Origin of the sequence: Pseudomonas sp. B15(2017), assembly GCF_002113215.1 — a bacterium.
GTDB lineage: Bacteria > Pseudomonadota > Gammaproteobacteria > Pseudomonadales > Pseudomonadaceae > Aquipseudomonas.
The window spans coordinates 1-46501 of the sequence record NZ_NEJZ01000029.1; the positions used below are offsets into that span (position 1 = coordinate 1).

47 protein-coding genes, 1 tRNA gene and 1 pseudogene are annotated in these 46501 nt (G+C 59.0%); 16 read left to right on the forward strand and 33 right to left on the reverse strand.

What is annotated here, in order from left to right:
* Positions 1–158 precede the first annotated feature (158 nt).
* Positions 159–1082 (reverse strand): LysR family transcriptional regulator, encoded by a 924-nt coding sequence (locus CAF73_RS28995; RefSeq protein WP_085701205.1) that lies wholly within the window; start codon positions 1080–1082, stop codon positions 159–161.
* Positions 1083–1127: 45 nt separating this feature from the next.
* Positions 1128–2111: an MBL fold metallo-hydrolase gene (locus CAF73_RS29000; RefSeq protein WP_085701206.1), complete on the reverse strand. Its 984-nt coding sequence runs from the start codon at positions 2109–2111 to the stop codon at positions 1128–1130.
* A 244-nt stretch (positions 2112–2355) separates the two neighbouring features.
* On the opposite strand from CAF73_RS29000, the gene CAF73_RS29005 reads away from it, so the two are divergent.
* Complete coding sequence (locus CAF73_RS29005; protein WP_085701207.1) at positions 2356–2757, forward strand: helix-turn-helix domain-containing protein; 402 nt, start codon at positions 2356–2358, stop codon at positions 2755–2757.
* A 7-nt stretch (positions 2758–2764) separates the two neighbouring features.
* Here the strand turns inward: CAF73_RS29005 and CAF73_RS29010 are convergent, their stop codons facing one another.
* On the reverse strand, positions 2765–3334 hold the full coding sequence (locus tag CAF73_RS29010; protein WP_085701208.1) for a flavodoxin family protein: 570 nt from the start codon (positions 3332–3334) through the stop codon (positions 2765–2767).
* A 333-nt stretch (positions 3335–3667) separates the two neighbouring features.
* Between CAF73_RS29010 and CAF73_RS29015 the strand changes: the two genes are divergently transcribed.
* The gene (locus CAF73_RS29015) at positions 3668–6454 is read left to right on the forward strand and encodes a winged helix-turn-helix domain-containing protein (RefSeq protein WP_085705351.1); all 2787 of its coding nucleotides are present in this window, start codon (positions 3668–3670) and stop codon (positions 6452–6454) included.
* Here CAF73_RS29015 and CAF73_RS29020 read toward each other — a convergent pair.
* Both CAF73_RS29020 and CAF73_RS29025 read right to left on the reverse strand, forming a co-directional pair.
* On the reverse strand, positions 6416–7888 hold the full coding sequence (locus CAF73_RS29020) for a winged helix-turn-helix domain-containing protein (RefSeq protein ID WP_085705353.1): 1473 nt from the start codon (positions 7886–7888) through the stop codon (positions 6416–6418). The two genes, CAF73_RS29015 and CAF73_RS29020, sit on opposite strands and share 39 nt — an antisense overlap.
* 90 nt (positions 7889–7978) lie before the next feature.
* Positions 7979–8929: a GlxA family transcriptional regulator gene (locus CAF73_RS29025; protein ID WP_085701211.1), complete on the reverse strand. Its 951-nt coding sequence runs from the start codon at positions 8927–8929 to the stop codon at positions 7979–7981.
* 210 nt (positions 8930–9139) lie between these two features.
* Between CAF73_RS29025 and CAF73_RS29030 the strand changes: the two genes are divergently transcribed.
* Positions 9140–9862 (forward strand): pirin family protein, encoded by a 723-nt coding sequence (locus tag CAF73_RS29030; RefSeq protein ID WP_085701212.1) that lies wholly within the window; start codon positions 9140–9142, stop codon positions 9860–9862.
* A gap of 106 nt (positions 9863–9968) precedes the next feature.
* Here CAF73_RS29030 and CAF73_RS29035 read toward each other — a convergent pair whose 3' ends face one another.
* Positions 9969–10844, reverse strand: a complete 876-nt coding sequence (locus CAF73_RS29035) for a LysR family transcriptional regulator (RefSeq protein WP_085701213.1) — start codon at positions 10842–10844, stop codon at positions 9969–9971.
* A gap of 112 nt (positions 10845–10956) precedes the next feature.
* Between CAF73_RS29035 and CAF73_RS29040 the strand changes: the two genes are divergently transcribed.
* The 4 genes from CAF73_RS29040 to CAF73_RS29055 all read left to right on the forward strand — a co-directional run bounded on the left by CAF73_RS29040 (position 10957) and on the right by CAF73_RS29055 (position 14869).
* Entirely contained in the window at positions 10957–12177 is a 1221-nt protein-coding gene (locus CAF73_RS29040) for a YbfB/YjiJ family MFS transporter (RefSeq protein ID WP_085705355.1), read from the forward strand.
* A gap of 64 nt (positions 12178–12241) precedes the next feature.
* Positions 12242–13240, forward strand: a complete 999-nt coding sequence (locus tag CAF73_RS29045; protein ID WP_085705357.1) for an NAD(P)H-quinone oxidoreductase — start codon at positions 12242–12244, stop codon at positions 13238–13240.
* 112 nt (positions 13241–13352) lie between these two features.
* Positions 13353–14297, forward strand: coding sequence for an alpha/beta hydrolase (locus CAF73_RS29050; RefSeq protein ID WP_085701216.1), 945 nt, complete (start codon positions 13353–13355; stop codon positions 14295–14297).
* Between the two features lie 158 nt (positions 14298–14455).
* Positions 14456–14869: a VOC family protein gene (locus CAF73_RS29055; RefSeq protein WP_085701217.1), complete on the forward strand. Its 414-nt coding sequence runs from the start codon at positions 14456–14458 to the stop codon at positions 14867–14869.
* Between the two features lie 57 nt (positions 14870–14926).
* Here the strand turns inward: CAF73_RS29055 and CAF73_RS29060 are convergent, their stop codons facing one another.
* The 5 genes and pseudogenes from CAF73_RS29060 to CAF73_RS29080 all read right to left on the reverse strand — a co-directional run bounded on the left by CAF73_RS29060 (position 14927) and on the right by CAF73_RS29080 (position 20210).
* Positions 14927–15256, reverse strand: a complete 330-nt coding sequence (locus tag CAF73_RS29060; protein WP_064378879.1) for a hypothetical protein — start codon at positions 15254–15256, stop codon at positions 14927–14929.
* Between the two features lie 74 nt (positions 15257–15330).
* Positions 15331–16362, reverse strand: a complete 1032-nt coding sequence (gene rtcA, locus CAF73_RS29065) for an RNA 3'-terminal phosphate cyclase (RefSeq protein ID WP_085705359.1) — start codon at positions 16360–16362, stop codon at positions 15331–15333.
* Between the two features lie 8 nt (positions 16363–16370).
* Positions 16371–17159 carry a nucleotidyltransferase domain-containing protein gene (locus CAF73_RS29070; RefSeq protein ID WP_085705361.1) on the reverse strand — a complete coding sequence of 263 codons (789 nt, stop codon included), beginning with the start codon at positions 17157–17159 and terminating at the stop codon, positions 16371–16373.
* A 39-nt stretch (positions 17160–17198) separates the two neighbouring features.
* Positions 17199–18425, reverse strand: a complete 1227-nt coding sequence (locus tag CAF73_RS29075) for an RtcB family protein (protein ID WP_085705385.1) — start codon at positions 18423–18425, stop codon at positions 17199–17201.
* 238 nt (positions 18426–18663) lie between these two features.
* Positions 18664–20210 (reverse strand): annotated as a pseudogene (locus CAF73_RS29080) (RNA-binding protein).
* Positions 20211–20416: 206 nt separating this feature from the next.
* Between CAF73_RS29080 and rtcR the strand changes: the two are divergent.
* Both rtcR and CAF73_RS29090 read left to right on the forward strand, forming a co-directional pair.
* Positions 20417–22018, forward strand: coding sequence for an RNA repair transcriptional activator RtcR (gene rtcR / locus CAF73_RS29085; RefSeq protein ID WP_085705362.1), 1602 nt, complete (start codon positions 20417–20419; stop codon positions 22016–22018).
* Between the two features lie 341 nt (positions 22019–22359).
* On the forward strand, positions 22360–22617 hold the full coding sequence (locus tag CAF73_RS29090) for a hypothetical protein (protein WP_085705364.1): 258 nt from the start codon (positions 22360–22362) through the stop codon (positions 22615–22617).
* 347 nt (positions 22618–22964) lie between these two features.
* On the opposite strand, the gene CAF73_RS29100 is transcribed toward CAF73_RS29090, so the two are convergent.
* From CAF73_RS29100 to thrS, 9 genes are all read right to left on the reverse strand, one after another.
* Positions 22965–23041: transfer RNA gene (locus CAF73_RS29100), tRNA-Pro, on the reverse strand.
* An 89-nt stretch (positions 23042–23130) separates the two neighbouring features.
* On the reverse strand, positions 23131–23487 hold the full coding sequence (locus CAF73_RS29105) for a MerR family transcriptional regulator (protein WP_003179985.1): 357 nt from the start codon (positions 23485–23487) through the stop codon (positions 23131–23133).
* Positions 23468–23770, reverse strand: a complete 303-nt coding sequence (ihfA, locus tag CAF73_RS29110; protein WP_002553164.1) for an integration host factor subunit alpha — start codon at positions 23768–23770, stop codon at positions 23468–23470. Before ihfA ends, CAF73_RS29105 begins: the two co-directional genes overlap by 20 nt.
* A 3-nt stretch (positions 23771–23773) precedes the next feature.
* A complete protein-coding gene (gene pheT, locus CAF73_RS29115) occupies positions 23774–26152 on the reverse strand; it encodes a phenylalanine--tRNA ligase subunit beta (protein WP_085705366.1) in 2379 nt (792 codons plus the stop codon).
* Positions 26153–26178: 26 nt separating this feature from the next.
* The gene (gene pheS / locus CAF73_RS29120; RefSeq protein WP_011333387.1) at positions 26179–27195 is read right to left on the reverse strand and encodes a phenylalanine--tRNA ligase subunit alpha; all 1017 of its coding nucleotides are present in this window, start codon (positions 27193–27195) and stop codon (positions 26179–26181) included.
* Between the two features lie 109 nt (positions 27196–27304).
* Positions 27305–27661, reverse strand: coding sequence for a 50S ribosomal protein L20 (gene rplT, locus CAF73_RS29125; protein WP_002553161.1), 357 nt, complete (start codon positions 27659–27661; stop codon positions 27305–27307).
* A 30-nt stretch (positions 27662–27691) separates the two neighbouring features.
* Positions 27692–27886, reverse strand: coding sequence for a 50S ribosomal protein L35 (gene rpmI / locus CAF73_RS29130; RefSeq protein ID WP_002553160.1), 195 nt, complete (start codon positions 27884–27886; stop codon positions 27692–27694).
* Positions 27887–27946: 60 nt separating this feature from the next.
* Positions 27947–28498 carry a translation initiation factor IF-3 gene (gene infC, locus CAF73_RS29135; protein ID WP_170929631.1) on the reverse strand — a complete coding sequence of 184 codons (552 nt, stop codon included), beginning with the start codon at positions 28496–28498 and terminating at the stop codon, positions 27947–27949.
* Positions 28498–30420: a threonine--tRNA ligase gene (gene thrS, locus CAF73_RS29140; protein WP_007956031.1), complete on the reverse strand. Its 1923-nt coding sequence runs from the start codon at positions 30418–30420 to the stop codon at positions 28498–28500. The genes infC and thrS overlap by 1 nt, the downstream gene beginning before the upstream one ends.
* 371 nt (positions 30421–30791) lie before the next feature.
* Here thrS and CAF73_RS29145 point away from each other — a divergent pair, with 371 nt between their 5' ends.
* Together CAF73_RS29145 and CAF73_RS29150 are read left to right on the forward strand one after the other, a co-directional pair.
* Positions 30792–31094, forward strand: coding sequence for a hypothetical protein (locus CAF73_RS29145; RefSeq protein ID WP_085701224.1), 303 nt, complete (start codon positions 30792–30794; stop codon positions 31092–31094).
* 290 nt (positions 31095–31384) lie between these two features.
* The gene (locus CAF73_RS29150) at positions 31385–31597 is read left to right on the forward strand and encodes a cold-shock protein (RefSeq protein ID WP_017904083.1); all 213 of its coding nucleotides are present in this window, start codon (positions 31385–31387) and stop codon (positions 31595–31597) included.
* A gap of 72 nt (positions 31598–31669) precedes the next feature.
* Here CAF73_RS29150 and CAF73_RS29155 read toward each other — a convergent pair whose 3' ends face one another.
* Positions 31670–31987, reverse strand: coding sequence for an I78 family peptidase inhibitor (locus CAF73_RS29155; protein WP_085701225.1), 318 nt, complete (start codon positions 31985–31987; stop codon positions 31670–31672).
* A 167-nt stretch (positions 31988–32154) separates the two neighbouring features.
* Positions 32155–32460 carry a hypothetical protein gene (locus CAF73_RS29160; RefSeq protein WP_085705387.1) on the reverse strand — a complete coding sequence of 102 codons (306 nt, stop codon included), beginning with the start codon at positions 32458–32460 and terminating at the stop codon, positions 32155–32157.
* 128 nt (positions 32461–32588) lie between these two features.
* Between CAF73_RS29160 and CAF73_RS29165 the strand changes: the two genes are divergently transcribed.
* Positions 32589–32801, forward strand: a complete 213-nt coding sequence (locus tag CAF73_RS29165) for a hypothetical protein (RefSeq protein ID WP_085701226.1) — start codon at positions 32589–32591, stop codon at positions 32799–32801.
* A 33-nt stretch (positions 32802–32834) separates the two neighbouring features.
* On the opposite strand, the gene CAF73_RS29170 is transcribed toward CAF73_RS29165, so the two are convergent.
* From CAF73_RS29170 to CAF73_RS29205, 8 genes are all read right to left on the reverse strand, one after another.
* A complete protein-coding gene (locus CAF73_RS29170) occupies positions 32835–33863 on the reverse strand; it encodes a nucleoside hydrolase (protein WP_085705368.1) in 1029 nt (342 codons plus the stop codon).
* A 43-nt stretch (positions 33864–33906) separates the two neighbouring features.
* On the reverse strand, positions 33907–34311 hold the full coding sequence (rbsD, locus tag CAF73_RS29175) for a D-ribose pyranase (protein ID WP_085705370.1): 405 nt from the start codon (positions 34309–34311) through the stop codon (positions 33907–33909).
* Positions 34308–35225, reverse strand: coding sequence for a ribokinase (gene rbsK, locus CAF73_RS29180; RefSeq protein ID WP_085705371.1), 918 nt, complete (start codon positions 35223–35225; stop codon positions 34308–34310). The genes rbsD and rbsK overlap by 4 nt, the downstream gene beginning before the upstream one ends.
* A gap of 23 nt (positions 35226–35248) precedes the next feature.
* Positions 35249–36268, reverse strand: a complete 1020-nt coding sequence (locus CAF73_RS29185) for a LacI family DNA-binding transcriptional regulator (protein WP_085705373.1) — start codon at positions 36266–36268, stop codon at positions 35249–35251.
* A 3-nt stretch (positions 36269–36271) separates the two neighbouring features.
* Complete coding sequence (locus CAF73_RS29190; protein WP_007956013.1) at positions 36272–37249, reverse strand: ABC transporter permease; 978 nt, start codon at positions 37247–37249, stop codon at positions 36272–36274.
* A complete protein-coding gene (locus CAF73_RS29195; protein WP_085701232.1) occupies positions 37246–38799 on the reverse strand; it encodes a sugar ABC transporter ATP-binding protein in 1554 nt (517 codons plus the stop codon). Before CAF73_RS29195 ends, CAF73_RS29190 begins: the two co-directional genes overlap by 4 nt.
* 55 nt (positions 38800–38854) lie before the next feature.
* The gene (locus CAF73_RS29200) at positions 38855–39811 is read right to left on the reverse strand and encodes a sugar ABC transporter substrate-binding protein (protein WP_007956008.1); all 957 of its coding nucleotides are present in this window, start codon (positions 39809–39811) and stop codon (positions 38855–38857) included.
* A 199-nt stretch (positions 39812–40010) separates the two neighbouring features.
* A complete protein-coding gene (locus CAF73_RS29205; RefSeq protein WP_085705375.1) occupies positions 40011–40463 on the reverse strand; it encodes a hypothetical protein in 453 nt (150 codons plus the stop codon).
* A 349-nt stretch (positions 40464–40812) separates the two neighbouring features.
* On the opposite strand from CAF73_RS29205, the gene CAF73_RS29210 reads away from it, so the two are divergent.
* The 3 genes from CAF73_RS29210 to CAF73_RS29220 all read left to right on the forward strand — a co-directional run bounded on the left by CAF73_RS29210 (position 40813) and on the right by CAF73_RS29220 (position 43051).
* On the forward strand, positions 40813–41901 hold the full coding sequence (locus CAF73_RS29210) for an asparaginase (protein WP_007956004.1): 1089 nt from the start codon (positions 40813–40815) through the stop codon (positions 41899–41901).
* Between the two features lie 186 nt (positions 41902–42087).
* Positions 42088–42357: a DUF1654 domain-containing protein gene (locus CAF73_RS29215; protein ID WP_371917949.1), complete on the forward strand. Its 270-nt coding sequence runs from the start codon at positions 42088–42090 to the stop codon at positions 42355–42357.
* 4 nt (positions 42358–42361) lie between these two features.
* On the forward strand, positions 42362–43051 hold the full coding sequence (locus CAF73_RS29220) for an endonuclease (RefSeq protein WP_085701235.1): 690 nt from the start codon (positions 42362–42364) through the stop codon (positions 43049–43051).
* Positions 43052–43104: 53 nt separating this feature from the next.
* Here CAF73_RS29220 and CAF73_RS29225 read toward each other — a convergent pair whose 3' ends face one another.
* A complete protein-coding gene (locus tag CAF73_RS29225; RefSeq protein WP_085705377.1) occupies positions 43105–44007 on the reverse strand; it encodes a siderophore-interacting protein in 903 nt (300 codons plus the stop codon).
* Positions 44008–44094: 87 nt separating this feature from the next.
* Entirely contained in the window at positions 44095–44460 is a 366-nt protein-coding gene (locus CAF73_RS29230) for a penicillin-binding protein activator LpoB (RefSeq protein WP_085705379.1), read from the reverse strand.
* A gap of 250 nt (positions 44461–44710) precedes the next feature.
* On the opposite strand from CAF73_RS29230, the gene csrA reads away from it, so the two are divergent.
* Positions 44711–44905, forward strand: a complete 195-nt coding sequence (gene csrA, locus CAF73_RS29235; protein ID WP_003179932.1) for a carbon storage regulator CsrA — start codon at positions 44711–44713, stop codon at positions 44903–44905.
* A gap of 204 nt (positions 44906–45109) precedes the next feature.
* On the opposite strand, the gene CAF73_RS29240 is transcribed toward csrA, so the two are convergent.
* Positions 45110–45565, reverse strand: a complete 456-nt coding sequence (locus CAF73_RS29240; protein WP_085705381.1) for a DUF2214 family protein — start codon at positions 45563–45565, stop codon at positions 45110–45112.
* Between the last annotated feature and the right edge of the window lie 936 nt (positions 45566–46501).

The following is a 46501-nucleotide window of genomic DNA, read 5'->3' on the forward strand; positions in this document are numbered from 1 at the left end:
TCCGATCGAATGGCGGGGCGATGGAGGTATTGAATGGCGCTGAACCGAGGCTGGCTACTGTCAGAAATTACAGGTGCGGGCGGGTTTAAGACGAACGGTCCCCCTATTTGCCACCGATAAAAAAACGGCCCACTGGCCGTTTTCCTGTATCCGAGTAACTAAACCGCCGGAATATCCAGCGACACCGACATGAACTGACTGATCCGCGAACGCAGCCATTTCTCCGCCGGATCGTTGTCATGCACCCCGCTCCACGCCATCGACAGTTGCGCCGCATCAATCGGAAACGGTGGATCTTCAGCCCGCAACGCACACCCCTCAACCAACGCACACGCCGCGTAATCCGGCACGGTCGCGATCATCTCGGTGCCGGCCAGCAGCGCGCGCAAACCGCTGAATTGCGGCACGCCGAGCACCACACGACGGCTGCGACCGACCTTGGCCAGGTCCACGTCGATGTTGCCGCTCAGGTCGCCGGAGAAAGACACCATCGCATGAGGCCGCTCGCAGTATTCATCCAGAGTCAGCGGGCCCGGGCGGTTGTCGCCGCGCAGCACCTTGCACGGAATGTCACGCAGTTTCTTGCGCTTGGCGTTGGCCGGCAGATCGGTGGTGTAACTCACGCCGACGGAGATTTCCCCGGAGGCCAGCAACGTCGGCATCAGCAGGTAGTTGGCACGGCGCACCACGACCACGATCCCCGGCGCCTCTTCCTGCAACTGGCGCAGCAATGGCGGGAACAGACCGAATTCGGCGTCATCCGACAGGCCGATGCGGAACACGTCGCAGCTGGTGGCCGGATCGAACTCCTTGGCCCGACTGACCGCGCCGGAAATCACGTCCATCGCCGGTTGGAGCTCCCGAAGAATCGCCAGCGCCCGCGCCGTCGGCTCCATGCCGCGACCGTTGCGCAGCAACAGTGGATCGTCGAACAGATCGCGCAAACGGCCCAGCGCCGCGCTTACCGCCGGCTGGCCCATGAACAGTTTTTCAGCAACGCGGGTCAGGTTTTTTTCGAACATCAGTGCTTCGAAAATCACCAGCAGGTTCATGTCGACGCGGCGCAGATCATTACGGTTCATAGGGCACGTTTTCCTTGTTTGAGCCTGACGTGAAAGGTGGGCACTTTACTCGATCAGCGGTACTTTGGCCGCGCGTTTGTAGGGGCCGTATTCAACCGGTACCCATTGGAAGTGCTTGTCGACCGCCGTGATGTGGCCGATACCCGGAAACGGCAAATGCGCGGCCGTCACCCAGGTTTTGCTGGCGGCCGCTGCGCTGAACACTGCATGACGGCTTTTGATCGCTTGCTGATTGTTGACGTCAAAACTGATCGACACTTCGGGATGATCGAACTGCACCGCGAGGTTGTGCACCAGGTCGCCCATGAACACGATGCTCTGGTTCTGCGAAGTGAAGCGGTAGGTGGTGCTGCCTGGCGTGTGCCCGGCTTCCAGTGTAGCTTCGACCACACCCGGCAAAGGCGACTGGCCCTCTGCGAACGTCTTGAAGCGCCCGGCCGCCACGTAAGGCGCAGTGGAGTCCTGGGCGATCTTGAAAAACTCCCGGGCACCGGCCGGCGCCTTGGCCATTGCCTGCGGATCAAGCCAGTAATCGGCTTCAGCCTTGGCGGCGTAGACCGTAGCGTTGGCGAAGATCGGCTGTTGCTGGCCGTCGACCAATCCACAAACGTGATCCAGGTGCAGATGGGTCAGCAGAATCGCATCGACCTGTTCAGGCCTGTATCCGGCGGCCTGCATGTTTGCCGAGAGCTGGCCGGCGGTGGCGCCGATGCACTGGCCCGCGCCGGTATCGACCAGAATCAGTTGCTTGCCGGTATTGACCAGAAACGCATTGAACGCGGTCTGCACACCCGGCGTTTCAATCGAGCGACGGGCCAGCAATGCACGGATCTGACTCTGGCTCAGGCCCTGCAACAGTTTCGGCGACAGATCGTTGTAGCCGTCGAATAACGCGGTGACTTCGTAATCGCCCAGTGCCAGACGGAAATAACCAGGTGCCTGAGTACCGATCTGTGGCGCTTGCGCCATGGCACTGCTCATCACACCGGCAAGCGCCAGGCCAGTCACGGCGCTGAACAATCCTTTCATGCGTATCCCCTTGGTCGAGCCCGAAACTGCGGCCCCCAATGGTCCGCCTGTCCTTGCCATCCTGCCCGGCCTGCGCCGCGAGGACTTGCAGCGGTGTGCTGAGTTCAGGTTCAGCCAGCGTAATTAACAACGTTTAACTCGTCAGCCCTCGCCCCTCGCCGAACAATGAAACCCTCTGCGCAACGTTGTTTTTTGAACCAAGGGAAAGCCTGACAGTGCATTCCCCCCGACACGGACCCTGGCCATGGCTCATTCACAACAAACCGTCGCCCTCGCTCCTGCCATCGAACCACGCAGAACCGGTACGGGCGGCCTCAGCCCGCAGCGGGAGCGGCTGGTGAAACAACTGATACTCGAACGCCTGGGCGACAGCCTCGAAGTCACCGAACTGGCCAGCGCCTGCTCACTCTCTCGCAGCCATTTTTCCCGGGCGTTCAAGTGCAGCACCGGGTACTCGCCGCAAGACTGGATCCGTACCCAGCGCATTGCCAGGGCCAAGTTGTTGATCCAGCACACCAACCACAGCCTTACACAGATCAGCCTGGAATGCGGATTCTGCGATCAGGCGCACTTCTGCCACATCTTCACCCGCAGCGAAGGGATCAATCCGTTTGCGTGGCGGTGTCAGGTCATGAAAAACCGCTGAGGCGGTTTCAGTCCCGAGCCATGCGCTGAGCCAGGCGTGCCACCCGCTCGCCCAAGTGTGCGGCGGTCAACTGGTCTTCCGGCGGAGGGGCTTGTTCAGGCGGTTGCTCGACCGAGGATTGGGACATCGCCCCGAGGGAGCTGCCGAGGCGATTCAACTGGCCGTCGAACACCCCTTCGCACGCACGCGCGGGCAGCAGATCGAGCCCGACCCAGATCATTGAATGCTGGGCGGCGAACACCGCCATTTGCAGCAGGGTATTGAGTTTGTCGCCGCACAGGCTGCCGGAATTGGTGAAGCCTGCCGCGAGTTTGTCGCGCCATGGCCGGGCGAGATAGAACGAGGCCGTGGCCTCCATGAATTGCTTGAACGCGGCCGAGGCGCTGCCCATGTAAGTCGGCGCGCCGAAGATGATGGCGTCGGCGCGGTGCAGGTCATCCCAGCGGGTTTCGACGTCTTCCACCGCCAGCAACAGGCAGGTGCTGCCCACGTGGCGCTCCACCCCCTGGGCCACTGCCTGCGCAATGACGCGGGTGTGCCCGTAGCCACTGTGATAGACCACCACTACTTTGCTCATCGCAGCGCCCTCCGGACGTATGCATTCCATTGCCCCGGAGTTTTGGCTCTGACGCGGGCGCGGACGAGTTAATCGTTGTTAATTTTTCCCGGCTGTCGGGTGAGCAGGCACAGGTTCTGCCCTTTAAATACAGTGGTGAAGGCGCTGGATGCCGAGCGGTGCCCGAACGCCTGCCTCTCGCGCAAGTTGCACTGGCGGCAAATCCTGAGGAATATGCCCGGATACTGCGGATCAGACGGCTTGCGTGACCTTCGAGTCGCTCTGCGCCCTGCCCGTCACGGATTCTTCACCCCGACGGATCAGGATCAAAAAAAACGTCGAAGGAGTGAGCGGTTGAGTCTTTCCCCGAATCAGGCCATCGGTTTCGGCCCCTATCGGATCCACCCCGGCCAGCGGCTGGTGCTTGAAGGCGACCAGCCTTTGCGCCTGGGCCGGCGTGCCATGGATATTCTGCTGATCCTGCTGGCCAACGCCGGCGAGGTGGTGAGCAAGCAGCAACTGATCGCCGGGGTATGGCCGGACAGTGTGGTGGAAGACATCAATCTGCGAGTGCACATGGCCGCGCTGCGCAAGGCCCTCGGCGACGGTCAGAACGGCCAGCGCTATATCATCACCGTTGCGCAACGCGGTTACAGTTTCGTCGCGCCGGTCGTGCTGCAATCGATTGAACAACGCCCCGCCGCCACCCACCTCGGCCAGCATAACCTGCCACTGCGTCGCACGCGGATGATCGGTCGCCAGTCGGTGGTCGACAGCCTGATCACCCAACTGCCGCGCCAGCGCTGCATCACCCTGGTCGGCCCCGGTGGCATCGGCAAAACTACCGTGGCCCTGCGCGTCGCCGAGCAACTGATCGGCCGTTATCGCAACGGTATTCGTCTGCTGGATCTGGCACCGCTCGATGACCCTGCTTCGATCTGCTCGCACCTCGCCGCCCTGTTGGATCTTTCGCTGCACGACAGTGAACCGATGGCGTGCCTGATCAACAGTCTGCGGGAGCGGCAGATGCTGCTGGTGATCGACAACTGCGAGCATTTGATCGATGCCGTGGCGTTGCTCAGTGAAAGTATTCTGCGCGGCGCGCCGCAGGTGCATATTCTGGCCACCAGCCGCGAAAGCCTGCGAGCCGAGGGCGAGTATGTGCAGCGCCTGGAGTCTCTTGATTGTCCACCGCCGATTGCGGTGCTCGAACGTGATCAGGCGATGGGGTTTTCTGCGCTGCAACTGTTCGTCGAACGGGCGATGGCGGCCCACGAACACTTTGAGCCGGGCAACGCTGATCTGCCCTCGATCATCGAAATCTGCCGCCGACTGGATGGCATCCCGCTGGCACTGGAACTGGCCGCCGCGCAGGTGGCGGGCCTTGGGCTGGACGGTTTGCTGAGTCAACTTCAGGGGCGGTTGCCGGCAGGCAATCAGACGCGTCTCGGCAGGCACGAAACGCTGCGCGCTACGCTGGACTGGAGCTTCAATCTGCTCAACGCCTGCGAACAGACCGGCCTGCGCCGATTGAGTGTGTTCCGTGGCGCGTTCACGCTGGAATCTGCGGCGGCGGTCATCGTCGGTCAGCACATCGAGCCGAACGAAGTGTTCGCCTCGATCACGCAACTGGTGGCCAAGTCGCTGCTCACCGTAGAGGTCGGTGATGAAGAGGTGTTCTATCGCCTGCTCGACACCACCCGCCGCTATGCACTGGAAAAACTCGATCAGGCTGCCGAACTCGGCGAAACCCGCGAACGCCATGCCGAACGCAGCCTGGCGCTGATGCACCAGGCCCAGGCCGACTGGGAGAACACCGCGACTGAAGTCTGGATCGAGCGCTACGCCCGTAGCCTCGAAGACCTGCGCGCGGCGCTGGACTGGACGCTGAATGACGAAGGCTCGCGCCCTCTCGGCGTTCGACTGACGGCGACCTCGGCGCCGTTGTGGCAAGAGTTGTCTCTGCTAAAGGAGTATGGCGTTCACGTGCGGCGGGCACTCGCATTGCTGGCGTCATCCGACGAGCCCTGCCCGCGACTGGAAATCGCCTTGAAACTGGCCCTCGGCAGCGCCTGCTATCACACCTGGGGCGGCACACCGGAAACCATCGAAGCCTTCGTCAGCGCCCGTCTGCTGGCGCAACGGCACGACGACATGGCCGGGCAATTGCGCGCCATATCGGGGCACATGGCGGTCAATCTCAGTTGCGGGCATTACCAGATGGCGCTGGAGCAGAGCGAGCAATTCGAAAGCCTCGGCGTGCACGGCGATGCGCAGTTGTCCTTGAGTACCCACCGCTTGCGGGTGCTCGCGCTGCATTACGCCGGCGATCAGCATCAGGCGCGGATCCACGCCGAACAGGTGATCCAGCGCATGGCCCACAGCGGCCACCTCAACCGCTTCACGCACGGTTTCGGCGTGCAATACGATCAGAGCGTTGCCTCGCTGACCGTCCTCGCCCGGGTGCTGTGGCTGCAAGGTTTTCCCGAGCAGGCCTGGCGCACGGCGCGGCAGGCGCTGGACATCGCGGTGCAGATCAACCACGGCACCTCGATCTGCTACACCCTGGCACTCGCCTCGTGCCTGATCGCCCATTACAACGGCGATGTGCAGAACGCTCGCGCGCTGCTGCAACTGCTGCTCGAACAGGCGCAGAAGCATTCGGTGCTGCTGTTCTACACCTGGGCGCGGCACTACGCGCAGGTGATCGACGCCGACAAGGCCCCCGCCACCCCGCCCGCCGATAGCGGTCTGGTCAGGGAGATCATGGTCACGCTGGATCCGGTTTTCGTTGATGATGCCTTGCTCGAACGAGCACAAAGCGGAGCGGCCGGCTGGAGCACTGCGGAGATTTTGCGGGCCCGCGCCGAGCGATTGCTGGCGGCTGAATCGCCCTGCCATCACACGGTCGAAAGCGCCTTGCAGCAATCCCTTGAAATTGCCCGGGCACAAGGCGCACTGGCCTGGGAACTGCGCAGTGCAACGTCGCTGGCTCGGTTGTGGCAGCGCCAGTCGCGTTTGCGTGAAGCACTCCAATTGCTGACACCGATCTACCAGCGCTTCACCGAAGGCTATGCCACCCCCGATTTGCGCAAAGTGCGCTTACTGCTCGACGAATTGGGCGGTCAGCCGGCCGCGTGAAGCTGGCCGTGTGCGGCCAAGGTAACGCGCGTGCCGACGCTCGACATCGTTCAGTTCGCCGCTCTGCTCGAGTTGCTCGCGGGCGTATCGGCGCGTGGTGTTGAGCATTCGATAGCGCAGTGTTCCGCTGGATCGATCCATTGTCAGCAGCGACTTGGATGCCAACTGTTCAACCACAGCCACCAGCGTCGAGGGTGGTAATTGGGCACAACTGATCACGCCGATGGCGGCGTCCAGGGTGAATGCCATCTTGAACACCGATAACCTTTGCAGCACACGTTTTTCCTGCTCGCTCAAGCGCTGATAGCTCCAGTCCAGCGCAGCCTTCATCGACTGATGGCGTGGCACGGCGGTGCGGCGACCGTGACTCAGGACTTGCAGACCTTGATCCAGTTGCGTCTGAAGGCCGACCAGCGCCAGCGCATCGATCTGCGCCGCTGCCAGTTCGATCGCCAGCGGCAGGCCGTCGAGTCGTCGACAGATATCGCGCACCGTTTCCAGATCCTGCTCACGCAGACCGAACCCGTGTTGACGCGCACGGGCACGACTGACAAACAACTGCACCGCCGAATAGCCCATGACCTCATCGACGCTGTTAAGCGCCGTGGCTTTGGGAAGGGTCAGGGACGGCAGTGGTTGCAATACTTCCAGACCGAGACGCAACGGTTCGCGGCTGGTGGCAAGAATCGACAGACGGGGGGCAACGTCGAGCAACGTTTCCAGCAGGCTCCGGCAGGCTTCGTGCAGGTGCTCGCAGTTGTCCAGCACCAGCAAGGCGTGGCGCGCGGCCAGTGTGGGGAAGTCGATGTCGAGGGTTTTCAGCAGGTGATCGAGGAGCGGAGTATCTTCGTCGACCAGCGACAGATCCACCTGCCAAACGCCGTCACGAAAATGTTGCAGCAGCAATTCCGCTGCGCGCAGCGCCACGGTGCTTTTGCCGACGCCGGCAGGTCCCGTCACCGTCAGGAGCCGGGACAACGGCAGTTGCCGGACCAGACCGCCGACCAGTGAGTCGCGCCCGGTGACCGGCGTCAGCCGTGCGGGCAAGTTGTGCTGGGGCGCTTGCAGGCTTTCGAAAACCACCTGAGCAACGCTGTCGCCCTGCACCGGTGCCACGAAGCTGTACCCGCATTGCGGCACATTGACGATGTAGCGTTGACCGTTCTCGCCGTCGCCGAGGGCCCGGCGCAACGCGGCAATGTGCACCCGCAGGTTGATCTCCTCGACCACCGAGGTCGGCCACACCAGAGCAATCAACTGCTCTTTGCTGACCACCCGCCCGGCGCGCTCGACCAGCACCTGCAGAATGTCCAGCGCACGACCGCCCATGCGCAATTGCCGATCCCCTTCGAGGATCAGCCGTTGACGCAAATGGAACGCGTACGGCCCGAAACGCAGGACCGACGCCGAGTTCAATTCGTTGAGGCTGTTCATGTCCGTTATCTTCGCAGGCCTCGATGACGGAACAACCACCATGCGGGGTCCAACACGGACATCCGGATGCCCGTAACGGACAGAACCGCTCTAGCTGAACTGTTCGCGATATTGCGTGGGGGTCAGCCCGAGCTTTTCGCCGAACAGGAAACGCATGTGCCGCACGCTGCCGAAACCGCTTTTATAGGCAACGGTCTTCAACGGAAGATCACTGGTTTCCAGCAGGTTGCGCGCGCAATCGATGCGCGCACTTTGCAGGAATTCCATGGGTGTCATGTTGACCTCGCGGGCAAACACCCGAGCGAAGTGTCGTGCACTCATGTTCGCAAGACTTGCCATGCGCTCGACAGTGAAAGCTTCCTCCAGATGCTCCAGCACATGGTTCTGCACCCGGGTAATCGGTGTTTGCTGGGGCGCCACTGCTGCCATCAACGGGCTGAACTGCGCTTGTCCGCCCTGACGTTTCATCACCACCAGCAACACCTTGGCCACGTCCTGGGCAATCTTTTTGCCATGATCGCGAGCGACCACCGCCAACGCCATATCGATGCCGGCCGTGACGCCCCCGGACGTGATCAGATTGCGATCCTCGACAAAAATCTGGTCAGTTGCGACGTTTGCCATTGGAAAGCCCTTGATCAGGCGTTCGGTGTAATTCCAGTGGGTGGTTACACGGTAGCCGTCGAGCAAACCGGCGTGTCCAAGCACGAAGGCACCGGTACAGATCGAGCCATATTGCCCGGCACGCGTGACCGCACCCTGCAGCCAGGCGAGCAACGGCGGGTGTTTTTCGTTGTAGGCGCCGGGGCCGCCCGGCACCAGCAACAAGTCATAACGCTCATCGGCTTCGTCGATGTGCCGATCGGCGTGCACGAGGACGCCATTGGACGCACGCAACGGCCCGTGCTCGGTGCCCAGGGTCGTCAGGTGATAGTGGGCTTGCGGTTTCAGGTAACGGTTGGCAACTGAAAAGACCTCCAGCGGCCCGGCCATGTCGAGCAGCAGAAACTCCGGGAACAGCACCATTGCCACGGTCTTCATGGGGGTATCACCAAAATCCATGCAAAATCATAAGTCTGCGCATTATGGCCGGATACGCTGGAGCCGTCGGAAAGAATACGTGATCCAGTGCACACAACTGTCAACTCAAAAGGGACAGTATTTCAATTTTCATCTACTTATTGCATCCCAGGGTTACCAGTAACCTTCTCCTCACTCGGACGAATCAACGTCCTGAAAGGAGATTTCATCATGCTGACCCTTCGTAAAGCTTCCGACCGCGGTCTGGCCAATCATGGCTGGTTGAAGTCGTTCCACACCTTTTCCTTCGCCAGCTACCGTGACCCGCGTGAACAGGGTTTCTCCGACCTGCTGGTGATCAACGATGACCGCGTCGCCGCCGGCAAGGGCTTCGGCCAACACCCCCACCGGGACATGGAGATTTTCTCCTATGTGCTCGAAGGCGCCCTGGAACACAAGGACACCCTCGGCACCGGCTCGGTGATTCGCCCCGGCGATGTGCAACTGATGAGCGCCGGCAGCGGCGTGGCCCACAGCGAGTTCAACCATTCGGCGACCAAACCTGTGCACTTCCTGCAGATCTGGATCGTACCGGACGTCAGCGGCGCGAAACCGCGTTACCAGCAAGAGCACTTCAGCGAGCAGAAAAAACGCGGTCGTCTGCAACTGATCATCTCGCCCGAAGGCAACCACGGCTCGCTGAAAGTGCGCCAGGATGCACGGGTGTATGCCGGGCTGTTCGATGGCGAGGAAAGTGCCACCCTCAAGCTGCCTGCCAACCGCTTCGCCTATGTTCACGTCGCTCGCGGCAGCGTTGAACTCAACGGCCTGCAGTTGAAGGAAGGCGACGGCGTACGGGTTCGTGAAGAGCAGGCACTGACCCTGAGCAATGGCCAGGACGCCGAAGTCCTGGTGTTTGATCTGCGCCCGCAGGAACTGCCGGAAATGCCATGATTCGATGGTTTCATCGCTCGAAAAAAACGGCCTTCATTGAAGGCCGTTTTTCATTCTGCAGGCAAGATCGCCAACTGATGTAGCCGTCTTGCACCGCCTCAATGAACTACTCATTCTCCAGTACGAACGCTTCGACAATGTGTTCGATCACCGCCCTGACCCGCGCGGTATGGCGCAAATCCGCATGGGTCACCAGCCACACCTCATAAGGCAGCGGCCGCGTGCGCTCCGGCCACAGTCTGACCAGACCATCGCGCTCGCCCATGTAAACCGGTATTTCTCCTACACCCAGACCAGCGGCAATCGAGCGTCGTACCAGCAAGCTGGAACTCAGACCGGCGACGATCCGCCCGCGAGTCACGGGCTCGTTCACCAAAGTCAGGTCCTTGTTGCCTTGCAGATACGGCTGGTACACCACCAGATCATGGCCCTCGAATGCACTGCCCGGCGCCGGCACGCCATGGTGGTCGACATAGGCCTGCGAAGCGAACAACCCCACCGGCCAACGCGCGATGCGCCGGGCGATCAGGTCCGGGTTGTCCGGGCGGGTGTTGCGCACGGCGATGTCCGCTTCTCGTTTGGCCAGGCTGAGGATCTGCGTGGAAGCGTCCAGCTGCACGCGCACGTCCGGATGCTGGTCGTGCAACTGCGCAATGGCCGGGATCAGGAAATCGATGGCCAGTGAATCGGTGGTGCTGACCCGAACGCTGCCGGTCAGGCGATCGTCCAGGCCCTGGATACGCCGCTCCAGCTCGAGCGCCGAATGCTCCATTTTTTCCACTGACTTGAGCGCGGCTTCACCGACTGCCGTCAACGCATAGCCCTCGGAGGTGCGCAGAAACAAAGTCGCGCCCAGCGACTTTTCCAGCGCCGTGATGCGTCGCCCGACCGTCGCCTGATCCACGCCCAGCACGCGCGCAGCGCCGCGTAATGTCGACTCGCGGCAGACCGCAAGAAAGACCCTTGCATCATCCCAGTTCATAACATTCCCCATTGATGCATAAACGCATCATAACTACGCAAACTCGCTGCATTAACGCAGCAACGATAGCCGATATGCTGGGCGCCATAAACCTTTCCGCAGGACCGCCATCATGCGCACTTCAACTGCTTCGCCCGAACGCCCGGACACGAGTGTCTGGCTGGCGATCTTCGCCGGACTCTGCGCCAGCCTGGTCAGCATCGGACTGGCGCGTTTCGCCTACACACCGCTGATCCCTTCGCTGATTCAGGCGCAATGGTTTTCCGCCCATGATGTGGTTTACCTCGGCGCGGCCAACCTGGTCGGTTACCTGATCGGCGCCCTCCTCGGTCGCCCGCTGGCACGCCGGGTCACCCAGAGAACAGCTCTGCGCCTGATGATGCTGGCGGTGACCGTGGCGTTTTTTGCCTGTGCATACCCCGTATCGGTGAGCTGGTATTTCGGCTGGCGCCTGCTGTCCGGCATCGCGGGCGGCGCGATCATGGTGCTGGTGGCCGCGACTGTATTGCCCCATGTGCCTGCCGCGCGCAAGGGCCTGGCCAGTGGTGCGATTTTCCTCGGCATCGGTCTGGGCATCGCCGGCTCCGGCACGATCGTCCCCCTGCTGTTGAGTCTGGGCCTGCAAGCGACATGGCTGGGACTGGGCGCGCTGTCGCTGGCACTGACGGCATTGAGCTGGTTCGGCTGGCCTTCTGAGCTGCCCCAAGCAATTACTACAACGACTCAGGTGGATCCGGCAGAACCCACACCGCCTGCGGTGTATCTGTTGTTTGCCCAGTACGCGTTCATGGCCGCCGGGCTGGTGCCAGCCATGGTTTTCCTGGTGGATTACGTCGCCCGTGGGCTGGGCGCCGGGGCGCACGTCGGCGCGCTGGTCTGGGTCATGTACGGTCTGGGCGCCATCGTCGGCCCGGTGAGCTATGGTTTTCTCGCCGACCATCTCGGTGCGCGGACCGGCATTCGTCTGGTGCTTGTGATACAGGCGATCACTCTTGGCTTGCTGGCCGTTTCGCATTCGTTCGTGGCGCTGGCACTGCTGGCGGTTGTGCTCGGTTCGTTTCCGCCGGGCATTGTCCCGCTGGCGTTGGCCCGGGTGCATGAGCTGGTACCGGATCATCATCGCCAACAGGTGGCGTGGAGCCGCGCCACGGTGTCGTTCGCCACGTTTCAGGCGCTGGCCGGTTTCGCCTATTCGGCGCTGTTCAACGCCACAGGTGGACAGCATGTGCTGCTCTTCGTGATTGCCGGCGGTGCCATCGTGATCGCACTGATACTTGAGCACGTCATGAAACTGCTGCCCTCCTCGATCGAACAACGCCGCTGCGCCCATTGACGGGAATCATTAGGCCCTGACTGCGCTCCCATCTACTGATCACTTGTTTCAAGAGGAATTGAAAATGACATTGCCCACTGAAATGACCCGCATCGAAATCACCGAACCGGGCGGGCCCGAAGTTCTGCAATCCCGACGCGTGCCGCTGCCGATTGCTTCAGAAGGCGAAATACTGATCCGCGTGCACGCCGCCGGCATCAATCGCCCGGACGCTTTGCAACGCGCCGGCAAGTACCCGATGAAACCCGGCATGAACCCGATTCCGGGCCTTGAAGTGGCCGGCGAGGTTGTGGCGATTGGCAGCGGTGTCAGCAGATTTGCGGTGGGTGACCGGGTCTGCGCGCTGACCAACGGCGGAGGATATGCCGAGTACTGCACAGTCCCGGCCGGCCAGGCCCTGCCAATCCCCGATGGGCTGGACTGGATTCAGGCAGCGGCAATTCCGGAAACCTTTTTCACGGTGTGGGCCAATCTGTTCGGCCTCGGCGGCGCCAGCCGTGGTCAGCGCGCCCTGATCCATGGCGGCACCAGTGGCATCGGCACCACCGCGCTGATGCTGTGCCGCGAGTTTGGCATCGAAGCCTTCGCCACCGCCGGCAGCGCGGACAAATGCGCAGTGATCCGCAGTCTGGGCGGCGAAGCCATCAACTACCGGGAACAGGATTTCGCGACTGTTATCGCCGAGAAAACCGCCGGCCAGGGCGTTAATGTGATCCTCGACATCATGGGCGGCTCGTACCTCAACGGGAACATCAGCGCCTTGGGGATGGATGGGCGGCTGGTGATGCTCGGTTTCCTCGGTGGCGCGCGAGCCAATGACATCGATCTGCTGGCGATCCTCGGCAAGCGTGCGGTAGTCACCGGTTCCCTCCTGCGTGCCCGGACCTCTGCGGAAAAGGCAGCCATCGCCGATCAATTGCGCGAACACGTCTGGCCGGTGTTGGCCGCCGGACGCTGCCTGCCGATCATCGACCAGATCTTCCCGCTCGCCGAAGCGGCCAAAGCCCATGCGCGCATGGAAGCGGGCGACCACATCGGCAAGATCGTGCTGAAGTTCAACTGAGTCGTTGCAGCATTTTGTAATCGTTGCAGGCGTGCGGCGGTCGAAAATGTCACGCGCCGGTCAAGGCATCTGGTAAAAAGCGTTCTTTGTCCACGCCGTGGTGAAACGTTTAATGTTCCTTGCCTTCATGACCCGACTTCGACGCCGCCGTCTGGCGTTCGCCTGCATGGCTGCCCTGATCATCGGCGTGCCGGCGAGTTGTGCCGTGCTGGAACACACCGAACGCAAACTCTTGTTTCGCATCGAACCGGGCACCGCCGGCTGGTATCACGGATTGCCCGGCAGCGTGCAGGAACTCGACCTGCAACCGAAAAGCTTCAAGGCCGGGCAAAACATTCACGCCTGGTGGTGGCCGGCGGAACGTGCCGATGCGCCGGCCATCCTTTATCTGCACGGCGTACGCTGGAATCTGACCGGGCAACTGTTCCGTATCGAGCAACTGCGCGCGGCGGGTTATTCGGTATTGGCCATCGACTATCGCGGCTTCGGCCAAAGCCGTGGTGATCTGCCGTCGGAAAGCACGGTTTACGAAGATGCCCGTGTGGCCTGGGAACGCTTCCAGCTGTTGCAACCTGATCCGAACAAACGCCTGATCTACGGCCACTCGCTGGGGGGCGCGGTCGCCGTCGACCTGGCTGCCGAACTCGGCCGCGATGCCGCCAGAAATCACACCCCATTGCCGGTGCGCGGACTGGTCATCGAATCCACCTTCACTTCATTGGCGGATGTAGCGGCAGCCGTGGCCAACACCTCCCTTCCAGTCCGTTGGTTGCTGTCGCAGAAGTTCGACTCCATCGACAAGATCGCCGAGATCCACATGCCGTTGCTGGTGGTACACGGTCTTGCCGATGCGTTTGTGCCGTCACGTTTCAGCGAGCAACTGTTCGCCGCCGCCCGGCAGCCGAAACACCTGCTGCTGGTGCCCGGCGCAACGCACAACAACAGCATGGCGCTGGGCGGACAGAACTATCGCAAAGCGATCGATGCGCTGATGCAAACCCGACCTGTCGCCCGGGTGGCGGGCGCAGCGGTGCAGAAGAACCCGCGCGACTCCTGACGCCCTCTGCGCAGACCATCGGTCGCCCCGACAGGAAATTCTTGCAGCATCGGCTGGCAAACCGGCGTTCCAACGCTTTGCTGGATGGAGTCAATCCATGATGCTGTTTCGGCACACCCGGCCGCGCAGCGTTCCACTGCCTATTCGGGAGCACTACCATGAAAATCAACCCGTACCTGATCTTCAACGGCGATTGCCGCGCAGCTTTCACGTTTTACGAGCAATGCCTGCAAGGCAAGCTCGAAGCAATGATGACCTTCGGCGAAACCCCAGCCGCCGAACATGTGCCCAAAGAGCATCACAACCTGATCATCCACACCTGCCTGAAAGTCGGTGACCAGATGCTCATGGCTTCGGACACCACACCCGACCGCCCGACCCAAGGCATGAGCGGATGCTCGATTTCGCTGAATGTCGACAGCATCGCCGAGGCCGAACGAGTGTTTAACGCGCTGGCCAGAGACGGTCGCATCGACATGCCGCTGGAAGCCACCTTCTGGGCCGCCCGCTTCGGCATGCTGGTGGATCGTTTTGGCGTGTCGTGGATGGTCAATTGCGAAAGTGACAAATGATGCTGTCATTGCACCGGACATGAAAAAGCCCGACCTCTTCAGGTCGGGCTTTTTCGTTCAACGTTGGGCCAACTCGTGCCGAACGCACTGTTCGTAATAGGTCTGCTTGACGGCCGCCGGCTTGAGCCGCGACGCGCTGTCGTAGGTCTGCTCGGTGATGCCCATGGCGGTCATGCGCATCCAGGGTTGCTGAAACTTGCGCGCCTGCAAGCGCTTGCGTGCGCCATACAGGGAAATCCCGGACAGCTTCGACTGTTGTGCGCCGGCGGCGATGTCCGACCCCCAGGTACAAGCAAAACGATGGCTCTTGCTCAGTTCCCTGGCCTGGGCCTCCACCGCGAACAGAGCGAGGGAAAGCGTTGCTACGGTGATGACAATCGTCCGCATATAGCCCACCTAACCTTTTGAAAAAAGGCGAGTTTGCCGGGACCGGAAACATTCGGGGGCCAGCAATTTGCCGCCTATTGCTTTCGTGCGCGAACTTCAACCCTCAACCGGGATGCGCCCTCTTCCTCGCACTGGATGACGATCGGTACAAAACGCTCGATCACCGAAATGTTGCTGTGCAAATGCTCGGTCATCCTGGGCGTGGTAAGCGATCCACCTCCGGCCAGCACCATCGGCAACAGCAACTGGTCCGCCAGATGTTCTGCCACCGCTGCACCGCTGTGCAACCAATCGGCCGCCTGATCGATCACGGCGTCCGCCACCTTCTCCGAACGCAGAGACGCTTGACCGAAAGCGCTGAAAACTTCGGTGACGTGTTCAAACGCATATTCCAGCAGCAACACGTTGCCCGGTCCGCAGGCCGGATCAAGAATGACCGCGTTCAACTCCGCTGACGCCATGTTCAATCGCTGGGCCACCCTTTCGAGCTCGCGGACACCAACACTCGGCGCCAGTCCCGCCGTCAGCGCACACGCCTGTTGCGAGAGCGGCAAGCCGCGCTCGCACAGGTGCAGTGCTGACAACTTCGATGGTTGCACCCTGACGTCGATTTCACCGCCACCCGCCGGTACGAACCCGTGGCGCAGCAACGTCAGTTCAACCTCCGCGCCCATCCGTCGCAGCAGCGGTAACCAGCTGCGGCTGAGAAAGTCGGTCGGTGGCGCCAGCGGATTATGCGTGCCGCCGCTGATCCGCACGCGGCTGGCTTGCGGCGCAAGCAATAAAGCGGGCAGCAAGGTCTGCAACACCAATGTGCAACTGCCGGCGGTTCCAATGGCAAAGCGAAAATCGCCACCGCGAATCGGCCCCGGCTCGAAGCTCAATGTCTGCGAGCCCAGCTCAGCCCCCTGGATCTTTGCACCACAGACTTGAGCCGCCGCCGTCACGGCGGTCAGGTGCTGGCGCAACAGTCCGGGACGACTGCGTCTGGCCCGAATCCGCTCGATGCGAAACGCCTGGCCCGTCACCATCGACAGACTCAGCGCACTGCGCAACACCTGGCCACCACCGATGGCGCCGTCCAGTTCAATAACGTCCTGTTTCATTTTTTTCCTTATGCGTACAAACCAACGGTTTCCCGCAGGTATCGATCGAGCTGCCGCGAATCTTCCCGGGTTCTTGGCAATGCCGGCACCGCACGCTCGAGTTCCGCCTCGATGAACGCATGCAATGCCGGACGACGAGGACCGTAAGCGCTCTCGTTGGCATTGCGTTTGAGCGCGAGCAGTTCGTCGACTTCATCGAGCAATGCACGATCATCGACGGTACTCAGCAGATCGCTGAACGTCATCGGCGGCCGACCACGCCCCTGATCGATCCAGCGCACCGCCAGCAGCGGCCGCAGTACGTAGAAATACTTCTTGAACCGCACGCTTTCACCCTGCAGATAACCACGGAAGTTCTTCTTCGCCATCGACAGATAATGATTGCGCGCGGCTGGCGGGCTGTAGAACGCCTCGGCCAGCGCCCGCAGTTGCGCAACCGCTGCGGTCTCGCTGCGATAAACCAGCGGGGAGTCGAGCCACTCCAGCAAGGTCGGGTTGGATTTGCGCAACAGCCCGAGGGTCTTGCGCAGCTCCCAGCCACTGACATCCAGCTCGTCATCCAACGGCCGCTCGATGACATCACCTGGCGCATCGACCTGGACGAACCACTCCGGTTTCTCTACATAAACGAAGCGCACATCGTAATCACTGTCCGGCGAGGCAAAACCCCAGGCCCGGCTGCCTGATTCGCAGGCATACAGCACCGTGACATTGCGCTCACGCTCTATGCGCGCCAGTTCTTCCAGCACCCGGGCGCGCATGGCGCTGCACAGTGGATGTCGTTCTTCGAACTTCATGTCTTTCAATCCTTGTTCCGGCGCGCCTTTCGGCACGCGCTATCCCTTGACGCACACCACCTGACGCAGGGTGTGCAGCACTTCAACCAGCTCACGCTGGGCGTGCATGACTTTGTCGATGTCCTTGTAGGCCATCGGAATTTCATCAATCACCGCAGCATCCTTACGGCATTCAACATGCGCGGTGGCGCGGATCTGATCTTCGACGGTGAAGGTGTTTTTGGCCTTGGTACGGCTCATGGTCCGACCGGCACCGTGGCTGCAGGAGCAAAACGATTCTTCGTTGCCCAGACCACGCACGATGAAACTCTTGGCGCCCATCGAACCGGGAATGATCCCCAACTCGCCCTTCTTCGCTGACACCGCGCCTTTGCGGGTGACCAGAATGTCCTCGCCGAAATGCCGCTCTTTCTGCACGTAGTTGTGGTGGCAGTTCACCGCTTCCAGCGCGACTTCGAACGGCTTGCGGATGATCTGCCGCGTGGCCTGAATCACCGCTCGCATCATCAGCGCCCGGTTCTGCTTGGCGAAATCCTGGGCCCAGCCCACGGCTTCCACGTAATCATCGAAGTGCCGGCTGCCTTCTTCGAAATACGCCAGATCACGATCCGGCAGGTTGGCGATGTGCTGGCGCATATCCGCCTGGGCCATCTGGATGAACAGGTTGCCGATGGCGTTGCCGACACCGCGCGAGCCGCTGTGCAACATAAACCAGACCCGGTCGGCCTCATCCAGGCACACTTCGATGAAGTGATTGCCGCTGCCCAGTGTTCCGAGGTGCCCGCGATTGTTGGTGTTGGCCAGTTTCGGGTACTTGTCGGTGATCGCCTTGAACCGTGGGTTCAGCGCCGCCCAGGCCTGATCCGCCTGTTGCGGAATCTCGTCCCAGGCGCCTTTGTCACGGCGCGATCGGGTCGAACTGCGGCCATGAGGCACCGCTTGCTCGATGGCACTGCGCAGGCCATGCAGGTTGTCCGGCAGATCGGCCGCGGTCAGCGAGGTGCGCGCGGCAATCATGCCGCAACCGATGTCCACCCCGACCGCTGCCGGGATGATCGCGCCGACCGTGGGAATCACGCTGCCGATGGTCGAGCCCTTGCCCAGATGGACGTCCGGCATGACAGCCAGATGCTTGAAGATGAAGGGCATCTTCGCCGTGTTCATCAACTGCTCGCGCGCCTCGTTTTCCACCGGGACGCCCTCAGTCCAGAGCTTGATCGGTTTGCCGTTGACGACTTCCAGCAGTTGGTAAGTGTGTTCTTTCATCATCTCGATTCTTCAGGTAGTTCCACCGGTATTCGCCGGCAGATTCAAAAAAGGTGGCACGACAAAGGTTGGTGACTGTTGCGCGTTACCGCGCACCGGGATTAGCCGGCCTCAGATGTACAGCCATCGGCATTCGTGCCGTCACGCGCACTGACAAGGGTTTGGTGAGACGTCTTGGATGTAGTCCCACCGGCATTCAGTGCCCGTGACAAATCAATTCATTGGGTGGCTGATTGCCTCATCCCATGCATTCAATCGCTTCGACCCAGTGCTGCGGTCCGTACCGGCCGGCAGTGAACTGCTCGATCACATCAAACACCGCATCACTGAAACCGCCGACATTCAGGATGTCGTCACGATCCGCCACCGGTGTCGCCCAACCTGGTTGCAGGTCAATGCAAATCAGGCGTGCCTGCGGGTTGATCCGCTTTATTCGCTCCCATTGCAACATTGTCTCGCTGGCGCCCTGACGTCGCGCATCGATCCAGGATTCGTTGTCCGACACCATGAGCAACGTATCGACCCTGGCCTTGCTGTCCGCCAGTTTCTTCAACGGCGCCGAGCAGCAGGTTCCGCCGCCGAAAATGCCCGCAAGTTTTTCGGCATTGCTGATCACACTGTCGGGCGGGTTGAGGGTGATATCCACCACCTTCCATTCGAACGGCATCACCCGTGCCGTCGGCTGTTTACGCAACACCGCCGCCGTAATCAGCGCCGCCACATCGATGCAGCGCACCGCGGTGGTCGCGCCCTGACGATAACCGGTCAGCGGGCTACCCATGGATCCGGAAACATCCGGGCAAACCACCACAGCCCCCTGAAGCTTCGGCACATTGGCCAACGACAGCTCCAGCGCATCCTGCAAAGCCTCGCGAATCAGCGCCGGCACGTCATCGCCGACCATCCGGTACGCTGCCAGCAACTGGTACGGATACACCCGTGCCCTGACCACTGCTTCGGGATCCGCCAACCGTGCGGCCACGGTTTCGGTGCAACCCGTCACTTCAAAAGCACCATGGCGCGCAAGCGTATTGAGGTTGATCCGCAGCCCCTGCCAGCCCATGTTTCGCGCCTGCTCTGCCCATTGTTCCTTGCTCAACGTTTCGTTACCGAGCAATTGAAAAGGCACTTCAGGCACTTGATCACTCGCTCCGCTGCGAAATGCCAGCACATCGCGAGTCAATCCGGGCAACGCCTGTGCATCAACCGGTTTGCCGATCACCCAGGCAAAAAACGCTTCGCGCCAGGCCTCGGACGGTTTTGGGTGAACCATCTTCACCACATCCGCCAGCGAAGGCTGATTGCCGATCGATGCCTGCAAGAGCTGGCGTTCGGTCGCGCTGTTCAGCCAGTTCTGCACCAGACGCTTGGGCTGAGAACCCAGGGAGCTGCGACCGGTGGCGCCACTGCGCAGGATTTGCACGAAATTGCGCAGCATTTTGCCGCTGTCCACGACCTTCTCGAACACCTCCGGCACCAGAGCCGAACGCTGAGCGGCCAGCGCCGCCAGCAACAAGGCCGGCATGTCTTTCATGTGTCCTTTTTGGCGAGCGTAAAGAGCGGCTTTTGCCACGAAGCGGCTGTCCAGCTCCGCAACCAGCTTCAACACCTGATCCAACTGACTTTGAGCAGATGCGTAAAAGGTCGAATTCAGGCAACCGGTGACAGCCAGCTGAGCCAGTTGATGCTTGGGTGTGTAGGCATAAGCCGCGGCACCGGAAGCATTCAAGGCGTCGCACGCCGGCAGGCTTTCGATTGCGTATTGAAGAGGTTGAAATTGGCCATTCGTGGCGTCTCGCTATGTTGTCCTGTTCGTTGCGACAGGTGTTGCAGTCGCTGTGCCAGCTTTTGAAAAAGTTCGAAAATTATTCTTATCTATTTGATTTTTAAAGATTTTATTTTAGTTTCAATTACCTATTAACTCTCATCACGACAAATAACACGCTTAAACATTATCATTGGGTATCGTCATTTATCTTTAAGGATCATCAATGTCCGGCAAGCGCACCGTCGCCATCGGCTTCATCGGCGCCACCCTTGATCGCGTAGGCAAAGGCGCCAACCGCTGGAACCATTGGCGGCCTAGCGTGGGCCTGTGCCAGCAACCAGATGTATTGATCCATCGACTGGAACTGATACACGGCACAGACGCCCGGGACACGAGCCTGGCCGAACGCATTCGCGAGGACATCCATCAGGTGTCGCCCGGCACAGAAGTGCGCCTGCACCCGATGCCGTTGCGTAATCCCTGGGATTTCGAAGAGGTCTACGGCGCGCTCCATGACTTCACCTCCGAATACACTTTCGATACCGAGCGTGAGGACTATCTGTTGCACATCACCACAGGAACCCACGTCGCGCAGATCTGCTGGTTCTTGCTGACCGAGGCGCGCTACCTGCCGGCACGCCTGATCCAGACCTCCCCCGCCCGCCGCAAGAACGAAGAAGAACCGGCCACCGGCACACACGCCCTGATTGACCTGGATCTGTCGCGCTACGACCGGATTGCCTCTCGCTTCACTCACAGACGCCTGGAAGGCCTGGAGTTTCTCAAGTCCGGCATCGCCACCCGAAACACCGCGTTCAACCGTTCCATCGAACAGATCGAACGCGTGGCCGTACGCTCCAAAGCGCCGATGCTGCTGATCGGTCCGACCGGCGCCGGCAAGTCTTTTCTCGCCCGACGCATTTACGAGCTCAAACGCAGTCGCCATCAAATGCAGGGACGCTTCGTTGAAGTCAACTGCGCCACCCTGCGTGGGGACGGTGCAATGTCCGCGCTGTTCGGCCACGTCAAAGGCGCCTTTACCGGCGCACAAAACGCACGCGACGGCCTATTGCGAGCGGCTGACGGCGGCATGTTGTTTCTCGATGAGATCGGCGAACTGGGCACGGACGAACAAGCCATGCTGCTCAAGGCCATCGAAGAGAAGCGCTTCTTCCCGCTGGGCTCGGACAAGGAAGTCGACAGCGACTTCCTGATCATCGCAGGCACCCACCGCGACCTGCGCAGTCGTGTCGCCGAAGGCCTGTTCCGGGAAGATCTCTACGCTCGGATCAACCTCTGGACGTTCGACCTGCCAGGCTTGGCGGGCCGCCGCGAAGACATCGAACCCAACATCGATTTCGAGCTTGAACGCCACGCGCGCGAACACGGCCAAATGGTGCGCTTTAACCTTGAAGCCCGACGGCGCTACCTGGGGTTTGCCAGCTCACGGGAAGCTGCGTGGCTGGGTAACTTCCGCGAGCTTTCGGCCTCGATCACGCGCATGGCGACACTGGCCGACAGCGGGCGAATCGATGAAGCGCAGGTCGAGGAGGAAATTGATCGACTGCGGTACGCGTGGGGGCTGGCGCAACCGACAGGCGTGACTGATGAACTGCCGGGCAATGCCGAGACACTGGACCTGTTCGATCGATTGCAATTGAAGGCGGTGCTGGAAGTTTGCCGCCAGGCAGACAGCCTGTCGGATGCCGGCAGACGACTGTTCGGCGTGTCGCGACAGGCCAAAGCGCAGCCCAATGATGCCGACCGATTGAGGAAGTACCTCGGGCGGTTCGGCATTGACTGGAACCAGTTGCGCGAGCAGTGAAACATGACCGTAGCCAATTGGATCGATGAGATAAACTGCGCCGCACCGCGATACCGGCACCGAACAAAGGACAAACACGGATGGACTTACTGGAGTTTTTTTCAAACCTGCTATCGGCTCTGAATAGCTTCCAGACGTCCGGCCAAAAGCCTCGCAGAGTCTTCACCCGCGGATTTGTAGTGACCTGCGTCTTTGTGGCGATCATCGAGCTGTTCTTACTGAGCCACATCTATAACGGGCATCCGTGAACGAATAGCTATGAGTTCCGCCCGTCAGTTGACCGGCACTTTACCCCGCGTCAGAACTTCCAACGTCTATCAACATGACGCGGAAGCCCGACGATGAAACGAACCATTGCAGCCCTCATGCTTGGAAGTCTTTTATCCGCCAATGCCTCCCTCGCAATGGCGGGAAGCAGCGTCCCGCCAACCGGCATTCCCGGGGTCAACCAGGGAGGCACCGAGTCCAAGGAAGAAAAGGCCGACAAAAAGGGTGAAGAGGCCTCGGGCTCGAACTCCGGTGCAGAGGCCCATGAAACCGAGAAGGATGCGCAAACGTCCAGCGGCTCAAAGGATGGGATGAAAGAAAAGAAGCCCTGAGCGAGTTAGCCGCCTCATAAGTTTTTGCAGGCATAAAAAGGCTCGAGGGGCGGCTGGTTGTTACAAGGGATGGAAAGAAGAGGAAATGCAGGGCTTCTATGATGTACGAGGATTGCCGCTGCAACCTGTATCAGAAAGTCGGAAAGGATGGGCAGAAAATCGCAGGCCATACCAGTGAGAGCATGACCAAAAACTAACAGAAGGACCGTGCGAAAATCGTCTGGTCGGACGCAGCTTCGGACCTGAATATCAGCGAAATTACCGGGTAATTTTGCGAGGGTTTTGCGCAGGCACAAAAAAGCCGATCCAGATGATCGGCTTAAGTGTCTGATGTTACTCAGGAATTATGGTCGGGACGGAGTGATTCGAACACTCGACCCCTAGCACCCCATGCTAGTGCGCTACCGGACTGCGCTACGCCCCGACTAGGTTTGAAACTCGTTCTTCATCTCGAAGAACGCTCAAGAATATATCGCAAGCTTTTGAAAACTGGAAGTATTTAAAAGCAGGAAATTATTTCTTGAGAACCACCAGCACATCTTCGAGCTCGGCGATCATCTGGCGGATCATTTGCTTGTATTGGGTGGTGTCGTCTTTGGCTTCATCGCCGGACAGACGCAGGCGCGCGCCGCCGATGGTGAACCCCTGATCGTAAAGGAGCGCGCGGATCTGCCGGATCATCAGCACGTCCTGGCGCTGATAATACCGGCGGTTTCCGCGGCGTTTGACGGGGTTGAGCTGAGGAAACTCCTGCTCCCAGTAGCGCAGCACGTGCGGTTTTACCGCACACAGCTCGCTGACTTCACCAATGGTGAAGTAGCGTTTGCCCGGGATGACGGGTAGTTCGTCGTTATGACTTGGTTCCAGCATAAGCCTCAACTCGGGCCTTCAACTTCTGCCCTGGACGAAAGGTGACCACACGGCGAGCCGTGATCGGGATTTCTTCCCCCGTTTTCGGGTTGCGGCCAGGCCGCTGGCGTTTGTCCCGAAGGTCGAAATTGCCGAAACCCGACAGTTTGACCTGCTCGTTGTCTTCAAGAGCGTGCCTGATTTCCTCGAAAAACAGTTCAACCAATTCCTTGGCTTCCCGCTTGTTCAGGCCCAGCTCTTCATACAGACGTTCCGCCATCTCTGCTTTCGTCAAAGCCCCCATACGTCACTTCCTTAACGTGGCGTTCAACCTTTGTTCGAGCGAGGTGAGGATATTTTGCGTCGTCGAATTCACCTCATCGTCATTAAGAGTGCGCGATGGATGCTGCCAGGTCAAGCCGACTGCGAGGCTTTTTCTATCAGGATCAATGCCTTTACCCTGATACACGTCAAATAGCCTGAGGTCTGTCAGCCATTCGCCTGCATTTTCACGGATTACGTCCAGTACAGCCGAGGCTGCAACGTCTTTGTGCGCAATCAGTGCCAGGTCACGACGCACTTCAGGAAAGCGCGACAACTCGTGGAATTTCGGCATTTTCCCCAGAGCGACTTCGGCCAGAACCAGCTCGAAGACGAAGACCGGACGGTCGAGACCCAGGGATTTCGAAAGCTCAGGGTGAATCGCGCCGATAAAACCGACTTCACGCCCTTCCCGCTCGATGCGCGCGGTCTGACCCGGATGCAGCGCAGGGTGTTTGCCCGGTACGAAAGTGAACTGATCCAGCGCACCGGCAAAACCCAGCACCGCTTCTACGTCAGCCTTGACGTCGAAGAAATCCACGGTCTCGCGACCTTGCGCCCAGCCTTCCGGCAGACGGCTGCCGCACACCACACCGGCGATCATCGGCTCTTGCTTCAGACCTTCCAGCTGACCGACAAAGCGCAGACCGCTCTCGAACAGGCGGACACGATCCTGCTGACGGTTGAGGTTGTGTTGCAACGCCTTGACCAGCCCTGGCCACAGCGACGAACGCATGGCAGCCATGTCATTGGAGATCGGGTTCGCCAACAGCAGCGGCTCGACGCCCGGGTTGAACAGCTCGAATTGCTTCGGATCGATGAAGCTATAAGTGATTGCTTCCTGATAGCCACGAGCTACCAGCAGACGACGCAGCTCTGGCAGATCACTACGCGCTTCAGCCTTGGCTTGTGGCGCCAGACGAGCTTGCGGGTAACGAACCGGCAGGCGGTTATAACCGTACAGACGCGCCAGCTCTTCGATCAGATCGACTTCCAGGCTGATATCGAAGCGATGGCTTGGCACTTCCACGCGCCATTGCCCAGCTCCGTCGGCGCAAACCTTCAAACCCAAAGCATTGAGCAGACGCTCGACTTCGGCGGAATCCATTTCCATGCCCAGCATCTGGGTGATGCGCTGAGCACGCAGAGTAATGGCCGCGATCGACGGCAGATGCTGCTCGCTGACGGTTTCGATGATCGGGCCAGCTTCGCCACCAGTGATTTCCAGCAGCAAACCAGTGGCGCGCTCCATGGCTTCACGGGCCAGTTGCCAGTCCACCCCGCGCTCGTAGCGGTGCGAAGCGTCAGTGTGCAGACCGTAGGACCGAGCCTTGCCCGCCACAGCGATCTGATCGAAGAACGCACTTTCAAGGAATACGTCACGAGTGGTCGCGGACACACCACTGTGCTCGCCACCCATCACGCCGGCAATGGCCAGAGCGCGAGTGTGGTCGGCGATCACCAGCGTATCGCTACGCAGGCTGACTTCCTGACCGTCGAGCAGCACGAGCTTCTCGCCCTCTTCCGCCATGCGTACCCGGATGCCGCCATTGATTTCGGCGAGATCGAACGCGTGCAGCGGCTGACCCAGCTCGAGCATCACGTAGTTGGTGATGTCGACGGCAGCGTCGATGCTGCGGACTTCCGCGCGACGCAGGCGTTCAACCATCCACAGCGGCGTAGGCTTGGAAAGGTCAACGTTACGGATGACCCGGCCCAGATAACGCGGGCAGGCAGCAGGTGCGAGGACCTCTACCGAACGCACTTCGTCGTGCACCGCCGGAACGGTCATCACCACCGGGCGAGTGACCGGAGCGTCGTACAGCGCTCCGACTTCACGGGCCAGACCGGCCAGGGACAGGCAGTCGCCACGGTTCGGAGTCAGGTCGACTTCGATGCTGGCGTCTTCCAGGTCCAGATAAACACGGAAATCTTCGCCCACCGGCGCATCGGCCGGCAGTTCCATCAGACCATCATTGCCTTCACCGACCTGCAGCTCGGATTGCGAGCACAGCATGCCGTTGGACTCGACGCCGCGCAGCTTGGCCTTCTTGATCTTGAAGTCGCCCGGCAGCTCGGCACCGATCATCGCGAACGGAATCTTCAGGCCCGGACGCACGTTTGGCGCACCGCACACGACCTGGAAAGTTTCCGCACCATTGCTGACCTGGCAAACGCGCAGTTTGTCGGCATCGGGATGCTGCTCGGTGCTGAGCACCTCGCCCACCACCACGCCACTGAAAACACCGGCGGCCGGCGTAACGCTATCGACCTCAAGACCGGCCATCGACAGACGTGCAACCAGCGCGTCGCGATCTACCTGCGGGCTGACCCAGCCACGCAGCCATTGTTCACTGAATTTCATCCTGCTCTCCTAAGAATTCGTTACGACTAGCGAAATTGCGCGAGGAACCGCAAGTCGTTGTCGAAGAACAGACGCAAGTCGTTCACGCCGTAACGCAGCATGGCCAGTCGCTCGACGCCCATGCCGAAGGCAAAGCCCGAGAATTCTTCCGGGTCGATCCCGGACATGCGCAGCACGTTCGGGTGAACCATGCCGCAGCCCATTACTTCCAGCCAGCCGGTCTGCTTGCAGACGCGGCAGCCTTTACCGCTGCACATCACGCATTCCATGTCGACTTCGGCGGAAGGCTCGGTGAACGGAAAGTACGAGGGACGGAAACGCACGGCCAGTTCTTTTTCGAAGAACACCCGCAGGAACTCTTCGATGGTGCCTTTCAGGTCGGCGAAGTTGATGTCGCGATCAACCAGCAGGCCTTCGACCTGATGGAACATCGGCGAGTGGGTGATATCGGAGTCGCTGCGATACACACGGCCTGGGCAGACGATGCGGATCGGCGGCTTTTTCGATTCCATGGTGCGGACCTGTACCGGCGAGGTATGGGTGCGCAGCAACATGTTCGCATTGAAATAGAAGGTGTCGTGCATCGACCGGGCCGGGTGATGACCTGGGATGTTGAGCGCCTCGAAGTTGTGATAGTCGTCTTCGACCTCAGGGCCTTCGGCAATGCCGTAGCCGATATGGGTGAAAAACTGTTCGATACGTTCCAGAGTCCGGGTTACCGGATGCAGACCACCGGAGGTCTGACCGCGGCCCGGCAGGGTCACGTCAATGGATTCGGCAGACAGCTTGGCAGCCAGTTCGGCTTCCTCAAACAGAGCCATGCGCGCATTGAGAACGCCTGTGACACGTTCCTTGGCAACGTTGATCAGCGCGCCGACCTGCGGACGCTCTTCTGCCGGCAAATTCCCCAGGGTCTTCATCACCTGAGTCAATTCACCCTTTTTGCCAAGGTATTGAACCCGGATTTGCTCCAGGGCATTGATATCTTCAGCGCTTTGCACAGCCTCTAGTGCTTGAGAGACCAGCGCATCCAGGTTTTCCATGTACAGACTCCAGATACAAAATAGGGGAAGAGCTTGAAGGCTCTTCCCCTATTTATGACGTTTAACACCTGGCCCCACAGAGGTGAAGCCGGGTGACTGTCGGGGGTACTTAAGCCAAGGTGGCTTTAGCTTTCTCGACAATCGCAGCAAACGCCGCTTTTTCGTTCACTGCCAGATCAGCCAGAACCTTACGGTCGATCTCGATGGACGCTTTTTTCAGGCCAGCGATGAAACGGCTGTAGGACAGACCGTTAACACGAGCACCAGCGTTGATACGAGCGATCCACAGAGCGCGGAACTGACGTTTTTTCTGACGACGGTCACGGTAGGCGTATTGGCCTGCCTTGATTACCGCTTGCTTGGCAACACGGAATACGCGGGAGCGTGCGCCGTAGTAGCCTTTAGCAAGTTTCAGAATTTTTTTGTGACGTTTACGGGCAATGACGCCACGCTTTACACGAGCCATGAGTTACTTCCTCTATTCTTGATCCAAAAATTAACGAAGGCGCAGCATGCGCTCGACTTTTGCCACGTCAGACGGATGCAGCAAGCTGCTACCGCGCAGTTGACGCTTACGCTTGGTCGACATTTTGGTCAGGATGTGGCTCTTGAAAGCGTGCTTGTGCTTGATACCGTTAGCAGTTTTCAGAAACCGCTTAGCAGCACCACTTTTGGTTTTCATCTTTGGCATGTTCGGATACTCCGCATTCAGTTGATAAACATAATCAGAAGGCCTGCCGTGCCCTGTTGATTACTTCTTCTTTTTCGGGGCGATGACCATGATCAGCTGGCGTCCTTCCATCTTAGGATGCTGTTCGACCGAACCGTACTCGAGCAGGTCTTGTTCAACCCGCTTGAGAAGCTCCATCCCCAGCTCCTGGTGGGCCATCTCACGGCCGCGGAATCGCAAGGATACCTTGGCCCTGTCCCCGTCACTCAGGAAACGTACCAGGTTGCGCAGTTTTACCTGGTAATCCCCTTCCTCCGTCCCTGGACGAAACTTGATTTCTTTTACCTGAATCTGCTTCTGGTTTTTCTTCGCCGCAGCAATCTGCTTCTTCTTTTCGAAGATCGATTTGCCGTAGTCCATCACACGGCAAACCGGTGGGACTGCGTCGGCAGAGATTTCTACCAGATCAAGCTTTGCTTCTTCAGCAATACGAAGCGCTTCATCAATCGAGACGATGCCAATCTGCTCGCCATCAGCGCCAATTAACCGAACCTCGCGTGCCGAGATATTCTCGTTGATCGGGGCTTTCGGTGCAGTTCGTTTATCTTGTCTCATTTCACGCTTAATAATAATTACTCCGAATCTGGGCGACCACGCCGGGAAACCGCTTGCGCGAGAAACTCAGCGAACTGGGCGACGGGCATCGAGCCCAGGTCAGCACCTTCACGAGTACGCACAGCGACAGTCTGCATCTCGACTTCCTTATCCCCAATAACCAAGAGATATGGAACCTTGAGCAAAGTATGCTCGCGGATTTTAAAGCCGATCTTTTCATTTCTCAAGTCGGACTTGGCACGAAACCCGCTTTCGTTGAGAGTTTTTTCGACCTGAGCGACGAAATCTGCCTGTTTATCAGTGATATTCATGATCACCGCCTGGGTTGGCGCGAGCCACGCAGGGAATGCACCTTCGTAGTGCTCAATCAGAATCCCGACGAAACGCTCGAACGAACCGAGGATCGCACGGTGCAACATCACTGGATGCTTGCGGCTGTTGTCTTCGGAGACGTATTCGGCTCCCAGGCGCACAGGCAGGTTGAAATCGAGCTGCAAGGTACCACACTGCCACACACGACCGAGGCAATCTTTCAGCGAGAATTCGATTTTCGGACCATAAAACGCCCCCTCACCCGGTTGCAGATCGTATGGCAGGCCGGCGCTATCAAGCGCTGCAGCCAGGGCCGCTTCGGCGCGATCCCACAGCTCGTCGGAACCGACGCGTTTTTCCGGGCGAGTAGACAGCTTCATCTCGACATCGGTAAAGCCGAAGTCGCGATAAACATCCATGGTCAGTTTGATAAACGCAGCGGATTCAGCCTGCATCTGCTCTTCGGTGCAGAAGATGTGGGCATCATCCTGGGTGAATGCACGGACACGCATGATGCCATGCAGGGCACCCGATGGCTCGTTACGGTGGCAGGCACCGAACTCGGCCAGTCGCATCGGCAGCTCGCGGTAGCTCTTCAGGCCTTGGTTGAACACCTGCACATGGCATGGGCAGTTCATCGGCTTGATCGCGTAGTCGCGGCTTTCCGACTCAGTGGTGAACATGTTGTCGGCGTAGTTGGCCCAGTGCCCGGACTTTTCCCACAGGCTGCGGTCAACGACTTGCGGCGTCTTGATCTCGAGATAGCCGTTGTCGCGCTGCACTTTGCGCATGTACTGCTCAAGCACCTGGTACAGCGTCCAGCCATTCGGGTGCCAGAACACCATGCCCGGCGCTTCTTCCTGGGTGTGGAACAGGCCCAGGCGCTTGCCGATCTTGCGGTGATCGCGCTTTTCAGCTTCTTCGATACGCTGGATGTAAGCTGCCAGCTGCTTCTTGTCTGCCCAAGCGGTGCCATAAACGCGCTGCAATTGCTCGTTCTTGGCATCACCGCGCCAATAGGCGCCGGACAGCTTGGTCAATTTGAAGGACTTCAGGAAGCGGGTGTTCGGCACGTGCGGACCGCGGCACATGTCGACGTATTCTTCGTGATAGTACAAGCCCATCGCCTGCTCGTTCGGCATGTCTTCGACCAGACGCAGCTTGTAGTCTTCGCCACGGGCCTTGAACACTTCGATCACTTCGGCACGCGGAGTGACTTTCTTGATGACGTCATATTCTGTATCGATCAGCTGTTGCATGCGCTGTTCGATGGCCGCCATGTCGTCCGGAGTAAAAGGACGCTCGAAGGCGATATCGTAATAGAAGCCTTCGTCGATAACCGGCCCGATGACCATTTTTGCAGTCGGGTACAGTTGCTTGACCGCGTGGCCGACCAGGTGGGCACAAGAGTGGCGAATGATCTCCAGCCCCTCTTCATCCTTTGGCGTGATGATTTGCAGCGTCGCGTCGCTGTCGATGATGTCGCAGGCGTCGACCAGCTTGCCGTTGACCTTGCCGGCCACGGTGGCTTTGGCCAGACCTGCGCCAATGGATGCGGCGACCTCGGCTACGGAAACCGGGTGATCGAATGAACGTTGACTGCCGTCGGGAAGAGTAATAGTTGGCATGGCGCCTCCTCTCCTAGTGGTGACCCCTACCAAAGGTCACGTGGGTTGGGATGAGCCAGTACAAGATCCGATCCAGGCCATTCAATGACGAACGCCTGCCTTACAGCGGCAGGAGCCTTGCGGCCAACCGGAAAACCGAACCAGAGTGACTGGGATTCAAATCAGAAATTCGTACATTGCCGCCACCGGGACTGAAGGTCATCCGGAGCCTGCGAACGCCCGAGCGAGGCATGCTAGCACAGATGAACGGTCACCGATGCACTCTGGTTTTTACCGGGAGGCAAATCGTCTGTTTTATGCGAGAGTGCTGAACTTGATCGGCCTTCAGGCCCTCAGATAACAAGACATTGACCCACAAGGAGCATCCCCGCATGCGTCTTAACACCCTGCTTGCCGCAGTCGCACCTCTCGTTTTGCTGCTGCCGTTGAGCGCCCACGCCGACTGGCCCAAGGGCGAGCGTGAGAAATACATGGCTCAGTGCACCCAGGCCGCGACTCCGCAAATCGGTGCTGCTGCCGCGAAATCCCACTGTGCATGCGGCGCCGATGCCATCAAGTCCTACCCTGCCAGCGATATTCAGGCGCTGATGGACAATAAGGCCAGTCAGGAATTGCAGCAGAAAGCCCTGGGACAAATTGCCAAATGCAAGGCCAACGTCCCGGCAAAAAAATGATGAAACATGCCTTTTCAATGCCTCCGGCACCGCTGAAAAGCATCTGATTCAGGCTTTTTCGTACGATTTATGCAGGTTTTACAGGTTTTTTTATTGTCTTTATTTTTCGCTCGAGGCCTTTTAAACCGGGGCCTCCAGCCGAAACAGGCAGACAAGAAAACAAGACCGATTGGCAAACAGCACGTCCGGGGGGCTACCAAAGCGAACATTTCGACTATGATACCCCGGTGTGCCCAGTTGGCCTGAGCAGCACAGTACTACTGAAAATATATGTTTCTTGGAGATACACCATGTCTAATCGCCAAACCGGCACCGTTAAATGGTTCAACGATGAAAAAGGCTTCGGCTTCATCACTCCTCAAGGTGGCGGTGACGACCTGTTCGTACACTTCAAAGCTATCGAAGCTGACGGTTTCAAAAGCCTGAAAGAAGGCCAAACCGTTTCCTTCGTGGCTGAGAAAGGCCAAAAGGGTATGCAAGCTGCACAAGTTCGCCCAGAGTAATTTCCCGGCGCACTAAAAAAACCCCGTCCATGTGACGGGGTTTTTTATGGGTGAAACAAAAGCCCGAAAGGCTCAGCCACAATTGACGCGTGTGACCACCAGGTTCTGATCGGTATTCAGGTTGAGGCGATCGGATCGGTACTCCAGAGTAATCATGTCATTGGGCTTGAGGAACCGGGCGTTCTGCGCACCGGCCTTTTTGCGTGCCTGCTCCAACAGCTCCGGCGAAGCTTTCTTGCCGAGAGCGAACTCCGCAGCAGATGCCTCACAACGACCATGGCCAGCCTCAGTCGCCACGGGATCCTTCTGCGACTCGCTGGAGGTTGTAGAGCAACCAGCCAAAAGAGCAACGACCATCAGTGCACCCAGTGACGCGAACTTGCAAGGCATTGAAGCCTCCTTATTTCAATTTTGAGCAGAGATCGTGCGACCGCCAATACAGCGTTTGGTTTCACGGTGAGTGCTATCACCCTGCCCTACGATCGGAAAAACGCCGAGTGTGCCTGAGCATCACCTGAAGCATCACCCCGTAAAACGTCACTGAATATTAATGACGTTCAATAGACATCAATGTAGTCATAGGGCGGGTTCGGCCAGTTGTCCTTGAGCGCATTGAAAATCTGCATGACCCAGACTTCGTCGCTGGCCGCGACATTTCCCACGTATCCCGAGCCTTTTGCCCAGGTCTCCAGACGAAACAGCAGGCCATCGATGTCCTGGCCGCCAGTGACGCCCGAAGAGATATAAGCGATGCCGCCCTTGGTCACGCGCAGCTGGGTGTGCTCGTCATCACTGGCCGACGCCAGCATGCGACGCACAGCATGAAGAGTCAGGCCGTCGGGGCTGTTCAAATCGATCTGCACAGCGCAATCCTTGTTTTTTGCGGAAATGACCAAGTGTCGCATAGCCCTGCGCTCATGCCTAAGTCGCAGTGCCAAACACTCGGCAAAGTGGTTAACTCAAAACTCCGATCCCGTGACCGAGCCCCGCCATGACCACCGTAAGCATCACCGCCGACATAAAGGCCACCTGGCCACAAGGGCATAGCTCTTACAGTCCGGGCAGCCCGGAGGAATTGGCATTGATCAGCATCGACTTGCTGGTGAAGACGTTGGGAACACAGGGCGCGCAATCCTTCATTGCCCAGCTGTTCGAAAAGTATCCCGATGCCTTCAAAGGGACATCGGGTACCGAGAGGGAGTAAAAGCCCGCAAACTGGCACCTGCAGGCGCATGGCTTATTTCAGACGCTTCAGACGCTCGGTCAGCAGATCGAAGAAGCCCTGGGCGTCGCCGTTCTCCACCCAGAAGGCGTTCTTGGGCGCCTTCAGACCGTCATACCAGTCGACAACGGTCTGGCCGAACGTCGGGCCTTCACGGCTGTCGACCACCACATTCACCGAACGACCAGTGAACAGCTCAGGCTTGAGCAGATAAGCCACGACGGTAGCGTCATGCACCGGACCGCCCGGAATGCCGTAGTGCTCCATATCCCCTTTGATGTACTCGTTGAGGATGTCGCCGACAATCTTGCTCGCATTGTTGTTCAGTGCCGCAATCTGCTTGAGGCGTGCATCGCTGGTCAGGATCTTGTGGGTCACGTCCAGCGGCAGGTAAGTCAGTTTCACACCGCTCTTGAGCACCACCTCAGCCGCTTGCGGGTCGGCGTACAGGTTGAACTCGGCCACTGGCGTGATGTTGCCGCCATTGAAGTGAGCGCCGCCCATGATCACCACTTCCTTGATCCCCTGAACAATCTCCGGCTCCTGAATCAGTGCCAGGGCCAGGTTGGTCTGCGGACCGAGCATCGCGATGGTGATGCTGTGCGGCTTGGCTTTTTTCAGAGTGTCGATCAGGTAATTGACCGCATTACCTTCAGCCAGGCCTTTCTTCGGCTCATGTACCGTGACACCCGAAAGGCCTTCCTTGCCATGGATGTTTTCGGCGTAGATCGGCGTACGCATCATCGGTTTAGGCGCACCGGCGTATACCGGAATCTCTTCCCGCCCTGCCCACTCACGGGCCAACCGGGCATTGCGCGAAGTCTTGTCCAGACGGACGTTGCCAGCCACGGTGGTCAACGCGCGAATGTTCAGCTCCTCCGGGGAGGCCAGGGCAAACAACAGGGCGACCACGTCGTCGGCGCCCGGATCGGTATCGATGATCAGGTCGATCTTTTCCGCCGCGTGGGCGCCGGTCGCTGTTATCACGGACAAAAGCAGCAGACTCCGAATCAATTGATGCATTTTTTGAGCATAGCGTTGCATGGCGCATTCCTTGTGCAGATGAAATCAAAAGGGGCGAACCCCGTCAGAATGTAACTCCGGACACCAGCACGATGTTGCAGTACGGCTGACATTCTCCCGTACGAACAATCGCTCGTGCCTGTCGGCTGAGTACCTTGAATTGCTCGTGACCGAGCAGATCGCGCCGCCCGAGCGAGCCTTCGTCATTCAGCTCTTCCAGCGTGGACAGCGCGGTCGGTTGCTTGTCGAAAATCTCCTTGGCCAGCGCATGGCTTTCCACCTGCATCTCGCTGAGCACGACTTTCAGGGTGCTGACGAAATCCGGGACGCCGTGCGTCAACGCCAGATCGATCAGTTCAACACCCGGCGGCACCGGCAGGCCGGCATCACCGATCACGACCATGTCGCCGTGACCGAGGGAGGCAACCAGCCTCGACAGGGCGACATTGAGCAAAGGAGTCTTTTTCATGCGGATTTGAATGCCTGTACGTCGGAGTTGGTGGGAATGGACGGCTGGGCACCTGCCCGGGTAACCGACAGGGCCGCCGCGACTTGCCCGAAACGAATGGCCTCGTCCTCGGTTTTGCCGGCCGCCAGTGCAGCCGCAAATCCGCCGACAAAGGTATCCCCGGCGGCGGTGGTATCGACTGCCTCCACTTTGGGTGCCGGAAAATGCTGGTAACCCTTGCCATCGGCGAACAGTGAACCTTGAGCGCCCAGTGTGATGATGACCTTGCCAGCGCCCAGTGAAATCAGGTGTGCAGCGGCTTTCTCGGCGGCCTCCAGCGAATCCACCGGCAAACCGCTGAGGGCGGCGGCCTCGCTCTCGTTGGGAATCACGTAATCGATGGCGGCAAACCAGTCCGTCGGCAACGGACGACTGGCCGGCGCCGGGTTGAGGATGACCGTCTTGCCCAGTTCACGCCCGCGTTTCAGCGCATGGCCCACAGTCGCATCGGGAATTTCCAGCTGGCAGATGATCACGTCGGCCGCCTGCAGCACTGCGTCGAACCGGTCGATGACCGCCGGGGTCATCGAACCATTGGCGCCGGCCACGATGACAATCGCGTTCTGGCTATTGTCATCGACCACGATTAGCGCCACACCACTGGAACCCTCCACCACGCTGACTGCCTGACAATCAATCTGCTCGGCCAGCAACGCGTCGCGCAATTGCAGGCCATAGTCATCATTGCCGACACAACCAACCATCGACACTTGCGCACCCAATCGAGCAGCGGCCACCGCCTGATTGGCGCCCTTGCCACCGGACACGGTCGCGAAGGAATGGCCGATCAGCGTCTCACCGCCCCGGGGCAAACGCGGCGCCCGGGTGACCAGGTCCATGTTCAGGCTGCCTATTACCACTACATTTGCGGACATACATCACTACTCTTCAATTCGTTTCAGCGGTATTCGGTGAACACGCCGGACAGCGGTGCAGTCGATTCACGCAGGACAATACTCGGGGTCACGATCCGCTGATCCGTCGCCAGACCCGGAGCGGCAATTCTTCGCAACAACACTTCCGCCGCCATTTCTCCCAACTGAAGGATCGACTGACCCACGGTCGTCAGCGCGGGATATACGTAGCGACTCATCTGGATATCGTCGAAGCCGATCACTGAAAGCTCGGCGGGCACGCGCACGTTGCGTTCCGCCGCAGCCCGCAACACACCGATGCCGATCATGTCGTTACCAGCGAAAATCGCGCTCGGCGGGTTGCGTTCAAGCAGGACCGAAGCCGCGTTGTAACCGCCGGTGCTGGTGTAGTCGCTTTCCAGCACGCGCGACGGGGACACTTCAGTCCCGGCCTCTTTCAGCGCTCGAGAAAAACCGGCCTGACGCATTTGCGCAACACTGGTACTGGCAGGACCACCGATCGTGGCGATGTCGCGATGCCCGAGTTCAAGCAGATGCCGTGTCGCGAGGTACGCGCCATATTCGTGGTCGATGCGCACCAGGTCGGCGTCTACGCCTTCGAGTCCACGGTCGACGATCACCATCGGCGTCTTCACGCCCGCCAGCCCTTGCGCCAGGCCGCTGTCACCACCGGCAGAGGCGACGATCAGGCCGTCGATGCGTTTTTCCAGCAGGACCCGCAGATAGCTGCGCTGTTTGTCCGGGTTGTCGTCGGAGTTGCAGAGGATCACGCAGTAACCGTTACGCTCGCAGTAATCCTCGATCCCGCGCGCCAGTTCGGCGAAGTACGGGTTGAGACTGTTGGGCACCAACAAACCGATGGTTGCAGTGGTTTTCGCTTTCAGCGAACGGGCCACGGCGCTCGGCACATAGTCGAGACTCTTGATCGCCGCCTCGACCTTGAGCCGCACTTCTTCGCTCACCGGTCGGGTCTTGTTTACTACGTGGGACACGGTCGTGTAGGAAATTCCTGCAAGTGCCGCCACATCCTTGATCGTTGCCATTTATCAGCCCCGTCGGCTTGCGCGTTGACTGCGGTAGGTGTCGAGCACCACGGCGATCACGATCACCGCACCGGTGATGATGCGCTTGGTCGGCTCGGTCGCGCCAATCTGCGCCAGACCGGCCGCCAGCACGGAGATGATCAACACGCCGAAAAAGGTACTGATCACCGAACCACGCCCGCCCATCAGGCTGGTACCGCCGATCACCACAGCGGCGATCACTTGTAGCTCCAGGCCGGAACCGGCGTTCGGGTCGGCTGCTTCCAGCCGGGAAATCTGGAACAGTGCCGCAATGCCGGCGAGCAGCCCCATCAGGCTGAACACCAGGATCTTGTAGGGTTTTGGATTGATTCCTGCCAGCCGCACCGCTTCTTCGTTGGTGCCAATGCCGATCAGGTAGCGACCGAACACGGTACGGGTCAGAACGGCCTGGGCAATAAAAATGACCAGCAAGGCAATGATGAACGATGGCGAAATGCCGAAGGCAATCGGGTTCGAAAGCCAGGCGAAGGAATCACCGATATAGGCGGTGCGCGAACCGGTCATCTGATAGGCCAGGCCACGGGCCATTTCCAGGACACCCAAAGACACGATGAATGATGGAATTCGCCACGCCACGGTAATCGAGCCGGTAACTGTGCCGGCCAACGCCGCGACGGCCATACCCAGCAAGGCAGCCGGCAGTACGCTCCAGCCCCAGCCAAGAATCGCCACGCTGACAGTGGATGCCGCGAGTGCCAATACCGAGCCTACCGACAGGTCGATCCCGCCGATGATCAGGACGAACGTCATGCCCACCGCCAGAACCATCAGATCGGGAATCTGGTTGGCCAGAGTGCTGAAGGTGTTGTACGACAGGAAATGGCTGCTCATGACCGAGAACAGCGCAATCATTGCCAGCAAGGCGCCGGCCAGGCCCAGATAAGTGCCGAGGCCGTAGAAATTGCCACTGGATTTGCCGGCGGAAGATGCAGTTTTCATGGGAGATCCCTAGGCGCTGCTTCGTTGAGCAACGCATCACGTTTCTGGTAGCCGGCGAACGCGGCAGCAAGCAAGTCGTCCTGGGTCCAGCTGTCGCGCTCGAAAGTGTCGATCAGGCGCCCTGCCGACAGCACGCCAATGCGATCACAGATCAGCATCAGCTCGCGCAGGTCGCTGGACACCACAACCAGCGCCTTGCCCTGACGGGTCAGTTCACCAAGCAGGTTATAAATGTCGAATTTGGCGCCGACATCGATACCGCGAGTGGGCTCGTCGAACAGCAGCACCGAACAGTCGCGCTCCAGCCAGCGCCCGATCACGACTTTTTGCTGGTTGCCACCGGACAACTCGGACACCAACTGGGTCGGGCTGGAACTGCGGATGCGCATGGCGTCGATCTGCCGCTGCGCGAGCTTCGTTTCATCGCCGTTGTTGACGAACCCGCCGCTGGAAATTTCCGGCATGTTACCCAAGGCAATGTTGGCGCTGATCGACTGACTCAGGAGCAGGCCTTCGCCCTTGCGATCTTCGGTGATCAAGGCGATGCCGTTGCGCACAGCATCGACGGGCGAACGAATGCTCACCGTTTTGGCCGGCGAACCGAGCGCCACCGTGCCGCTGTCCGCGACGTCGGCGCCGAAGATCAGCCGCAAAAGCTCGGTGCGCCCTGCCCCGATCAGCCCCGAAATGCCAAAAATCTCACCGGCGCGCACTTCAAAGGACACGTCGCGAACCTTGTCGGAGCGGGTCAGGCCTTTGACCGTCAAGGCCGGCGCGCCGATATGGCGAGTCCCCAGATCGATATGCTCGCCCAGCTCGCGGCCAACCATCAGGGTGACCAGTTGCTCGCTGTTGTAATTGGCCATCGGCTCGACGCAAACCAGGTTGCCGTCGCGCAGCACGGCAATGCGCTGTGCGACCCGGGCCAGTTCTTCGAGACGGTGAGAGATGTAGATGATCGAGACGCCGCGCGCCTGCAACCGGGTGATTTGCTCGAACAACATCTCGACTTCGCGGGCGGTCAGCATCGCGGTCGGCTCGTCGAGAATCAGCACATGACAATCGCCGATCAGGTTACGGGCGATCTCGACCATTTGCTGGTGACCGATGCCCAGCTCGCCGACCAGTGTGTCCGGATCGATGGCATCGAGGCCGACTTGAGCCATGGCTTCGATGGCGGCCTTGCGCAGTTGCTTGCGGCTGATCCAGCCACCGTTGCTCGGCAGATTGTCGAGGAACAGGTTCTCCGCCACCGAAAGCGTCGGCAGCAGATTGAGCTCTTGCATGACCATGCGCACACCCTGCTCTTCAGCTTGCGTGCGACTGCCGGGGCGATATTCCTTGCCCTGGAACTGCATCTGACCGGTGGTGGGTGTGACCAGCCCGCCGATGATCTTCGACAAGGTGCTTTTGCCGGCACCGTTCTCACCGGTCAGCGCCAGTACTTCACCGCGCATCAACGTCAGGTCGATGCCGGTCAGAACCGGTTGCGCGTAGGTCTTGCCGATACCGCTGACCGAGAGGACAGCGTTCGGAGCGGAAACTGACATAAAAATCTCCATGCGCTCGCCCGGACGGACGAGCGCCGTTGTGTCGCCAAAGGACTTATTTGGTGACCAGCTCGACCGGCGTTTCGATCACGCCATTTGCACCACTGTCGACTTTCTCGCCCTTGATGATTTTCAGCGCGGTCTCGATGCCAAACACCGCTTGTTTCGCGGCGTACTGGTCGGCAGTCGCCAGAACGCGGCCGTCCTTCAGCATTGGCTTGATGGCATTGATGTTGTCATAACCGACAACCTGCACCTGACCGGCCTTGCCGGCAGCGCGCACGGCGGAAACAGCACCCACGGCCATGCTGTCGTTACCGGCCAGCAGCGCCTTGACGTCCGGGTATTCGCTGAGAATCGAAGCGGCCACCTTGTTGCCTTTGTCGATTTCCCAATCGCCGGACTGCAGGGAAACAACCTTGATCTGCGCAGCTTCCATCGCATCCTTGAAGCCAGCAGTACGCTGCTGGGCGTTGGTCGTCGTGGAGACACCTTCAATGATGCCGACTTCGTCACCGGCCTTCAGTTGCTTGGCCAGGTATTCGCCCACCAGACGCGCGCCCTTGCGGTTGTCCGGACCTACGAACGGAACGCTGATGTTTTTGCTTTTGATCACGGCCGGATCGAGCTGGTTGTCGATGTTGATCACGGTGATACCGGCATCGACCGCCTTTTTGATCACCGGCACCATCGCCTTCGAATCAGACGGTGCGATGACCAGAGCGTTGACCTTCGCCAGAATCATCTGCTCGACGATGCGCGTCTGCCCCGCCGTATCGGTTTCGTCCTTGATGCCGTTGGAGATCAAGTCGAAATCGGCGGAATGTTCTTTCTGGTAGGCTTTGGCACCGTCTTCCATGGTCAGGAAGAACTCGTTGGCCAGGGATTTCATGACCAGGGCGACTTTGGGTTTTTCAGGGGATTCGGCGAAAGCCGAAGAGACAGGCAGTGCGGCGGATGCGGCAGCCAGCATGGCGACAGCAAGAAGACGTCCAGCGAATGGCAGCTTCATGGGTTCACTCCGATCTTATGATTATTGTGAGCAACGCTTGCACTGGCGTAAGCTCGCTGCACCCCACGACGATCAATCATCGCGAAGGCCGCGCAAACGTTTGCGTAGACCGAACTATGCGAATCACGCCGACATTTGTCAACAATCAGAAATCGGTATTGCGTTGCAGGGCGAATCCATCGATCCGCCCTTGGAGTGCTCAAGCCGTGGTGTTGACCACGTTACCGGCGGAGGAGCCCTTCGACATTTCCTTGACCAGTGCTGCGGAGACCTCCAGCAGCGCACCGCTGGTTTGGGCGATCTGCCCCTGGATTGACATCACCGCTTGCGACTTGGCTTCGGGTGTTGGATAACTCGCAGCCTGCGCGGCAGCCAGTTGCTGTTGCTGCTCCTGAAGCTGCTTTTGCAATTCCTGCATGCGTTTCAACAGCGTCTTGATAGTGACGCTCAGATTGTCACCGCCTTCAGCCTCGCGCGCGCTTGCTTCCTGGGCAGGACCACCGGTTCTGACCTGATTGCTTTCAACCTTCTCGATACCCAGTGCCTGAGCAGACGCGTCGGCTTCAGCTTCACTCATTGCATTGATCGTAGCAGCCGTTTTTCCGCCGATAGTGACCGCGCCGGGATTTGGCAAACCGATAGTCAATGACATTTGAACTCCTGAAAAATTGGATCCCTATCAAGACGCATCGGCTAACGCACCGTTTTCTTTAGCTGAGATCTGAAAAGCTGCCAGCTCAGGCTGTGGACGAGATTCGTAGTCCTTTTCGGTGAGCCGAACAAGAAAACATCCCGCGTTCGGAAACCCGGATGAGTGACGGAAGTTCACAGCCAGCCTTCGAATAAATATTGATTTAAATCATAAGGTTAAACATTTCTCTGAAGCAGATTACGACTGGTACAGATCCTGCTCCCTACCTGCACCCCTGGCATTCAGATTGGCCCGGGGCGCATCTAGATGAACCTGCATCAGCACCGTCTCACTACTAGAGAGAAAAATAATGACATCTGCTTTGAAGAGTTTCGTTCCGGGCGCTTTGGCCCTTCTCCTGCTCCTGCCCACCGCCCTCCAGGCAAAAGAAGCTGAAACCCAGGCCAAACTGGCCAACGTGGTGGTACTGGCCACCGGTGGCACCATCGCCGGCGCTGGCGCCAGTGCAGCCAATAGCGCGACCTATCAGGCTGCGAAAGTGGGCATCGAACAATTGATCGCCGGCATCCCCGAACTGAGTACGCTGGCCAATGTGCGTGGCGAACAGGTCATGCAAATCGCCTCGGAAAGCATCACCAACGAAAACCTCCTGCAACTGGGTCGTCGCGTTTCCGAACTGGCCGACAGCAAAGACGTCGACGGCATCGTCATCACCCACGGCACCGATACACTGGAAGAGACCGCGTACTTCCTGAACCTGGTGGAAAAAACCGACAAGCCGATCATCGTCGTCGGCTCCATGCGCCCGGGCACTGCCATGTCGGCGGACGGCATGCTGAACCTGTACAACGCCGTGGCCGTCGCCAGCAGCAAAGAGGCTCGCGGCAAAGGCGTACTGGTGACCCTGAACGATGAAATCCAGTCGGGTCGCGATGTCAGCAAGATGATCAACATCAAGACCGAAGCCTTCAAAAGCGCCTGGGGCCCGCTCGGCATGGTGGTTGAAGGCAAATCCTACTGGTTCCGTCTGCCAGCCAAGCGCCACACCATGGATTCGGAGTTCGATATCAAGAACATCAAGAGCCTTCCTGATGTAGAGATCGCCTATTCCTATGGCAATGTCAGCGACACCGCATACAAGGCTCTCGCCCAGTCCGGCGCCAAGGCGATCATCCATGCCGGCACCGGCAACGGTTCCGTTTCCTCCCGCGTAGTTCCGACCCTGCAAGCGCTGCGCAAGGACGGCGTGCAGATCATTCGCTCGTCACACGTCAATGCCGGCGGTTTCGTCCTGCGTAACGCCGAACAGCCTGATGACAAATACGACTGGGTGGTGGCTCACGACCTGAACCCACAGAAAGCCCGCATCCTGGCCATGGTCGCGCTGACCAAGACCAACGACAGCAAAGAGCTGCAACGGATGTTCTGGGAATATTGATTTGCCTTCGTCCGATCCTTTCCTGATCGGCCACTGGTTTCACCCTTCGTCAACCTGACGGAGGGTGAAGCTCCCGCCTCGCTCAAAGAAAAATTTCATCTGCGTGACATCAAAACCGGAAAACCATTGTCAGAGGATTTTCTTGAATTTTAAGCAGTTGCGAAAATGCCTACAGTTAAATACTGTATGCACGTACAGCTTAATAAGGATAACCTCGTGGTCACTTCCCCTGATGCTCCTGACGCTTACGAACGCATGGGCATGCGCGTTCAGAAAATCATCAACTCCCCCACCGCACAAAAAGCCAAAGCCGCACTGATCTTCCGCCTTCCGGACGAACCGGTGGATGAGTGGGAGCGCTTGCTGGAAGAGATCGACGAAAACGACAACGTCACCCTCGCCTACCGCGACGATGGCGGCGTGCAGATTTTCTGGGTTGTGCCGAAGGAAGATTGATTCAATGATTCTGCGTTTTGCTGCTGTGCTGTTGCTGTTCATTTCCGTGGGTGCGCAAGCTGGCGCGCCGCGTACTTTCACCGAGGCCAAGAAGGTCGCCTGGAAGCTCTACGCCCCACAATCCACCGAGTTCTATTGCGGGTGCAAATACACCGGCAACAAAGTCGATCTGGCCGCCTGCGGCTATGTCCCGCGCAAGAACGCCAAGCGAGCGGCCCGCATCGAATGGGAGCACATTGTTCCGGCCTGGCAGTTCGGCCATCAGCGCCAATGCTGGCAGGAAGGCGGACGCAAGAATTGCACCCGCTACGACCCGAGTTATCAGAAAGCCGAAGCCGACCTGCACAATCTGGTGCCGAGCATCGGCGAGGTGAATGGTGACCGCAGTAATTTCAGCTACGGTTGGCTGCCGGTCGAAAAAGGTCAGTACGGCTCATGCCTGACACAGGTTGACTTCAAGGCAAAGAAGGTCATGCCCCGCCCTTCGATTCGCGGCATGATCGCCCGCACCTACTTTTACATGAGCAAACAATATGGCTTGCGCTTGTCGAAGCAGGATCGGCAATTGTACGAAGCCTGGGACAAGACTTACCCGGTGCAAGACTGGGAACGCCAGCGAAACCAGAGCGTGGCGTGTGTGATGGGACGCGGCAACGATTTCGTCGGTCCGGTGAACCTAAAAGCCTGCGGATGATTGCTTGATCAAAAGAAAAGGCCTTGAGCGATAAACTCAAGGCCTTTTTTTGCTCAACCGCCGGACTTGTTGTAACGCCAGTAACCCATCAGATTGAGTGATTCGCGAGGGATGCCGCGCTCCTTTATCAGGTATTTGCGCAGGCTCATGACCGCCGCGGATTCTCCTGCGACCCAACCATAGAATCCCTCGCTGGCCGTATCGGCGATCTCCCACAGAATCTCTTCTTCGATGTCGACATCCGCCAGTTCGACCGCTTGCCCAACCGGCGATGCGTCAACAGGCAACGTCGCCTGCCGCACAGCCTCCACCATCAACGTACCCGCAGCCGCGTGATCGCGAATCAGCCATTGCACCGAAAGCCCGGGCCAGTCAGGAACGGCCAACATGTCTTCACGACTTTCGACTTCAAAAAACGCCTGAGTCTGCGGCGGTTCAGCCAGAGTCGCCAGCTCTTCCAGAATTCCCATGGCGGCCGGCAATGCTGTCGCGTCGGCGACCAGGAGAAGTTGCTTGAGCGTTTGCGGAGGCTTCCATTCAAATCCCCCCGCCTCTTGTGCCGAGAATTGGCTGTCGGGGGCCAGGATCTGCATCGACTCGCCGGGCTGTGCTCGCAACGCCCATCGGGAGGCCGGGCCGGTCTCGCCGTGCAGGACGAAATCGATATCGACCTCACCTGACTCAGCGCGCAAATGACGGATGGTGTAGGTGCGCATCACCGGGCGACGATCAACCAGCATCGAGCGAAACCGGGCATACCACCCCTCCCCCTCAGAAAGCCTGGCGGGCGAACCGTCTGCTGCCGGAAAAAACAGTTTCACTCGCTGATCCGGTGCCCAGGTTGCCATCTCGGTGACAGCGGGGCTTGCGAGCGTGACTCGCATGAGATGCGGGCTCAACTGCTGCTTGTGACGCAAAACAACGTCGAACAACTTGTAAGGATTGGTGGAGGCCATGCGGAGCTCCTTTTGAGTATCTTCAGTGATGGCTTTAAAAACGAATCACGTGAGACACCCTTTAGTCAGCTCCGCCGAATGGATCGCTTATTGCGCGGCCGTGCGCGCAAGTACCAGCGTCTCGATGTTCTGCTTCTTCGCCTTGATCAGCGCGGCATCCACATCCGCCTGACGCGCCTCGGCGTCAGCCTTCGAATTGAAAGGGCCAAGGAGAATCCGGGTCTTGCCGCTGGCGTCCTTGATGACACTGGCCACAAAGCCATGCTCGATCAGCCAGCCGCTGAGGTCGCTGACGGCTTGAGGTGTTTCACCGCGCACTTCGAGATCCCACTGCGGGCCCACCGCAGCAGGCGCCGTTACCACCGCCGGTTTCGGCTTTTGCGCATCCACACTCTTGCCTTCGCCACATCCTGCCAGTGCCAGTGCCGCGACTACCCAGACCAATTTGCGCACAACGCTTCCCTCTGAATTTTCAAAGCGGCGATCTTAACATTCGAGAATAGTTTCGGAGCCCCGCAAAATGGGCACAAAACTACGAGATTGATGCTGGCGGCCCCTGTATAGTTACGCGCTGGGAATTAATGCCGCTGCTGCGCGTCAGAAAGAGGCACCCAAACAGTAAGACTTCGCACTAATCTATACGTACCACCGACCTCTGCACTGTCTGAATCAGGTGCCCTACAAAGCAATCAAGGAGAAGACCATGCTGATACTCACCCGCAAAGTCGGTGAAAGCATAAACATTGGTGATGACATCACGATCACCATTCTTGGCGTCAGCGGCCAGCAAGTTCGAATCGGCATCAATGCTCCAAAGAACGTTGCAGTGCACCGGGAAGAAATCTACCAGCGCATCCAGGCTGGCCTGACCGCACCGGACAAGCCACAAACGCCCTGAGCCCTATCGTAGTCAGTAGCCAGTTTTGCCTGCGCGCAATGACTGGCTAAAGATTCAAGCGCCGTATTGCCATTCCCCCACCTCCCTGGTGACGGCGCGCGCCACGCCCCTTCCTGCCTCAAGCCTTTTCGCAACCGATACTAACCTTCATTCAATGGGCTGGCTGTCGGACATTTCCGAATAGCAGCCGGGAATCTCGCCTGCTTAACCAAATGTGACGCCACGCGCCATCCCGGTAGCCGCCACGACCATCAATATCAACAGCAGCGCTTCGGCATGACTGATCCGCGCGAACACCTTTGCTCGCCCAGTATCAGGGGCAGTGCCGCGCGCCTTGGCCACGCGCCATTTGATCAGGGTGATCATCGGCAAAAGCTCCAGAAGCAGAATCAGCACAAACAACATCATCTTTAGATGGAACAGCGGCTGGTGCAGGTAGTAATCGGTTCCCTTCTCATAACCTACAAAAGCCCGCATGCCACCGGTGATAAGCAACACCAGCGCCGAAAGCCCCCATAGATTGTCGGCAAGCAATACGCGCCCCACCACACCCGAGCCGGACGCCAGGCGGCTGAAAGACGTCCCACGGGTCAACACCGCCCAGAAACCCATGGCAAATGCCAGTAAATGTATCGCCGCAAGAAACCAGTGAACCAGCATCGATGTGCTCCCGTCCGGCAGAGTTGAAATCCGCCTGACAGTAGTAGTCGAAAAAGTGTGGACTTGCCTGTCACCCTTCCCGGAAACAGGAGCGAGCGAGACGAGAAACGGGCAGAGGTGTGGGAAAGGCAAATAGCAGGCAAAAAAAATCCCAAGCAGCTGATGGAAGCTTGGGATTTAAAAATGCATAAACCGTGGTGGTGAACGCGGGGCGGATATTACTGACTTATTCGTCTTGTAACAACGTATTTTTGATAACCGGATGGTTAATAAAATCCGTAACCCATTAAATATCCACACTATTTAAAAGGGAGATCGCGAAATCGGCGACGAATGGAACAAAATCCATCGCAGCCAATAAGCGCCTGACCCAGGATTTTACAAGAATGAGTCAGGATCGCCCGGATCAAGGTTCTTCACCGTTCCGCTGTGCGGATACCCGAGATTGATCAGCAGCTCTCGCATCAGCGAGTTGGACGTATCAGTCGTCCCACGCCGCAACGCCTGTTCGCACTGGAGACGACCACAAGACGTATGAACAACTCACTGTGAAAATTTAGACCCAGGCATCCGTAGCCGGAGGGAGCGCTCATCTCGCATGCAAACCAGCGCTCTCCCTACTCTGACGGCTCTTGCGACAGAAGCTATCTTTTCCAGCGACTGAATCATTCTTCAACAAACTTTCAATATCGCCTGAACCCGCGCGCCTGAGTTGGCGAATCATGAATACATTCCTGCAAATGTGCCGGAGTGCAGCTGTGATCGACCGAACCGAAATTTGCAAATGCTGTGAAATCGCAGTGTCTAGTCCTGAAATAGGTTTACACCTGTTTCAGCTGTCTAGTCCTGAAATAGGTTTACACCTGTTTCAGCCTCAAAACGCCCGATGCACCGCATCGGGTGTTTTGTATTTCAGCGACAGATGAGGCCGCTCGT

What these genes read in the sequence shown, in the direction of transcription:
- CAF73_RS28995 (WP_085701205.1), bottom strand. Translation starts at nt 1,082, where the DNA reads ATGAACCGTAATGATCTGCGCCGCGTCGACATGAACCTGCTGGTGATT.
- CAF73_RS29000 (WP_085701206.1), bottom strand. Translation starts at nt 2,111, where the DNA reads ATGAAAGGATTGTTCAGCGCCGTGACTGGCCTGGCGCTTGCCGGTGTG.
- CAF73_RS29005 (WP_085701207.1), top strand. Translation starts at nt 2,356, where the DNA reads ATGGCTCATTCACAACAAACCGTCGCCCTCGCTCCTGCCATCGAACCA.
- CAF73_RS29010 (WP_085701208.1), bottom strand. Translation starts at nt 3,334, where the DNA reads ATGAGCAAAGTAGTGGTGGTCTATCACAGTGGCTACGGGCACACCCGC.
- CAF73_RS29020 (WP_085705353.1), bottom strand. Translation starts at nt 7,888, where the DNA reads ATGAACAGCCTCAACGAATTGAACTCGGCGTCGGTCCTGCGTTTCGGG.
- CAF73_RS29025 (WP_085701211.1), bottom strand. Translation starts at nt 8,929, where the DNA reads ATGAAGACCGTGGCAATGGTGCTGTTCCCGGAGTTTCTGCTGCTCGAC.
- CAF73_RS29030 (WP_085701212.1), top strand. Translation starts at nt 9,140, where the DNA reads ATGCTGACCCTTCGTAAAGCTTCCGACCGCGGTCTGGCCAATCATGGC.
- CAF73_RS29035 (WP_085701213.1), bottom strand. Translation starts at nt 10,844, where the DNA reads ATGAACTGGGATGATGCAAGGGTCTTTCTTGCGGTCTGCCGCGAGTCG.
- CAF73_RS29040 (WP_085705355.1), top strand. Translation starts at nt 10,957, where the DNA reads ATGCGCACTTCAACTGCTTCGCCCGAACGCCCGGACACGAGTGTCTGG.
- CAF73_RS29045 (WP_085705357.1), top strand. Translation starts at nt 12,242, where the DNA reads ATGACATTGCCCACTGAAATGACCCGCATCGAAATCACCGAACCGGGC.
- CAF73_RS29050 (WP_085701216.1), top strand. Translation starts at nt 13,353, where the DNA reads ATGTTCCTTGCCTTCATGACCCGACTTCGACGCCGCCGTCTGGCGTTC.
- CAF73_RS29055 (WP_085701217.1), top strand. Translation starts at nt 14,456, where the DNA reads ATGAAAATCAACCCGTACCTGATCTTCAACGGCGATTGCCGCGCAGCT.
- CAF73_RS29060 (WP_064378879.1), bottom strand. Translation starts at nt 15,256, where the DNA reads ATGCGGACGATTGTCATCACCGTAGCAACGCTTTCCCTCGCTCTGTTC.
- rtcA (WP_085705359.1), bottom strand. Translation starts at nt 16,362, where the DNA reads ATGAAACAGGACGTTATTGAACTGGACGGCGCCATCGGTGGTGGCCAG.
- CAF73_RS29070 (WP_085705361.1), bottom strand. Translation starts at nt 17,159, where the DNA reads ATGAAGTTCGAAGAACGACATCCACTGTGCAGCGCCATGCGCGCCCGG.
- CAF73_RS29075 (WP_085705385.1), bottom strand. Translation starts at nt 18,425, where the DNA reads ATGAAAGAACACACTTACCAACTGCTGGAAGTCGTCAACGGCAAACCG.
- rtcR (WP_085705362.1), top strand. Translation starts at nt 20,417, where the DNA reads ATGTCCGGCAAGCGCACCGTCGCCATCGGCTTCATCGGCGCCACCCTT.
- CAF73_RS29090 (WP_085705364.1), top strand. Translation starts at nt 22,360, where the DNA reads ATGAAACGAACCATTGCAGCCCTCATGCTTGGAAGTCTTTTATCCGCC.
- CAF73_RS29105 (WP_003179985.1), bottom strand. Translation starts at nt 23,487, where the DNA reads ATGCTGGAACCAAGTCATAACGACGAACTACCCGTCATCCCGGGCAAA.
- ihfA (WP_002553164.1), bottom strand. Translation starts at nt 23,770, where the DNA reads ATGGGGGCTTTGACGAAAGCAGAGATGGCGGAACGTCTGTATGAAGAG.
- pheT (WP_085705366.1), bottom strand. Translation starts at nt 26,152, where the DNA reads ATGAAATTCAGTGAACAATGGCTGCGTGGCTGGGTCAGCCCGCAGGTA.
- pheS (WP_011333387.1), bottom strand. Translation starts at nt 27,195, where the DNA reads ATGGAAAACCTGGATGCGCTGGTCTCTCAAGCACTAGAGGCTGTGCAA.
- rplT (WP_002553161.1), bottom strand. Translation starts at nt 27,661, where the DNA reads ATGGCTCGTGTAAAGCGTGGCGTCATTGCCCGTAAACGTCACAAAAAA.
- rpmI (WP_002553160.1), bottom strand. Translation starts at nt 27,886, where the DNA reads ATGCCAAAGATGAAAACCAAAAGTGGTGCTGCTAAGCGGTTTCTGAAA.
- thrS (WP_007956031.1), bottom strand. Translation starts at nt 30,420, where the DNA reads ATGCCAACTATTACTCTTCCCGACGGCAGTCAACGTTCATTCGATCAC.
- CAF73_RS29145 (WP_085701224.1), top strand. Translation starts at nt 30,792, where the DNA reads ATGCGTCTTAACACCCTGCTTGCCGCAGTCGCACCTCTCGTTTTGCTG.
- CAF73_RS29150 (WP_017904083.1), top strand. Translation starts at nt 31,385, where the DNA reads ATGTCTAATCGCCAAACCGGCACCGTTAAATGGTTCAACGATGAAAAA.
- CAF73_RS29155 (WP_085701225.1), bottom strand. Translation starts at nt 31,987, where the DNA reads ATGCCTTGCAAGTTCGCGTCACTGGGTGCACTGATGGTCGTTGCTCTT.
- CAF73_RS29165 (WP_085701226.1), top strand. Translation starts at nt 32,589, where the DNA reads ATGACCACCGTAAGCATCACCGCCGACATAAAGGCCACCTGGCCACAA.
- CAF73_RS29170 (WP_085705368.1), bottom strand. Translation starts at nt 33,863, where the DNA reads ATGCAACGCTATGCTCAAAAAATGCATCAATTGATTCGGAGTCTGCTG.
- rbsD (WP_085705370.1), bottom strand. Translation starts at nt 34,311, where the DNA reads ATGAAAAAGACTCCTTTGCTCAATGTCGCCCTGTCGAGGCTGGTTGCC.
- rbsK (WP_085705371.1), bottom strand. Translation starts at nt 35,225, where the DNA reads ATGTCCGCAAATGTAGTGGTAATAGGCAGCCTGAACATGGACCTGGTC.
- CAF73_RS29185 (WP_085705373.1), bottom strand. Translation starts at nt 36,268, where the DNA reads ATGGCAACGATCAAGGATGTGGCGGCACTTGCAGGAATTTCCTACACG.
- CAF73_RS29190 (WP_007956013.1), bottom strand. Translation starts at nt 37,249, where the DNA reads ATGAAAACTGCATCTTCCGCCGGCAAATCCAGTGGCAATTTCTACGGC.
- CAF73_RS29195 (WP_085701232.1), bottom strand. Translation starts at nt 38,799, where the DNA reads ATGTCAGTTTCCGCTCCGAACGCTGTCCTCTCGGTCAGCGGTATCGGC.
- CAF73_RS29200 (WP_007956008.1), bottom strand. Translation starts at nt 39,811, where the DNA reads ATGAAGCTGCCATTCGCTGGACGTCTTCTTGCTGTCGCCATGCTGGCT.
- CAF73_RS29205 (WP_085705375.1), bottom strand. Translation starts at nt 40,463, where the DNA reads ATGTCATTGACTATCGGTTTGCCAAATCCCGGCGCGGTCACTATCGGC.
- CAF73_RS29210 (WP_007956004.1), top strand. Translation starts at nt 40,813, where the DNA reads ATGACATCTGCTTTGAAGAGTTTCGTTCCGGGCGCTTTGGCCCTTCTC.
- CAF73_RS29215 (WP_371917949.1), top strand. Translation starts at nt 42,088, where the DNA reads ATGCACGTACAGCTTAATAAGGATAACCTCGTGGTCACTTCCCCTGAT.
- CAF73_RS29220 (WP_085701235.1), top strand. Translation starts at nt 42,362, where the DNA reads ATGATTCTGCGTTTTGCTGCTGTGCTGTTGCTGTTCATTTCCGTGGGT.
- CAF73_RS29225 (WP_085705377.1), bottom strand. Translation starts at nt 44,007, where the DNA reads ATGGCCTCCACCAATCCTTACAAGTTGTTCGACGTTGTTTTGCGTCAC.
- csrA (WP_003179932.1), top strand. Translation starts at nt 44,711, where the DNA reads ATGCTGATACTCACCCGCAAAGTCGGTGAAAGCATAAACATTGGTGAT.
- CAF73_RS29240 (WP_085705381.1), bottom strand. Translation starts at nt 45,565, where the DNA reads ATGCTGGTTCACTGGTTTCTTGCGGCGATACATTTACTGGCATTTGCC.